The organism is Stackebrandtia soli, assembly GCF_965137155.1.
Classification (GTDB): Bacteria; Actinomycetota; Actinomycetes; order Mycobacteriales; family Micromonosporaceae; genus Stackebrandtia; species Stackebrandtia soli.
Genome location: NZ_CBCRZX010000006.1, coordinates 1 through 57,671, shown reverse-complemented (window position 1 = coordinate 57,671; position 57,671 = coordinate 1). Strand labels below are relative to the sequence as shown.

General features: G+C 67.9%; 51 protein-coding genes and 1 tRNA gene (1 of these 52 running past the window's edge). 12 read left to right on the top strand and 40 right to left on the bottom strand.

The genetic code is table 11. From position 1 onward, the window contains the following. Nucleotides 1-119 carry the 5' portion of a glutamine amidotransferase gene (locus ACM9NP_RS05770; protein ID WP_415645542.1) on the bottom strand. It extends 244 nt beyond the left edge of the window, so only the first 119 of its 363 coding nucleotides appear in the window; its start codon is at nt 117-119; the stop codon falls past the left edge of the window. Nucleotides 120-416: 297 nt separating this feature from the next. Continuing rightward, complete coding sequence (locus ACM9NP_RS05765) at nt 417-1,028, bottom strand: phosphoribosylanthranilate isomerase (protein WP_415645541.1); 612 nt, start codon at nt 1,026-1,028, stop codon at nt 417-419. Nucleotides 1,029-1,195: 167 nt separating this feature from the next. Here ACM9NP_RS05765 and ACM9NP_RS05760 point away from each other — a divergent pair, with 167 nt between their 5' ends. Then, nucleotides 1,196-1,741, top strand: a complete 546-nt coding sequence (locus ACM9NP_RS05760) for a hypothetical protein (protein ID WP_415645540.1) — start codon at nt 1,196-1,198, stop codon at nt 1,739-1,741. Between the two features lie 29 nt (nt 1,742-1,770). Here ACM9NP_RS05760 and ACM9NP_RS05755 read toward each other — a convergent pair whose 3' ends face one another. Continuing rightward, the gene (locus ACM9NP_RS05755; RefSeq protein ID WP_415645539.1) at nt 1,771-2,658 is read right to left on the bottom strand and encodes an RNA polymerase sigma-70 factor; all 888 of its coding nucleotides are present in this window, start codon (nt 2,656-2,658) and stop codon (nt 1,771-1,773) included. 529 nt (nt 2,659-3,187) lie between these two features. On the opposite strand from ACM9NP_RS05755, the gene ACM9NP_RS05750 reads away from it, so the two are divergent. The 3 genes from ACM9NP_RS05750 (at nt 3,188) to ACM9NP_RS05740 (ending at nt 5,885) form a co-directional block, all read left to right on the top strand. Continuing rightward, a complete protein-coding gene (locus ACM9NP_RS05750; RefSeq protein ID WP_415645538.1) occupies nt 3,188-3,640 on the top strand; it encodes a VOC family protein in 453 nt (150 codons plus the stop codon). Between the two features lie 158 nt (nt 3,641-3,798). Continuing rightward, entirely contained in the window at nt 3,799-4,227 is a 429-nt protein-coding gene (locus ACM9NP_RS05745) for an excalibur calcium-binding domain-containing protein (RefSeq protein WP_415645537.1), read from the top strand. A gap of 704 nt (nt 4,228-4,931) precedes the next feature. Continuing rightward, entirely contained in the window at nt 4,932-5,885 is a 954-nt protein-coding gene (locus tag ACM9NP_RS05740; protein WP_415645536.1) for a phosphatase PAP2 family protein, read from the top strand. A gap of 93 nt (nt 5,886-5,978) precedes the next feature. Here ACM9NP_RS05740 and ACM9NP_RS05735 read toward each other — a convergent pair whose 3' ends face one another. Further along, the gene (locus ACM9NP_RS05735; protein ID WP_415645535.1) at nt 5,979-6,161 is read right to left on the bottom strand and encodes a hypothetical protein; all 183 of its coding nucleotides are present in this window, start codon (nt 6,159-6,161) and stop codon (nt 5,979-5,981) included. 80 nt (nt 6,162-6,241) lie between these two features. Here ACM9NP_RS05735 and ACM9NP_RS05730 point away from each other — a divergent pair, with 80 nt between their 5' ends. After that, nucleotides 6,242-6,574: a YnfA family protein gene (locus ACM9NP_RS05730; RefSeq protein ID WP_415645534.1), complete on the top strand. Its 333-nt coding sequence runs from the start codon at nt 6,242-6,244 to the stop codon at nt 6,572-6,574. Between the two features lie 57 nt (nt 6,575-6,631). Here ACM9NP_RS05730 and ACM9NP_RS05725 read toward each other — a convergent pair whose 3' ends face one another. After that, a complete protein-coding gene (locus ACM9NP_RS05725; RefSeq protein WP_415645533.1) occupies nt 6,632-8,320 on the bottom strand; it encodes a proline--tRNA ligase in 1,689 nt (562 codons plus the stop codon). Nucleotides 8,321-8,737: 417 nt separating this feature from the next. Next, nucleotides 8,738-9,667, bottom strand: a complete 930-nt coding sequence (locus ACM9NP_RS05720) for a M20/M25/M40 family metallo-hydrolase (protein WP_415645532.1) — start codon at nt 9,665-9,667, stop codon at nt 8,738-8,740. A 137-nt stretch (nt 9,668-9,804) separates the two neighbouring features. Between ACM9NP_RS05720 and ACM9NP_RS05715 the strand changes: the two genes are divergently transcribed. Continuing rightward, nucleotides 9,805-10,770 carry a pentapeptide repeat-containing protein gene (locus ACM9NP_RS05715; protein ID WP_415645531.1) on the top strand — a complete coding sequence of 322 codons (966 nt, stop codon included), beginning with the start codon at nt 9,805-9,807 and terminating at the stop codon, nt 10,768-10,770. Between the two features lie 165 nt (nt 10,771-10,935). On the opposite strand, the gene ACM9NP_RS05710 is transcribed toward ACM9NP_RS05715, so the two are convergent. Further along, nucleotides 10,936-11,931 (bottom strand): alpha/beta hydrolase, encoded by a 996-nt coding sequence (locus ACM9NP_RS05710; protein ID WP_415645530.1) that lies wholly within the window; start codon nt 11,929-11,931, stop codon nt 10,936-10,938. A gap of 254 nt (nt 11,932-12,185) precedes the next feature. Between ACM9NP_RS05710 and ACM9NP_RS05705 the strand changes: the two genes are divergently transcribed. The 3 genes from ACM9NP_RS05705 to ACM9NP_RS05695 all read left to right on the top strand — a co-directional run bounded on the left by ACM9NP_RS05705 (nt 12,186) and on the right by ACM9NP_RS05695 (nt 15,069). Next, nucleotides 12,186-12,683, top strand: a complete 498-nt coding sequence (locus tag ACM9NP_RS05705; protein WP_415645529.1) for a hypothetical protein — start codon at nt 12,186-12,188, stop codon at nt 12,681-12,683. Nucleotides 12,684-13,199: 516 nt separating this feature from the next. Continuing rightward, nucleotides 13,200-14,072: an NmrA family NAD(P)-binding protein gene (locus ACM9NP_RS05700; protein WP_415645528.1), complete on the top strand. Its 873-nt coding sequence runs from the start codon at nt 13,200-13,202 to the stop codon at nt 14,070-14,072. Between the two features lie 331 nt (nt 14,073-14,403). Then, a complete protein-coding gene (locus ACM9NP_RS05695) occupies nt 14,404-15,069 on the top strand; it encodes a CatB-related O-acetyltransferase (protein ID WP_415645527.1) in 666 nt (221 codons plus the stop codon). A 536-nt stretch (nt 15,070-15,605) separates the two neighbouring features. Here the strand turns inward: ACM9NP_RS05695 and ACM9NP_RS05690 are convergent. From ACM9NP_RS05690 to ACM9NP_RS05670, 5 genes are all read right to left on the bottom strand, one after another. After that, on the bottom strand, nt 15,606-17,042 hold the full coding sequence (locus ACM9NP_RS05690) for a hypothetical protein (protein WP_415645526.1): 1,437 nt from the start codon (nt 17,040-17,042) through the stop codon (nt 15,606-15,608). Beyond that, nucleotides 17,039-17,968 carry a hypothetical protein gene (locus tag ACM9NP_RS05685; RefSeq protein WP_415645525.1) on the bottom strand — a complete coding sequence of 310 codons (930 nt, stop codon included), beginning with the start codon at nt 17,966-17,968 and terminating at the stop codon, nt 17,039-17,041. Before ACM9NP_RS05685 ends, ACM9NP_RS05690 begins: the two co-directional genes overlap by 4 nt. A 640-nt stretch (nt 17,969-18,608) precedes the next feature. Next, a complete protein-coding gene (locus ACM9NP_RS05680; RefSeq protein ID WP_415645639.1) occupies nt 18,609-19,064 on the bottom strand; it encodes an HIT family protein in 456 nt (151 codons plus the stop codon). A 604-nt stretch (nt 19,065-19,668) separates the two neighbouring features. Further along, nucleotides 19,669-19,750, bottom strand: a tRNA-Tyr gene (locus ACM9NP_RS05675). Between the two features lie 69 nt (nt 19,751-19,819). After that, complete coding sequence (locus ACM9NP_RS05670; RefSeq protein ID WP_415645524.1) at nt 19,820-20,986, bottom strand: endonuclease/exonuclease/phosphatase family protein; 1,167 nt, start codon at nt 20,984-20,986, stop codon at nt 19,820-19,822. A gap of 185 nt (nt 20,987-21,171) precedes the next feature. Between ACM9NP_RS05670 and ACM9NP_RS05665 the strand changes: the two genes are divergently transcribed. Both ACM9NP_RS05665 and ACM9NP_RS05660 read left to right on the top strand, forming a co-directional pair. Further along, nucleotides 21,172-21,663 carry a YajQ family cyclic di-GMP-binding protein gene (locus ACM9NP_RS05665; RefSeq protein ID WP_415645523.1) on the top strand — a complete coding sequence of 164 codons (492 nt, stop codon included), beginning with the start codon at nt 21,172-21,174 and terminating at the stop codon, nt 21,661-21,663. 585 nt (nt 21,664-22,248) lie between these two features. After that, nucleotides 22,249-22,989, top strand: a complete 741-nt coding sequence (locus ACM9NP_RS05660; protein ID WP_415645522.1) for a class I SAM-dependent methyltransferase — start codon at nt 22,249-22,251, stop codon at nt 22,987-22,989. Between the two features lie 77 nt (nt 22,990-23,066). Here the strand turns inward: ACM9NP_RS05660 and ACM9NP_RS05655 are convergent, their stop codons facing one another. Together ACM9NP_RS05655 and ACM9NP_RS05650 are read right to left on the bottom strand one after the other, a co-directional pair. Beyond that, a complete protein-coding gene (locus ACM9NP_RS05655; RefSeq protein WP_415645521.1) occupies nt 23,067-23,780 on the bottom strand; it encodes a CE1759 family FMN reductase in 714 nt (237 codons plus the stop codon). A gap of 70 nt (nt 23,781-23,850) precedes the next feature. Then, on the bottom strand, nt 23,851-25,023 hold the full coding sequence (locus tag ACM9NP_RS05650) for an LLM class flavin-dependent oxidoreductase (RefSeq protein WP_415645520.1): 1,173 nt from the start codon (nt 25,021-25,023) through the stop codon (nt 23,851-23,853). 177 nt (nt 25,024-25,200) lie between these two features. On the opposite strand from ACM9NP_RS05650, the gene ACM9NP_RS05645 reads away from it, so the two are divergent. Next, nucleotides 25,201-25,827 (top strand): DUF6518 family protein, encoded by a 627-nt coding sequence (locus tag ACM9NP_RS05645; protein ID WP_415645519.1) that lies wholly within the window; start codon nt 25,201-25,203, stop codon nt 25,825-25,827. A gap of 143 nt (nt 25,828-25,970) precedes the next feature. Here ACM9NP_RS05645 and ACM9NP_RS05640 read toward each other — a convergent pair whose 3' ends face one another. From ACM9NP_RS05640 to mqnC, 26 genes are all read right to left on the bottom strand, one after another. Further along, on the bottom strand, nt 25,971-26,867 hold the full coding sequence (locus ACM9NP_RS05640; RefSeq protein ID WP_415645518.1) for an NAD-dependent epimerase/dehydratase family protein: 897 nt from the start codon (nt 26,865-26,867) through the stop codon (nt 25,971-25,973). A gap of 73 nt (nt 26,868-26,940) precedes the next feature. Beyond that, nucleotides 26,941-27,801, bottom strand: coding sequence for a zinc metalloprotease HtpX (gene htpX / locus ACM9NP_RS05635; RefSeq protein WP_415645517.1), 861 nt, complete (start codon nt 27,799-27,801; stop codon nt 26,941-26,943). A gap of 148 nt (nt 27,802-27,949) precedes the next feature. Beyond that, nucleotides 27,950-29,383: an NADH-quinone oxidoreductase subunit N gene (locus ACM9NP_RS05630; RefSeq protein WP_415645516.1), complete on the bottom strand. Its 1,434-nt coding sequence runs from the start codon at nt 29,381-29,383 to the stop codon at nt 27,950-27,952. Nucleotides 29,384-29,441: 58 nt separating this feature from the next. Then, nucleotides 29,442-30,917, bottom strand: coding sequence for a complex I subunit 4 family protein (locus tag ACM9NP_RS05625; RefSeq protein ID WP_415645515.1), 1,476 nt, complete (start codon nt 30,915-30,917; stop codon nt 29,442-29,444). Then, the gene (locus ACM9NP_RS05620; protein ID WP_415645514.1) at nt 30,914-32,716 is read right to left on the bottom strand and encodes an NADH-quinone oxidoreductase subunit 5 family protein; all 1,803 of its coding nucleotides are present in this window, start codon (nt 32,714-32,716) and stop codon (nt 30,914-30,916) included. Before ACM9NP_RS05620 ends, ACM9NP_RS05625 begins: the two co-directional genes overlap by 4 nt. Beyond that, nucleotides 32,713-33,147 (bottom strand): NADH-quinone oxidoreductase subunit NuoK, encoded by a 435-nt coding sequence (gene nuoK / locus ACM9NP_RS05615; RefSeq protein WP_415645513.1) that lies wholly within the window; start codon nt 33,145-33,147, stop codon nt 32,713-32,715. Before nuoK (ACM9NP_RS05615) ends, ACM9NP_RS05620 begins: the two co-directional genes overlap by 4 nt. Before the next feature lie 200 nt (nt 33,148-33,347). Then, nucleotides 33,348-33,521 (bottom strand): hypothetical protein, encoded by a 174-nt coding sequence (locus ACM9NP_RS05610; protein WP_415645512.1) that lies wholly within the window; start codon nt 33,519-33,521, stop codon nt 33,348-33,350. Between the two features lie 152 nt (nt 33,522-33,673). Then, nucleotides 33,674-35,266 carry an NADH-quinone oxidoreductase subunit NuoN gene (gene nuoN / locus ACM9NP_RS05605; protein ID WP_415645638.1) on the bottom strand — a complete coding sequence of 531 codons (1,593 nt, stop codon included), beginning with the start codon at nt 35,264-35,266 and terminating at the stop codon, nt 33,674-33,676. Between the two features lie 27 nt (nt 35,267-35,293). After that, nucleotides 35,294-36,829 carry an NADH-quinone oxidoreductase subunit M gene (locus ACM9NP_RS05600; protein ID WP_415645511.1) on the bottom strand — a complete coding sequence of 512 codons (1,536 nt, stop codon included), beginning with the start codon at nt 36,827-36,829 and terminating at the stop codon, nt 35,294-35,296. After that, entirely contained in the window at nt 36,826-38,706 is a 1,881-nt protein-coding gene (nuoL, locus tag ACM9NP_RS05595; protein WP_415645637.1) for an NADH-quinone oxidoreductase subunit L, read from the bottom strand. Before nuoL ends, ACM9NP_RS05600 begins: the two co-directional genes overlap by 4 nt. 60 nt (nt 38,707-38,766) lie before the next feature. Then, nucleotides 38,767-39,066, bottom strand: a complete 300-nt coding sequence (gene nuoK / locus ACM9NP_RS05590) for an NADH-quinone oxidoreductase subunit NuoK (RefSeq protein ID WP_415645510.1) — start codon at nt 39,064-39,066, stop codon at nt 38,767-38,769. Further along, complete coding sequence (locus ACM9NP_RS05585; protein WP_415645509.1) at nt 39,063-39,839, bottom strand: NADH-quinone oxidoreductase subunit J; 777 nt, start codon at nt 39,837-39,839, stop codon at nt 39,063-39,065. The genes nuoK (ACM9NP_RS05590) and ACM9NP_RS05585 overlap by 4 nt, the downstream gene beginning before the upstream one ends. After that, nucleotides 39,836-40,495 carry an NADH-quinone oxidoreductase subunit NuoI gene (nuoI, locus tag ACM9NP_RS05580; protein WP_415645508.1) on the bottom strand — a complete coding sequence of 220 codons (660 nt, stop codon included), beginning with the start codon at nt 40,493-40,495 and terminating at the stop codon, nt 39,836-39,838. Before nuoI ends, ACM9NP_RS05585 begins: the two co-directional genes overlap by 4 nt. 2 nt (nt 40,496-40,497) lie before the next feature. After that, on the bottom strand, nt 40,498-41,823 hold the full coding sequence (gene nuoH, locus ACM9NP_RS05575; RefSeq protein ID WP_415645507.1) for an NADH-quinone oxidoreductase subunit NuoH: 1,326 nt from the start codon (nt 41,821-41,823) through the stop codon (nt 40,498-40,500). Then, nucleotides 41,820-44,210 (bottom strand): NADH-quinone oxidoreductase subunit G, encoded by a 2,391-nt coding sequence (locus ACM9NP_RS05570; RefSeq protein WP_415645506.1) that lies wholly within the window; start codon nt 44,208-44,210, stop codon nt 41,820-41,822. The genes nuoH and ACM9NP_RS05570 overlap by 4 nt, the downstream gene beginning before the upstream one ends. Further along, nucleotides 44,210-45,523 carry an NADH-quinone oxidoreductase subunit NuoF gene (gene nuoF, locus ACM9NP_RS05565; RefSeq protein WP_415645505.1) on the bottom strand — a complete coding sequence of 438 codons (1,314 nt, stop codon included), beginning with the start codon at nt 45,521-45,523 and terminating at the stop codon, nt 44,210-44,212. Before nuoF ends, ACM9NP_RS05570 begins: the two co-directional genes overlap by 1 nt. Next, the gene (gene nuoE / locus ACM9NP_RS05560) at nt 45,520-46,212 is read right to left on the bottom strand and encodes an NADH-quinone oxidoreductase subunit NuoE (RefSeq protein ID WP_415645504.1); all 693 of its coding nucleotides are present in this window, start codon (nt 46,210-46,212) and stop codon (nt 45,520-45,522) included. The genes nuoF and nuoE overlap by 4 nt, the downstream gene beginning before the upstream one ends. Further along, complete coding sequence (locus ACM9NP_RS05555; protein WP_415645503.1) at nt 46,212-47,546, bottom strand: NADH-quinone oxidoreductase subunit D; 1,335 nt, start codon at nt 47,544-47,546, stop codon at nt 46,212-46,214. Before ACM9NP_RS05555 ends, nuoE begins: the two co-directional genes overlap by 1 nt. Next, nucleotides 47,543-48,187, bottom strand: coding sequence for an NADH-quinone oxidoreductase subunit C (locus ACM9NP_RS05550; RefSeq protein ID WP_415645502.1), 645 nt, complete (start codon nt 48,185-48,187; stop codon nt 47,543-47,545). Before ACM9NP_RS05550 ends, ACM9NP_RS05555 begins: the two co-directional genes overlap by 4 nt. Before the next feature lie 67 nt (nt 48,188-48,254). Then, complete coding sequence (locus tag ACM9NP_RS05545; RefSeq protein ID WP_415645501.1) at nt 48,255-48,905, bottom strand: NuoB/complex I 20 kDa subunit family protein; 651 nt, start codon at nt 48,903-48,905, stop codon at nt 48,255-48,257. 46 nt (nt 48,906-48,951) lie between these two features. Continuing rightward, complete coding sequence (locus ACM9NP_RS05540; RefSeq protein WP_415645500.1) at nt 48,952-49,311, bottom strand: NADH-quinone oxidoreductase subunit A; 360 nt, start codon at nt 49,309-49,311, stop codon at nt 48,952-48,954. 127 nt (nt 49,312-49,438) lie between these two features. Then, entirely contained in the window at nt 49,439-50,725 is a 1,287-nt protein-coding gene (locus ACM9NP_RS05535) for a geranylgeranyl reductase family protein (protein WP_415645499.1), read from the bottom strand. A gap of 157 nt (nt 50,726-50,882) precedes the next feature. Beyond that, nucleotides 50,883-51,578 carry a demethylmenaquinone methyltransferase gene (locus ACM9NP_RS05530; protein WP_415645498.1) on the bottom strand — a complete coding sequence of 232 codons (696 nt, stop codon included), beginning with the start codon at nt 51,576-51,578 and terminating at the stop codon, nt 50,883-50,885. Between the two features lie 600 nt (nt 51,579-52,178). Then, nucleotides 52,179-53,792 (bottom strand): COG1361 family protein, encoded by a 1,614-nt coding sequence (locus ACM9NP_RS05525; protein WP_415645497.1) that lies wholly within the window; start codon nt 53,790-53,792, stop codon nt 52,179-52,181. Nucleotides 53,793-54,110: 318 nt separating this feature from the next. Then, on the bottom strand, nt 54,111-55,355 hold the full coding sequence (locus ACM9NP_RS05520; RefSeq protein WP_415645496.1) for an amidohydrolase family protein: 1,245 nt from the start codon (nt 55,353-55,355) through the stop codon (nt 54,111-54,113). Nucleotides 55,356-55,503: 148 nt separating this feature from the next. Beyond that, nucleotides 55,504-56,661, bottom strand: coding sequence for a cyclic dehypoxanthinyl futalosine synthase (mqnC, locus tag ACM9NP_RS05515; RefSeq protein WP_415645495.1), 1,158 nt, complete (start codon nt 56,659-56,661; stop codon nt 55,504-55,506). Nucleotides 56,662-57,671: the final 1,010 nt, after the last annotated feature.

Genomic DNA, 57,671 nt, shown 5'->3' with positions numbered 1-57,671 from the left:
TTGGCGCGGTTGAACCCGAGCAGCGCCGGCCAACCGACCCGATCCGCCCGTGACAGCGGGAACGTGTCCCCACCGACATCGCCGATGCCGACGAGGCCGTAGCGTCTGAGCGCGTCCAACCGTGACTTTGAGCGCCGATCAAGGGGACCGTGTTGGGTCGTCGTTCCCTTGTCGGGCCGAGGAACCCGCCGTGCGGAGGCGTGGGGAGCGTCGAGGCGCCGATCGGTGAGGCGGCGAATCACCCCGTGGCGGAACGCCCGGCGGACACGGGCCCGGGGTCTCAACCGGACGGCCACGAGATTCCGCACGAGTCGATCGGCCCCGGTCTCACCGGGAACCGCCCGCCGCAACCGATCGCGTCGATGCTCGGACCGGCACGTTGTCGGGCGTCCGTCTCGACCCGGACACGGCTGGCCCTACTGGTCGGCCGGGGCGGTCGCCTTGGCCTTCTCCACGAAGGCGCGGATCAACGTCGGATCCTTGATCCCGCGACTGCTCTCGACGCCGCTCGACACGTCGACACCCCACGGCGACGCCTTCGCGATCGCGTCGGCCACGTTGTCCACCGTCAGTCCGCCCGCGAGCAGCCAGCGGCCGGACGGCGGGGTCGTCAGACCGGAGAAGTCCCACGTCCGACCGGCACCCGCCTCGGGTGCGTCGACGATCAGCAGGTCCTCGCCGAAGGCACCGGTCGTCAAGTCCGACGCGGTTTCCCCGGAGACCGCGCGAATCAGGTTGAAGCCGTGCCCGGAGAGGTACTCGAAATCGGCCAGGGCGTAGTCGCCGTGCAGCTGGATCGCGTCGACGCCGGTGCTCTGCGCCAGCGGCAGGATCGCGTGCGATGGCAGCCCCGCGAAGACGGCGACCGTCAGCAGCGATCGGGGCACCAGTTCGGCCAGTTCGTAGGCTCGCTCGGGTACGACTTTGCGAGGGCTGTCCGTGAGGACGAACCCGATCGCGTCGGCACCCGCGTCGACGGCGGTGTTCACATGGTCTTCTTCGGTCAACCCGCAGATCTTGACAAACACGGGACAAGCCTACGTCGGCCGACCTCCGCAAACCGCTCCTTCACCCCACGTGATGACACGAACCCCGGGTGAGACGGCGTCGGGGTGGCACCGCCGAGCGACAATGAATCGATGGATTTCACAACATACGGCGCCTGCCCGCGCCCGCAACGATGGGAATGTGACCGATGAGAACGTTCCAGGCAGTGGTCGCGGCATCAATACTGATGTTGGGGCTCAGCGCTTGTGGCTACTTCGGCGAAAGCCCGGCCTACCAGGTCGTCTCGGCCTGCGACGTCGTTGACGTCGCGCCGTATGCCCGCCTGTTGAACACGTCGGCTGACGTCGAACCGGAGGTGCGCGACGACAACGACGACGACCGCAGCGGGTGCTACTACTACATCGACGACGGCACGATGCTCATCGACATCTCCATCGACACGCCCACCGAGCCGGCGGCGGCGGAGATCTTCGAAGAACACCGAGACCAGATCAAAACCGAGTCGGGCTGGCGGTCCGCCGCACTCACCGGTGAACGGTCCTGGACGGACAGCCACGCCGTCACGACCATGACCTCGATCGTGACCACCGTGGACGTCGCGGCGCTCGACAGGAATCTCGCCGTCAACGTCCGCGTCCAGATCGCCTTTCAGGAGATTGAGGACGCCGCCCTGCTGCCGCTCGTGAACGAGACCGTCAACGCCATCGCCGAGGCCGCCGAGATCGTCGCGTAGCCGATCAGCGACCGAGCGCGGCCAACCGGTCAGTGCCCGAGAACGGCATCGGGGCTCAGACCCGCGAGCTTGTCGGGATTGACCTGGAATCGAAGATTCTGGATGCGGCCGTCGACCAGGTCCAGCGCGAGCGCCCCGATCGGTTGTCCGTCCAGCGTGCACAACACGCCCAGCTCGTTGTTGATGATCGCCGGTTCCAGAACGACGCCGGCGGACTGGGGGTTCGTGAGCACCCCGACGATCCAGCGGGACGCGTGGTCCACGCCGTACAGCGGACGACGAGCGGCCCTGACCTTGCCTCCGCCGTCGGACCAGACGGTGACGTCGGGAGCGAGCAGTTCCATCATCGCCACGAGGTCCCCACCGGCGCACGCCTCGATGAATCGCGAGGTCACCGACGCGCGCTGCTTCGGATCGGTGTCGAAACGGGGCCGCCTGGCGTGCACGTGCTCCCGCGCCCGGCGCGCGATCTGTCGAACGGTCGGCTCGGGGCGCTCCACCGCGTCGGCGATCTCGGCGTGGCTGTACCCGAAGACCTCGCGCAGCAGGAACACCGCACGTTCGACGGGGGTGAGGCTTTCCAGCACCACCAGCATCGCGGTGGAGATGGTGTCGGCGAGTTCGGCCTCCTCCGCGATGTCCGGTGAGGTGAGCAGCGGCTCGGGAAGCCACGGCCCCACATAGGATTCGCGCCGCACGCGCGCCGACGTCAGATGGCTCATCGACAGGTTCGTGACCATGCGAACGAGATACGCCTTCGGATACCGCACCGTCTCACGGTCGACCGCCTGCCATTTCAGCCAGGCGTCCTGGAGGATGTCCTCCGCGTCGGAAACGCTGCCCAGCATGCGATACGCGGTCGCGAACAGCAGCCGACGGTGCTCAAGAAACGGATCCGACTCCGATGCCTCACCCATGGGTTCATCCTTCCCGTTCTGCTCGTGGTTCGACGACGCCACCTCCGCGCGCATCGTCCGTCGGCGAATCCCCATCGGCCGGACGGACGCCCCCGGACGTCGGACGCGTTGGACGCCAGCGGGAGTGCCCCGTCGGCACCGGTCGGAGAGACCTCCACGGCGGCGTCGGTGACGTCCATGAGACGGCTCGCACTCCCGAAAAGTGACATCGGTGAGTGTGATGTGAAGCACTCTCACCGCCCTTTGGGGCACGTTGCGGTCCGGATTCACCGGAGGCCGGTGCGACGGCGGCGATCGGCGAGTCTCGCGATCGCGAAGGCCGCCGGTGAGCACGCCGACGGTCGGAAGGCTTGTCGCTCAAGCGAAGCGGCACCGCGGAACCGAACCGACCCCGGATCAGACGCACCGGAGCCCGACTTCGAACGCCACCGACCTCGCGTCCGGCAGCTCCCACGCGGCTCTCCCCGGTCGAGCTCCGATCGGCGACCGCGTGCCTCCCATATCGCAGCCGGGCTCTAACCTCGCCGGCATGACTCACGACGCGAATACCCCGGCCGTACGCCAACTGCGACTCATCGTCGAGACGGAGGACTTCGAGGCCGCCGTCGCGTTCTACCGGGACGCCCTCGGTCTCCCGCAGCAGGCGGCGTTCGAGGGCGAAGGCGACGCGAAGGTCGTCATCCTGAACGCGGGCGCGGCGACGCTCGAACTCGCCAACCCCGCCCAGGTCCGCATGATCGACGACGTCGAGGCCGACGGGCGACCCAGTGCGCGGCTGCGAATCGCGTTCGAGGTGGACGACGCGGAGCAAACCACGCGGACCCTCGTCGACGCGGGCGCCGAACTCATCGCGGAACCGCGCGAGACACCGTGGCGCTCGGTGAACTCCCGGCTGGCGGCCCCCTCCGACCTTCAGGTCACGGTGTTCCAGGAGCTCGAGTCGCCGGAGGAACGCGAGCGACGCCCGGGTTTCACCAGCTGAGGTGGTCCGTCACCGAAACGTTCGGATATCGAGACCGATCCGCCGCCGTTCGGTACCGTCACGGGCGACCCTCGGTGCGGTTCGACCTCCACCCGCCCGGCACCGCTCACGGCCGGGCGCGGACGGTCGGCGACATCATCGAGATATCGGGGGGACCTGTGAACAAGCGAGCGATCACCACGGTGGGAATCGCGATCGTCCTGGCGGCCGGAGCCACCTCATGTGGTGGCGGCGGAGGCTCGCCCTATGACGAGGATCCGGCGACGTCGGAGCCGATGACGGACGAGGAATCGGGGCCGGAGACCGGTTACAGCTCCCTGAGCGAGTCCCCCAGCAGCTCAGCCACAACATCGCCGAGCGGAACACCGAGCATCCCTGGCGGAGATGGAGACCCAGATCCGGACGAGCGACGCCCCCCAAACGAAGAGGAAGAACCAGATGAAGAGTCAACAGAGGGCGAAGACGACACCGCCTACTACCCGAACTGTGCTGCGGCACGTGCAGCTGGCGCCGCGCCGTTGTTCGCGGGAAGTCCGGGTTACCGCCTGGAGCTCGATCGGGACAAGGACGGCGTCGCCTGTGAGTGATCGGGGTAGGCCCCGGTGATTCGTTTCATACCCCCACGAATCGAAATGTGCGATAAGACCGAATTGCGCCGTGCCGCGATGAGTCCTTTCTAGACGATGAATGAGTCTTCAATGGATTGATCGGTAGTCGAGCCGACGACGACCCCGCCGACAATGCGACGAACAATCCCTCCGACGTCCACTGTGTTCGACATCGACTCGGCTAGCCCGCGCCATGACGGTGCATATCCATCGACCGCCGTTGACCCCGATACGAAACGACGCCTCCGCAGGTCATTCAGCGTCCACTGGCCGACGACGAACGCCACCGCGCTCGCGAATCCCGGAGCGAGCACCCCGTCGACCCACCGACGAACCACGTGCGAATGGAGATCCACAATGGGATTACCGACGGCCGCCCCATCGACGAGGCGATGGTTCGAACGCCTCGGCGAACCGAGTCGATTCATCGGTGAGTGTCAAAGTTCTGAAGTGAGGCATTTGCCGGTATCGCCAGCTTGTCGGCCGATACGGGCACTCCACGGGTGGCCCTCATCTGCTTCAATGAATCGGCGAGCCCGAGTCACTCGGCCCCCTATCGGTGACCACGGTCCTACGCGTTGTGGCGACTTGGTGGCGAACGGCGGGGTCCCCCTCGACCGGTTCATGGAACCGCTGACGTGGTCGGCCTCGCTGCACAACCCGTAGCCCCTGAGGAGAAGACCGTGCCACCCCAACTCGACTCGGCCGTCGCGGTCGCGGAGGATTCGGCGACGCCGAACCTCGCCGCGCGCTGGCGGCGGATCGTGGCGCCCGCACCCGCGGTGGCCGCTCCCGCCCCTCGGTGGGAGCCCTACAGTCGGGTGCCGGCGAGCTGGAAGCCGGACGTCCTGATGGCGTTGGGCATCGCGGTGATCACCATCAGCCTGCTATGGGACTCCCCCATCGTCTGGCTCGACGTCGCCGTCCGGGAGTTCTTCCTGGCGCGCCAGATTCCGTGGCTTCACGACATCGCGCTCGCGGTCACCTACCTGGGCTCGGGCCGCCTCATCGCCCCGATCGTCCTGCTCGCGGCACTGTGGTGTTCGTTCCGATACAAGAGCATCCGGCCATTGCTGATGTACATCGTCTGCTACCTGCCACTCGGTGTCATCCTCGGCCTGAAACACCTGTTCGGCCGGACGCTCTCGCACCTCCCGGACGTGCTCACGGTCGTCGCCCCGGAAGGGCCGATCCTGTTCGAGTACGTCGGTACGGCGACCGCCTATCCCTCGGGGCACGCCGCGAACACCATCGTCTGGTACTGCCTGGCGGTACTCCTGGTCGGCGGCATGATGGGCCCCCGGCTGCGCTGGGTCGTCCTGGTCGCTCCCGCCGTGCTCGTCCTCGCGGCGCAGAATTACGTCGGTCAGCACTGGCTGTCCGACGCGCCGACCGGTTTCATGATGGGCGCGCTCATCGTCCGCAGCATCAAGCGCGTGCCATGGGGCCGCATCCCGCTGGGACCGCTCCAGGTCTTCGAACCGGTGTCGACCGCGACCCTCGGCGGCGCGACGCTCATGATCACCGGCCTGCTGCTGGCGGCCGCCCTGCCGGGCTTCTACGGCTTCCTGATGGCCAGCGTCGTCGTCGTCCTCGGTTTGACCTGGCTCGTCGTGCGGCACCGGCGCGGTCAGTAGCGCACGCCGTCCCCGACGCCGCGAGACGGCGGTCGACCCCGCCGCGCCGTCGTGCGGGTCCGCCGTCGCCGCGAACGACGGGACCGGGTCGACTCACCGCACCAGCATCGCCATCCGCCGCGCGGTCGACGCCTCAGCGTCGACGTCCTCCGATTCGTCGAACCATTCGACGGTCCACAGTTCATCCTCGGGCATGCCGCTGACGTCGAAGGTCTCCAGGTCGCACACGACGACGGCCGTGCAACCGCTGGGGAACTCCGCGCGAATCCTCATCATGACTCACCAACGATTCGGCACCCGCGAAGTGACGATCAGTGAGTGGTCGACGCCGTCATGTCGTGTCGTATCGTCCGAGCATGATCGTCACCCGCTCCATCATCCTGTTCGCGATCGCCGCGCTCGCCGAGATCGGCGGGGCCTGGCTCATCTGGCAGGGCGTCCGCGAGCAACGAGGGATACTGTGGGTGATCGGTGGAGTGCTCGCCTTGGGCGCCTATGGCTTCGTCGCGACGTTCCAGTCGGACCCGAACTTCGGCCGCATCCTCGCCGCGTACGGCGGCGTCTTCGTCGCGGGTTCGCTCGCGTGGGGCGTCGCCGTCGACGGGTTCCGGCCCGACCGGTGGGACATCGTCGGCGCGGCGATCTGCCTACTCGGCGTCGCCGTCATCATGTACGCCCCACGCGGATAGGACGAGGCGGGAGGTCGCCTCGCCCTTGCGATCGAAGCGACCTCCCGCGGCGCGCGCTCAGGACTTGGCGGCGAGCAGCACCAGCAGCCGTTCGGGCAGTTCGGGCAGGGTGACGACCACGGTCTCCTTGGTGGCGCGGTCGGTGATCTCCGCCGTCCCGGCCTCGACGCCGCGCTTGCTGATGGTGACCCGCAGCGGGATACCGGTGAGCTCCGCGTCCTTGAACTTCACACCGGGGCGCTCGTTGCGGTCGTCGAGGATGACGTCGACGCCACGGTTGAGCAGGGTGTCGTAGAGGTCTTCCGCGACAGGCGTCGCGTCCGCCCCGATCGGCACGATGTCCACGGCGAACGGGGCGGTGCGCAGCGGCCAGACGATGCCCGAGTCGTCGTGGTGCGTCTCGACGATCGCGGCGATCGCGCGCTCCACACCGATCCCGTAGGAGCCCATGATGGGCGTGACGGTCTTACCATTGGAGTCGAGCACGCTCACCCCGAAGACCTCGGTGTACTTGCGCCCCAGCTTGAAGATGTGGCCGATCTCGATGCACTTGATGACCTCGAGGGAATGTCCACACTCGATGCAGTCTTCGCCGGCGACGACCTCCCGCAGGTCGACCCAACGGCCGACCTCGATGTCACGCTCGACATCCACGTGAAGCAGGTGGACTCCGTCGCGATTCGCGCCGGTGGTCATGCCCCGGCGACCGCGAAGGGCCACGTCGGCGAGGATCGGCAGGCTCGTCACTCCGACGGCGCCGAGGCTCCCGGGCTTGGCGCCGAGCGCGGCGACGATCTCCTCCTCGTGCGCCGGTCGGAGCTCGGTGGCACCCGTCGCGTCGATCAGCTTCTGGTCGACGAGGGAGTGATCGCCGCGTGTCAGGACCAGCGTGACCTCACCGTCGATGACGTACACGAGGGTCTTGACCTGCCGGTCGGCGGCGACGTCGAAACGCGTCGCCAGGTCGTCGATCGTGCGCACGCCCGGAGTGTCGAAGGGCTCGACGGGAAGCGCGTCCGGGTCCTCCACAGAGGCCAGACGGGACGTCGCCTTCTCGACGTTGGCGGCGTATCCGCACGACGGGCAACGGACGACGAAGTCCTCCCCCGCGCTCGACGGGCACATGAACTCGACCGAGGCCGATCCACCCATCGCGCCGCTGGAGGCGGTCACCGCGATCGCGGGAATGCCGAGACGGGCGAAGATCCGCTCGTAGGCGCCCTTCTGGGCGTCGAAGGACTGATCGAGGCCCGATTCGTCCACATCGAACGAGTAGGCGTCCTTCATCGTGAACTCGCGGACGCGCAGCAGCCCGGACTTCGGACGGGCCTCGTCGCGGAACTTCGTCTGGAACTGGTACCAGGTCTGTGGAAGCTGCTTGTAGCTGTGCAGCTCGGTCGCGATCGTCGCGAAGATCTCCTCGTGCGTGAGACCGAGAACGTTGTCGTTGCCCTTGCGGTCCGTCAGACGGAACATGACGTCGACGTCGTAACGTCCGCTGCGTTTCCAGATGTCCGCCGGGTGCATCGCGGGGAGCATGAACTCCTGGCCGCCGATCCGGTTCATCTCGTCGCGGATGACGTCGATGACCCGGGAGCGCACCCGCATCGCCAAGGGCAGCAACGAATAGTGCCCGGCTGAGAGTTGCCGGATGAAGCCCGCCCGGACGAGCAGGCGGTGGCTCACCGCCTCGGCTTCGGCGGGATCGTCACGCAGCGTGGGGACGTAGAGCGCGGACCAGCGCATACGAACAAGCCTCCTGGATACGGGATAGGGCCCACCGATTCTAGAGGCCGCCCCGTCACCGGGCCGATCGGCTGCGGCGGCGCCCGTTCCGAAGCGAGAGCGGGGACCACGGCGATCTCGGGCCTCGGGCACCCCCGCGCGACTGCATTGACGTTCACTGAAGGCCGGGTGCCCACAGACTTTCGGTTTGGTGGGGCGGGCGTACGAGACTGCAAGACGATGCACGGGCAGGTGGGGAGACCCACCAAGCCGGGAGACTCGACCACGGCGTGTCTGAACCTTTTTGGACTGTCCGGAGGTCGCCTTTCGCGGCTAGGTGGGTCTCCGTTGCCGCGACGTGCAGAGCGGTCTTGTCACGTACGCCGCCCCACCAAGCCGAAAGTTTCGGGCCGGGTGGTCAGAGAAGGCCGATCGTACTTAAGTGACGGCCAAGGTCCAGAGCGCGTGCCCGATCGCGTCGGCGGTGTGGTTGATCGCCTCGGCGTTGATGTTGCTCGGGTACGCGTCACAGGCGCGGTGGTAGCAGGGATCGAAGGACTGTCCGGCCGTGCCGCCCCACTTCGCGGCCTGCGTGGTGGTCTTGACGGCCGACGCCCCCGTTGACAGGAACGCCGTCGGCACGCCCGCGTACTCGAACGGCAGGTCGTCGGAGCAGCATTCCGTCATCGGGTCCGGGGCCTTGCCGACCGCCGTCAGGTGCTCGGCGAGAGCCTGGCCGTAGGTTCCGTTGATGTCGGTGACGAAGTATCCGGCGTTCGCGGATCCGATCATGTCGAAGTTGAGGTAGACCTCGAGGTCACTGGTATCCACTGTGTCCACGTAGTAGCTGGAACCGTTGAGGCCCTGTTCTTCGTCGGCCCACCAGGCGAAGCGAACGTGCTTGGCCATGGTCGGCGCCGTCTCGGCCAGGGTCAGGGCGACTTCGAGCAGTGCCGCGGAACCGGAACCGTTGTCGTTGGCGCCGGGACCACCGCGGACGCCGTCCAGGTGCGCTCCGAGCATGATGGTCGAGCTCGTGTCCCCGCCCGGCCAGTCGGCGATGATGTTGTCATCGGGCGAGGTGCAGTCGAGGCAGGTCTGCCGTTCGACGTCGAAGCCGGCCGCGGTCAGCGCGTTGGCGACGTAGTCGGCGGAGGCGTCGTATCCGGCGGTGCCGGCCGCCCTGTTGCCGTGGGTGTCGGCGATGGACTGGAACTCGCCGAGGTGGGAGAGGACGCCGTTGACGTCGATGTCGGGTGCGACGAGGGGCGCGGCCGGTGCCGGGGTGGCCGCGGCGGGTCCCGCCGAGTAGGTGCCGACGGCGAGTGTCGCCGCGACGGCAATGAGGATGGTGCGGATTCTTCGCATGAGTTGACTCCCATCGTGTCCGGTCGGTGACCGGATCAGACGTGGGCAGAATATCGCAGAAGTGGACAAATGTGAATGTCTTGATATATCGCGGAAACCCGGTGACACCACCGAACGACGTCCGGTAGAACCTCCTCATGACGTCCGCGACCACCGGTGAACACACACCCTCGTCGCGTGCGCGTGCGCGTGCGAAGCGGTTCGCGGCGGCCGCCCGGTCGCTCTCCGCCCCGGACCTCGTGGACCGGCTCACCGGGATACACGCGATGGCCGAGCTCGCCGATGACCGGGCCGACGGTCGCCTCGCCTGCGTCGACGCGCTGTGCGCGTTGATCCGAACCGACACCGGTCCGGCCCGCGACACGGCGATCGGCGTCATCGCCGACAGGCTCCGCGCCGATCCCGACGACGGGCGCGGCTGGCACGGTCATCACTTCGACCTTCACGGCTCCACCTTTGACACGGTGGACCTTTCCGGAGCCCGACTGACCGGGACGACCATGGACTTCGGCGGCGCCGTCTTCGGCTCGCACGTGTTCCTCAATCGCGCGACAATCGATGGTGGACATGTCGACTTCGACGGGGCGGTCTTCTCCGGTGGCGACCTCGACGCCGGTCACCTCTCGATTGAGCGCGGCCACCTCGGCTTTCGGAACGCGCTGTTCGCGGGCGGCGACGTCGACTTCATGACCGCGCGAATCGCCGGAGGGGCCGTTCTATTCGAGGGTGCCCGCTTCGCAGGTGGGACGGTCCGCTTCGCCGGGACCCTGCTTCGACGTGGCACGATCGACTTCACCGGTGCCGCGTTCCCGGGCGGCGACGTCGACTTCTCCGGTGCCCGCCTTCGCGGCGGCGCCCTCGTCCTCGACTCGATCCGGCTCTCCGGCGGCGATCTGGGTTTCGTCGGCTGCCGTTTCGACGGGACGATCGTCGACCTCAGCGGAGCGTCCATCATGGGCGACGTCGACGCGATGAACGCCCGCTTCGATCGAACCGTCGACTTTCCGGGCACGGCGCTCGGCGGAATCCTCGACATTCGCGGAGCCCGTCACCACGCCGTCTCGGCACGCCCCGGTCGCGTCACGATCGGTCCGTTCATTTAGGAACGCGCGGGACCCGTCGACGGGATCCGCGTTCCCCTCGTCGGCACTTCCGCTCGCGCCCATGGCCCCGGCGCGCCGAACACGTACGAGGCGGGACGAACGCGCTCTGAACGCCGCGAACCCCCGCACGCCGAGGCGACGGGGGCTCGCGATCGTAGGCGGGCGTCAGCCGGCGCGGCGGAGACGACCGAGCATGCCGTTCAGGTCCTGGACGAACATCTCGTGGCGGAAGAAGTGCCCGCCCGGCAGCTCGTGCCATTCGTGCGGGATGCCCGCGCCACCGAGGGCCGCGCGGAACTCGCGCTGCCCCGCCAGCACCTGCGTCTCGTTGACATAGTCGAACCAGTTGATCGGGTCCGGGGACGTTCCGGCGGCGAGGAAGACCCGCTTGTTGTGGTAGCTGGGCAGACGCTCCATCGGGTTGTCCGCGGTCACCCGCGCCTCATCCCACAGTGGAGCACCGTATACGGTGCCGCCGCCGAGATCGAGAGCGGCCGACGTCGCGTTCGCCCAGTGCACGACGAGCCCGGCGTCGCGCCGCAGGCTCGCCGGGCCGGAGTGGGAACTGACGGAACAGAAGTGGCCGTAGTACTTCGCGGCGTACTTCAGCGCGCCGAAGCCGCCCATGGAGAATCCTGCGACGGCCCGACCGTTGTACTCGGGGAACGTGCGGAAGTTCTGCTCGATCCACGGCAGCAACTGAGCCATGTGGAACGTCTCCCAGTTGCGCGGACCCGAGTTCGTGCTCACCGGGTTCGAGTACCAGCCGGTCGACGCGTCCGGCATCACCACGATCAGTTCCCGACCCGCGGTCAGGTTGATGATGTTGTCGTGCATATGGAAGGAGCGGAAGTCGCTGTTTCCGCCGTGCAGCAGGTACAACACCGGGTAGCGCTTGCCGCTGGTGTGGTAGCCGTCGGGCAGCAGGACGTTGACGGCCGGGTCCCACTCGATCGCGTCCGTGGCGAACCGGAAGTACTGCAACCGGCCGCCGTTCTCGTTGCGGTCGACGATGCGCAGGCCATGCCCGTCACCGGCCGCGTGGGCGGCCGAGCTCCCGGCGAGACCACCGGCCAGGGTTCCCACGGCGGCGGCACCGGCGATACCGGTCAGCAGCCGACGGCGACTGAACGTAGGGCCGGTGTTGGGGGGGTTGTCCATGAACTCTCCTGGTGTCGAGGCCGCCTCGTCCCGGTCAGGTGTGGCGGCGTGTAACAGCGCCGAGACTATCGGAATACCCTCGCCGACAACAGGTCTCGCGCCACAACTGGACAACAACGGTCGATGTCGAGGTCAGCGCCGAGGAGTGGGCCTTCATCACGCGGCCGACCGGCGCGCCCAATCCCTCCAGGCGGAACCATTGCCACGCAAAGCAAGTAACGATATCCTGACTTCATGTGACTACGGAGGTCGAAATGTACGATCCACACAGCAAGGAAGCCATCGAGCGCGTCAACAGACTCTTCGAAAACACGAACGTATCCCTCATGGTGCAGATACTGCGTGATCTGTATGTCAAAGGTGGAGCGACCGATGACACCATGGCGGCGATCGACCAACTAGGACTCACAACGTTCCACTATGCCCACAACGCGTTCTTCCTCAACGTCGCCGAACGCGTCTTCACCGGGCACGAGAGTCCGCAGAAGGTCGCCACCCACATCACCAAACTGAAACGCCACCACGACGAACTCGCCGACGTCGACCCCGACGTCGCCGCCCAGCTCGTCCTCGCCGGCATCGGGAGCCTCGTCCCGAGCCCGGACTTCCCGCGCATTCACATGACACCCATGAAAGCGGCCTTGGCCACCGCCTTCATCGCCAGCACGACACTCGGCGGCGCCTTGCTCGACAGCTGTATCCACGGCGCCACTGCGCGAGCGATCCAGCTCATGGTGGCCGACGGATACTAGGGTCCATCTCATCGGCCGCGTCGCAGTGTTCATCGTCGAACCGCTGACGTGGTTCGCCGGCCATCGACCGCGTTGCCGAAGCCCCCGCCATGCTCCAGCACACCGGAAGGCATGGCCGACACCGGTAGCGGGAACTACCCCGCCTCAGCGAGCGCCGCCCCGCCACTCGCCTCACACGACCCGAGACAACGAGACAACGAGACAACCCCCAGTCCACTCTCTGCTATGGACAGTCTCAACCGTCCGCCTCCGCAGATGACGGAGCGCGGCGGCACACCCGACTCCCGGCACCCGGCCGCGTCACCGAGCCGAACCACGGCCTCGAGGCGCGGCCGTTCCGACGGAACACACCGGACACGCCACGTGATCGAGTCCACCGGTCTTTTCGGAGACGTCCACTATCCTCGCGCGGGTGCGGGGACACGGAAAGCCCACGGGATCGCGGCATCGACGCGCGGTCGTGCTCGTCCAATCGCGCGCTATCGCGGCCGCCAATCCGACGAAACGAGGTAAACCGTGAAGATCCTGGTGACGACCCCGACGGGACGGGTCGGATCGCGCGTGACGCGCCTGCTCGTGCAGGCCGGTGTCCGGCCCGTCGTTCTCGTCCGCGACGCGAAACGCTTGGCCGCCGACCTGCGCGAACAGTGCGAGGTCGTCGAAGCCGACCAGACCGACGGCGACGCCGTGGTCGCCGCGACCGTCGGAGTCGACGCCCTCTACTGGGTCAACCCACCACCCGCGGGAGACGACCCGATCGCCGGTCACGCCCGATTCGGCGCCGTCGCGGCGCGCGCCGTCATGGAGAACGGGATCAGCCGGGTCGTGTTCCAGAGCAGTGGAGGGGCCGAGGCCCGTGAAGGCTTCGGGGAGATCGACGGCCTCGCCACCACCGAGGTGTTCCTCGACGGCACCGACGCGCACGTCACCCACCTGCGCTGCGGCTACTTCTTCACGAATCTCCTCCTCGACGTCGACTCGGTCGCCTCGGGAACGATCACGACGACCCTGCCGCTGGATCACCGGATGCCGTGGGTCGACCCGCGCGACATCGGTGACGTCGCGGCCGCGCGGCTCCTCGCGACCGACTGGCACGGTCGTCACACGCTCGGCGTGCACGGCCCGGCCGACCTGTCGTTCACCGAGGTCGCCGAGATTCTCACCGCCGCGCTCGGTCGCACCGTCACCGCGGAGCGGCTTCCCGAGGAGACCGTCGCGCGATTCTTGCGCCAGAACGGTTTCACCGAGGCGCAGACCGAGGCGATGATCGGAATGACCCGCGGGCTGCCCGAGTTCAAGCCCGAGAACCCGCGCACCATCGCCACCACCACGCCCACCACCCTGGAGGGGTGGGCGTTCGCGACCCTTCGGCCGGCCCTGGAACGCTGACACCGCGTCAACGCCCATGATGGATTGTCGTGGGCGCCTGTCGGGTCGCTTCGACCGAGAATCGCGAGGCCTCGAATTCGATCGGGAGCTGTCGCCAATCCCCCTCTCGGAACGGTCCGGAGGGGTCCCGACGGTGGTCGGCGCAAATGGCCCCATCAGCAACGGATACCGAAAGGCGCCCTCGACACGGGACGCATCGACGATCGGTGGACGCCGCTCGGCCGCGAGCGGAACCCTTCCCGACGGTGTCGTCTTAAGCGGTGGCGCCATGCCGAGTCGACGGTTAGGGTCCGGCGGGTCGAATTGTCACGGTTCCAAGGAGTCTCACACCATGCCGTTCACCTTCCCGGACCCGACCGCGCTGCACCCGCTGCCGGAGCATCCCCGCGTGGTTCTGTTGAAGCCCTTGCTGACCGACCCGAGAATCCAGGTCGGGGACTACAGCTACTACGACGACCCCGAGCACGCGACCGAGTTCGCCGAACGCAACGTCCTCTACGGCTATGGCACGGAGCGTCTCGTGATCGGCAAGTACTGCGCGATCGCGACCGACACCCGCTTCATCATGGCCGGGGCGAACCACCCCAACATCGGAGTGTCGACGTTCCCGTTCACGATCTTCGGCGGCGAGTGGGCCGAGCGCACCATGGACATCATGCGGGACATAGCGACTCGCGGTGACACGGTCGTCGGCAACGACGTGTGGTTCGGCTATCGGACGCTCATCATGCCGGGAGTGACCATTGGGGATGGTTCGATCATCGCGACCGGCGCCGTCGTCACCTCCGACGTCGCGCCCTACACCGTCGTCGGCGGCAACCCCGCCAAGCCGGTGAAGCGTCGGTTCGACGACGAGGACGTCGACCGCATGCTGCGCGCCGCCTGGTGGGACTGGCCGATGGAACTCGTCACCGAACACGTGCGCACCATCATGACCGGGACCCCGACCCAAATCGAGGCGATCGCCGTCGAGCACGGGCTGATCGCATCCAGCTAGAGGCGACCCGATCACCTCGGGTCACACGAGGTGAGATCCGGCCGTGACTCGGCAAGGCGGGGAATCGGCCGCGTACCGCGGTGGTCCTGCCCGTCGGCGCGGCTGGAGCGCGACGCAGGCGGTTCGACGACGCCGCGACGGTTCTGTGGGTACGCGGAGCAGCCTCCAGGGCCGGTGGCGGGGTCCGCTCCCGTCTCTCGGTGGGACACGGGAATCCCTCACGATGCCCGGTGCACGTCCCGGTATCCACAGTGTCTCCTGACGCCCTGATCCATTGGAGGGCGATCCCCGATGTCGGTCGACCACGTGCCGGCCGCCGATCGATCGCCCCGGCAGCGTCGACGACCGAGGCGATGGCGCTGTTCGTGTCGGCCCGGTCGGCATCCAAGGGCGCGGCTCTGGATGCCGACCGGATCGACTCCCCTTACGGTCCTTGCTCGTCGCCACCTCGTTCGGTGTGAGCCAGGCGAACGCGCCATCACGCCATTGTGGTGCGTTGCCGTTGGCTATGGACTGCGGGCCCGTGGCATGCTCCATCAACCTCCTCGGCGGCGCGAACGGTGGCAATGGGACAGCTGATGGAGGGCCGCGTCTCGGGCGGTGATGTCCGCGTCCGAGACGGTGCGGTACTCCGCGTGCAGGCGGCCCACGAGAGGGCGGCACGGCCAATCGTCGCGACACTCCCGGCACTTCTTCGCCCACCAATACGGGCGGCTCGAAAGGCGCGGCCCGCACAGCCACAACAGGAAGCGGCGTAGCGCGTTCCAACGCGGCAGGTGCGCCCGACCGACCGAATCATCGTCCACATTCGACCGAGAATGGATCGGATCGAACCCGTCCGCCGTCTGATCCGTCGACGGCTCCGAGCTTCCGACCGACCCGGCACCATCGGCAAAGCCCACGCCGCCAACAGGTTCCCGCATCAGCTCTCCAAGTGCCGACTCGCGTTCGGTCGCACCGACGACCGGCTCCCCCGAACAAGGCACGTCCTGGCCGAACCCGGTCGACCGCGCCACAAGCGCGATCGGCTCGGTATCGGATGACACCGCCCGGCCCCGATCGACCGGGCCGCTTCCTCCCTCACTCCAGTCGATCGGCGCCCGAGCGCGGCAGGTTCGCATGATCGGGCGGATGTCGACCGCCACCGAGCCCGACGTATCACCACGCGCCGGCGCGCACCCCGCGTAGGGCCGCCCCCAGCGCGGGGATTGCCCCGGTTTCCAGCCGGGTGGCATCACCGGATATCGACCGACCGCCCGAAGCGCCCGCGGGCGGCGATGCGCGAACGGACTCTCGACCACGGGCGTACGGAGACCATTGTGGTAGGACGTGACCCAGCGACCGTCCACACCGCCGACGACGGTCTGCCCGGTATCGGGAACCGTGTCGACGAACTGGACGATCGGCGACCCGTCGGCGCGGCGCCGAAACCAGCCGACCCCCGGATCGATTCGGCCGCCCATCGAGCCATACGACGCGCGACGCGACGCCTCGGCTTGGTCGACGATGCGTTTGGCGACGGCCCGCCAATGCTCGTGGTTTCGTTGCTCTACAGGGGAACGCCGTGGATTGGGCGCCGGGCGGGCGAGCCGTGGAACGAACGACCGCTCGCCCGTGCCCACGTCGTCGTCCAGCGGCGCGGTGCTCGAAGACGCGCACGGGCCCGGGGCGCGCTTCGGCTCGTGGTCACCGGGTGTCGCCGGTGGTGTCGGCCGCCCGTCGGTGAAGGACGCCGAGAACCGTGCGGAACCGACGTTCGCGGCGTGGAGCGCGCCCGCGTCATACCGGCCCATGACGGGTTCGGACAGGTCGGGCCGCTCGGCCGTCCATCGCTCGCGCGGTCGACGACGCCTCCTACCGCGCTCGCGGGGCGCGGTGGCCGACACGTGCTCGGCATCGCGGTGCGGCTCCGGTGTCGCCTCGCCCCAATCGTTCTCCGTGATCCCGGGGGCCGGAAGGTGCAGTGTCGTCACGGGGCGGCCCCCTCTTCCACGACCTCACCGGCGGAGTGCCCTGCGACTCCGTCATGGATCGGTTCGGGCTCGCCGTAGGCGAGCGAGCGCCGGTGAGGTGCGCCGAGGTACCAGTCTCGATAGTCCGCACGCGCGGTGTCGGGACCGCACAGCTCCGCGACCAGGGGCAGCGGATCCGGTTCACCGTGGTCGTCGCGCCGGGAACCCCTGTCGTGGACGAGGATCGCCTCGCTGGTCTCGGCGATCGGGGGCCGGGTGGAGCGAAACCGTTCGCTCGCCGACCGCGCCAGGTACCAGGCCACGACGGGTTCCTGCGCCCACGGTTGGGCGGCGTCGAGGTACAGCAGGGGCGCCGAGGTGTCGGCGCGGATGACGGCGCCGAGCGCGCGGGTGACCACGCCTCCGTCGTCGAGGAGGTCGAGCCGGGCGCGGTCGGGCCCCACCGCCGTCACGACGACGACGCGCCCGGCCGCCGAGAAGACGCCGAGCGGCCCGAGTTCCGGCCAGCGCTTCCACAGTGTCGGGTCGAGCGGCGGCAGGTTCGGGTCGTCGATCGGGTCGGGCTGGCTCGCTTGGTATCGGTCTACGGTGCCGTGGGTGAGTTGGGTGGCGATCTCCGGCTTCCACGCCCAGACGCCGGCGGTGATGTCGGGGAACAGCAATGGTTCGGTCGTGTCGACCCCCGTCACGACGCCGAGCGGGCGCGTGATGCCGCCGCCGTCGTCGAGGAAGTCGAGCCGGGCCTCACCCCGGCCGATGGAGGTGACGATGACGGCTTGACTCTCGATGACGAGGACGCCGAGCCCGCGTACGGGAGCGACGTCGTCGCAGGGTTTCGCGAGCCCGTCGTCATCGGAAGCGGGGCCGCGCGGATCGGTCGGATGTCGTGGGTCGTGGTGATCGCGGGCAGGGTCGTGGACGGACATGGGGTACCCCCAAGGAAGACTCAGTGCGCGGGCATGCGCCGCCCCGGCACATACCCACTACAGTGGATATCGGGTTGTGGAGCCCGCTGGCTCGTACTGGGGATACTTCGAATCGTTGGGGCCGTGGTCGGCACGGCTCGGTGGAGATCCGAGCATGTCGGTCGCACGGCGACGGTTAGCTCCACAAAGGCCACAACCAGAAGGCGGCACGGAACGCGGAACGCGCGGCACCGCCAACTGATCGCGTATGCGCAGTTGACGTCGTACAGAGTGACGGCGAGACCGACTATTGCCAGGTGCTCAAGCCCTTCACGAACGACCCAAAGGGGGTCGCCAGGCTCGGCCCTACCCGACGCGGTTGAGATTCGAGGCCGACCCGGGCCATCCCAGGCTGGGACGGCTTCGACGGCCTCCCCGCACACGAGGTGCGGAACGCTTCGACGTGGATCGCCTCACCTAGCGTCCACGCTGGGAATACTACCGGCTGTCAGGCCGCAACGGAATACCCCGAGTCCACATTTGATACATCCATATACGGCTTCATGCGCCCACACTCATCCACTATCGACGCACCGACGCCACTTGCTCTGGCGCACAACATGAGCACGACCCGTGAACGCCGAGCCGATCGAGACCATGGCTATGTCAAGGCACAACGAACCACCGACATCTCTTGATATCCGACCGAAAGGGACGATTCAGCCGCGCCGTTCGCGGCGGGCCGATACGACCTGATGGGAACCGAGCCTGCTGGAGTTCGACAACGACGAGGATCCGATGGCGCGGCAGCGGATTCGTCGCCTCGACGCCCCGATTCAACCCGACCCGGTAATCGCGGGACGATCGATCCCTGATCGCGATCTGTTGTTCCGGTGGCGAAGTATGCGCGGAGCCGGTCCGTGTACACCCGGCGTTCCTCCGCCGTCGGGACGTACTGCCGGGGATTGGACCGGTACAGCCCATCGCCGGGGTACCGAGGGATGACGTGCACGTGGAGGTGCCACACGTCCTGGTTCCCGGCGGGTTCGTTGTTCTGCCGGGTGGTCACCCCCTCGCATCCGTACAGGCGCCGGATGGCGACGGCCATCTCCCGCACGAGATCGTGCACCGCGTCCAGCGGAGGAGCCTTCCGTGGAGCCGGTGGCCCGGCCTCCCGGCTTGGTGGGTCTCGACGACCGTCACCGCAGAAAGCGCACGCCCGTACATCGCCCCACCAAGCCGAAGGAGAGGTCGAGCCAGGTGAGTGGCCACCTCAACTTCGACGAGCGCCCTCCGGGCACGCCTTCCGCTGCCCACCAACGACGACGCGTTGAGGTCGGGCAGGCGGAGCCTTTCGACGCATGCCAGGTGACCCCAGAGTTACGGCTTGGTGGGGCGGGCGTATGTGACTACTGCTTTCTGCGGTAACGGCAACGGAGACCCACCAAGCCGAAAGTCCGTGGCCACCCGGTTGAGGTGAGGACGACAGAGCCCGAAGGGCACCTTCACCCCGTTCGGCTCGGCGGAACGGTTCTCGTCGGAGTCGAGCGTCGACGTGAAGCCGGGTGGATCGGCGAGTAGTGCCCGCGGCAGGGGCTCGAGGTGGAACTCACCGGCGACGAACGGGTAAGGGCTCCACTGTGCCCCATTGACTGCCGCCGCCACACGCGAGAACGGCCCCCGCGCCAGGTCTCCCTGGTCGGGGGCCGTTCTCACTGCTGTGGCACGTGTTGGATTCGAACCAACGTAGGCTGAGCCGACGGATTTACAGTCCGTTCCCTTTGGCCGCTCGGGCAACGTGCCTCTCGTGCTTACCCGCAGGGGTACGCGCGGACAATCATAACCGGTGAGCCGGGGGTGCCCGCAACGGGGTTATCGAGCGTCGGCCGGTAGCCGGATCGTGCTGATCACGGCCGAGTGGTCGCTGCCGTCGACGGTCTCCACATCGAAGGACGTCACCGCGATCCGCTCGTCGACGAAGACGTGGTCGAGCGCGACGGGCGGCACGAACCACTCCGGCGCCCAGGTGCCGATCAGCCCGGCGCCGACCTCCGACGCGGCGTCGCGGTACCCGCGATCGAGGACGGCGCGCAGGGCCGCGTGATCCAGCGTCGCGTTGAAGTCCCCCGCGAGGATCCACGGCGCGTCCGAGGTCGAGGACGGCAGCGCCCGCGTCTCGAACGTCCACGGCTCGAACTGGCTCGGGCGATGCGGCGACGCCGTGTGAATCGCCGCGAAGGCGACGGGCGAGGCGCCGTCGATCATGACGGTCGCCGCCGGGATCGCGAAGTTGCCCGGCAGCTGGTCGAGATCGGTGAGCGGGAACGTCGAGTAGATGCCGCCGCCGGCCGCGTTGTCGGGGACGGTGATCGTGTGCCGATGGGTCAACCGGTCGAGCTCGGGCGTCGCTTCGAGCGCTTCGGCGGCCTCCGGGGTCAACTCCTGAACCGACAGGATGTCGACGTCGTACCGCTCGACGAGCGCCGCGACCATGCCGACGTCGCCATTGCCGACTCCGAGGTTGGCACTCATGACGGTGACCTCCGGCCCGTCGGCGGTGACCGTACCGGTGGGGATGGCGCGCGGGACGATGAGCACGGCCGCCGCCACGAGAAAGGCGGCACTCGCCACGACGGCGAGTCGGTGCCGGGCCGCCATGGCGATCGCGAGGACAAGGAGGCCGCAGGCCGCGAAGTACGGCGTGTACGCCAGGACGACGATGAACGGCCACGCGAGCTCGGTGCCGAGTCCACGCCAGACCACGGACAGTCCGAATAGAACTGTCAAGGTGGCGGCCAATATCCGTACGAGGCGTCGGGGCCGGACTGTTTCACGTTCCGTCTCCGTGTCGTGGGAAGCGTTGACGCCGTGCTGATCCGACGTCGCGGTCATCGAGGTGGCCAGGCTCGGATCCCCGGGTTCGGCGGTGTCGCTCACCGTTTTCGTGTCGACGGACGGGGTGTCGCCGGTTCCGGTGGGGCGTTCCGCCGGGGCGGGATCGTCGTCAAGACGCGGGGTGGTGGTGTCGTCGATCGGCATCGGTCGATTATCCCCACGGGCGCCAGGCGCGGGGACTCGCCGACGCGTGCGGCGGGCGGGCAGGACGGCATGCCGTAATCTCGCTTTCTGACTGGAAACCATCCGCTTGAGCCGCCCGTCAGGTGTGCGGGCCGCTTCTCGGCCACCGAGGCCGACACAAAGCATGTGAACAAACTGGAGGCACCGTGGCGAACCCATCGTTCGACATCGTGAGCGAAATCGATTCCGCCGAACTCGACAATGCGATCAACCAGACCTCCAAGGAGCTGTCGAACCGGTTCGACTTCCGTGGCACGGGCGCGCAGATCGATAGGTCCGGCGATGAGGGCGTGACGCTGACGGCGGAGACGGAGGACCGCGTCAAGGCCGCTCTCGAGGTCTTCAAGGACAAGCTCGTCAAGCGCAACATCTCGCTGAAGAGCCTCGACGCGGGTGACCCGCGCGCGTCGGGAAAGACGTACAAGATCGACTGCACGATGAAGCAGGGCATCGCGACGGACGTCGCGAAGAAGATCAACAAGCTGATCCGCGACGAGGGGCCGAAGGGCGTGCAGTCCCAGATCCAGGGCGAGCAGCTGCGCGTCTCGGGCAAGAAGCGCGACGACCTTCAGGCCGTCATCTCCCTCCTCAAGGGAGCCGACCTGGACGTTGCTTTGCAGTTCACGAACTACCGTTAGCGACGAAGGAGCCGGCGGTAGTTCGTGAACCAAAAACAGAGCACTAACTACCGCTAGCGACGAGAGAGCCGGCGGTAGTCAGTGAACCAAAAACAGAGCACGAACTACCGCTAGCGACGAGAGAGCCGGCGGTAGTCAGTGAACCAAAAACAGAGCACGAACTACCGCTAGCGACGAAGGAGCCGGCGGTAGTCAGTGAACCAAAAACAGAGCACGAACTACCGCTAGCGACGAGAGAGCCGGCGGTAGTCAGTGAACCAAGAACAGAGCACCAACTACCGGTAGCTCAAGCGAACCGCGAACCGTCATCACGAACGACCGGCGGCCCGGCGACCCGCGAACGCGCCAGGTCCGACCCTCGGTCCGATGGTTCGCCTCCGAACGAGCGCGAACTACGCTCGGAAAGACGCACGATGACCGGCAGCCCCAACGGCTGCCGGTCTCTGCGTACCGGGGCGCTCGCGGGATGGCCACGAAACCTGGGTGCGACGCCGCCCCACGGCCGAACCGAAGCGTCGGTTCACGGAAGTCCCGTGCAGCGCAATCGTTGCGGCCTGCGAAGAGGGGAGCGACTAGGCTCGTCCGATGACTTCTTCGTGGTCTAACGCGGCTGCCATCGATCAGTGGAATGCGACCGCGACACGGGAGGCCTTGGAGGCGACCGCCGACGGCGGGGACTTCGGGAAGCGGCACCTGGTCAACCCGACCGTCGTCCGGATGGTGGGCGATGTCCGGGGCCGCCGGATCCTCGACGCCGGTTGCGGGAACGGCTATCTGAGCCGTCTGCTCGCGGAGCGCGGCGCGGAGGTCGTCGGGGTGGAGCCGACCGACCGGATGGTCGCCTTCGCCAGGGAGCTCGAGGCCGAACGGCGGCAGGGGATCCGGTACGTCCAGGCCGATTTGACGCGGCTGCCCGATCTCGCCGGGCCGTTCGACGTCGTCGTGTGCAGCATGGTGTTGATGGCGATTCCGGACTGGAGGCCCGCGCTGCGCGCCTGTGTCGACGCGCTGCGTCCCGGTGGGCTGCTGGTGATCGGGCTCGTCCATCCTGCCTTCGAGCAGTTGCGGTCGACGTGGCGTGAGCACGGCGCCTATCGGGTGGATCGTTATCTGGAGGAGTACGAGATCCCGGGGCCGTCGGCGTCGGACTTCCATCGTCCGGTCTCCGCGTACCTCAACGAGCTGGCCGCGCTCGGTTGCCGTCTGCGCGAGTTCGCCGAGCCGGGACTCGACTCGGATGTCGCCGCCGCCTCGGACGTTCCGGGTATCGAGGCGTACGTCCGGCTGCCGAACTTCCTCGTCATCGCGGCCGAAGCACCCGCCTGAGCCACCGACGGTCGCACCCGCTCCAACGCGGGTCGCTCTGTGGGGCGCGATGAAAGGCGCGAGCCGACGGTCGGTGGTCAGGATTCGCGGGGTCGGGCCGATCCGCCCGTGGCGAGCCGCATGAGGTCGGATTCGAGGTCGACGTCGAGCTCCGTTCCGCCCGCGCTGCCGAACTCGTGTTGATAGCTCTTCCACGATTCGTCCCTGACCTTCTCGGCGAAGCCGCTCTCCATCAACAGGAGCAGTTCGAAGGCGGCGCGGTCGACGCGTTGGCCGAGCGCGGAGACGTTCCAGTCCTCGCTCGCGGCGAACAGCGACGTCGGCGCGACGAGGGTTCGCAGGTACGCGAAGAGGGAGCGCATCTGGCCGTCGACGACGAGCGCGTGTCGTGCCGTGCCCGCCGTGGCCGCGAGTACGACGGGTTTGGCGATGAGCAGGTCGTTGTCGAGGACGTGGAAGAACGACGAGAACAGGCCGCTCGGTTCGGCTTTGTAGACGGGGGCGCTGGCGATGATGCCGTCGGCGTCGCCGAGCAGTTCGACGGCGTGCTCGAGTCGTGGCCCGAGCAGCCGTGACACGAGCGCGGTGGTGATCTCGGTGGCTAGTTCGCGCAGGTCGATGGTGGAGACGGTGACCTGCCGACCGCGTCGTTTCGCGAGGGCGCCGACGCGGTCGGCGGCCCGGTCCGCGAGCATCCGCGTCGTCGACGGGTCGCCTGTTCCTCCGCTGACGATGACGACCCGGTACGGTCGCTCGTCGGTCATCGGTGACGTCTCGTCTCGTTGTTCCATCTCTCACCTTCGTCGGTGTCGAACTCGCGGATGTGCCGATCGTGGCGTCGCCTGTGGACGACGGGACGGGTCAGGACGCCTTCGTCGTCTCGCTGTCCTGGTACGGGGACGCCCCCGTCACGTTGTCGCCCCGGTTGGCGTTGGGGCGGGGCTGCCGGGTCGGACCGTCGCCGTACTTGGCCCGCACGAGGCTCTCGTGGGTGGGCGCGGTCGCCGATTCCGGGTCGCGTCGGGCGGCCAGTTCCTTGCGCAGCACCGGGACGATCTCCTCCCCGAGCAGGTCCAGTTGCTTGAGGACGGTGTCGACCGGCAGGCCGGCGTGGTCCATGAGGAACAGCTGACGCTGGTAGTCGCCGAAGGCGTCGTGGAAGGTCAGCGTCTTGTCGATGACCTCCTGCGGACTGCCGACCGATAGCGGCGTCATCTGGCTGAAGTCCTCGAGGGTCGGGCCGTGGCCGTACACGGGCGCCTCGTCGAAGTACGGGCGGAACTCCTTGTACGCGTCCTGGGAGCGCTTGGCGATGTACGCCTGTCCGCCGAGGCCGACGATCGCCTGTTTCCGTGTCCCGTGGCCGTAGTGCTCGAAACGGTCGCGGTAGAAGTCGATGAGTCGACGCGAGTGCTCGGTCGGCCAGAAGATGTGGTTGGCGAAGAAGCCGTTGCCGTAGAAGGCGGCCTGTTCGGCGATCTCGGGTGTGCGGATCGAGCCGTGCCACACGAAGGGCGGCACGTCGTCGAGTGGTCGCGGGGTCGAGGTGAAGCCGTGCAGCGCGGACCGGAACTGGCCCTCCCAGTTCACCACGTCCTCCCGCCACAGACGGTGCAGGAGGTTGTAGTTCTCCAAGGCCAGCGGCAGACCCTGACGGATGTCCTGCCCGAACCAGGGGTACACGGGCGCGGTGTTGCCGCGACCGAGCATGAGGTCCATGCGGCCCTTCGACAGGTGCTGCAGCATCGCGTACTCCTCGGCGATGCGGACCGGGTCGTTGGTGGTGATCAGGGTGGTGCCGGTGCTGACGATGAGGCGGGTCGTCAACGCGGCGATGTGGGACAGCAGCGTCGTCGGTGAGGACGAGAAGAACGGCGGGTTGTGGTGTTCGCCGATGGCGAAGACGTCCATCCCCACCTCTTCGGTCTTCGCCGCGATACGCACGATCGCGTCGATCCGCTCCGCCTCGCTCGGCGTCTCACCCGAGACCGGGTCGCGTGTGATGTCGCTGACCGACAGGATCCCGAACTGCATGTGTGCCCCCTCTGGTGTGCGCTGCCGTCTCGTTCCAACACGCCCGAGCCGGATGTGATTCCGGCGCGGGATCGGACGCTCGTCACGCCGCGCGTTCGGGCCGAACGAACGTCCGATCATCACTGTGGACTGTTCCCGCCGTGACGTCGCTATACACCCGATGGATAAGGTGACCGCGTGAATGGTGTGGTGGGTGAACTGGATGCCCCGCGCGCGTGGGGTGGGGTGGCGAGCAGTCTCGGGTTCGGGCTTCTGATCGGAGTCGCGACCTATGTGCTGCATGGGTTCTCGCTGTTCGAGCGGGCGACGAACTCGGTCACGGGCTGGATACTGTGGACGAGTGTCGCCGGGGCGGCCGTCACTCATCTGCTTCCCGCGATGACGGCGGGCGCGGCGATGATGGTCGGCGCCTGCCTCGGGTACTACGCGGTGACCGCCGCCGCCGACCTGTTCGGGGTGGGCGCGCTCCCGACGGCGATAGTCTGGCTCGGCGTCGGCATCGTGACCGGCCCGGCGATGGCGTGGGCGGGGTGGCAGACGCGACGCTCCCCCGGCTGGCGGCGACACGTCGGTGTCGCGATGATCGGCGGGGTCGTGCTCGCCGAGGCGGGCTGGATGGGTTTCATCCTCGGCTATTGGGGTGAGGCCGTCGGGTTCGCCGTCCTCGGGGTCGCGCTGACGGTCGCGTTGTGCCGGTACCGATCCCGCGACGTCCGCCGATGGTGGCTCCCGTTCGCGATCATCCTGCCGATCACGGGCGCGATGCTCGCGGGCGAGGTCCTCGTCCTCGGAACTCTCCTATGAGGATGATGACTCCGGCTCGGTCGATTCCGACGCCTCCGCCGCGCGACGGCGCCATTCGTCCCGATACGGACAATCGGACGGGTGGCGGCACATGGCGGTCGGGCAGCCCTTCGGCTCCGGTCCGCAGGGCGGAATGTCGCCCGTCACGATGACGCGGGCGCGTTCGCGGTGACGTCGGCGATGTAGGCGTCGAGGGAGTGGCGCGGTTCCCAACCGAGGGCGCGCACCTTCGCGTTATCGGCCTCGCCACGGGTGCGCTCGCCGCGCTTCGCGGGGATCATCTCGATCGGGCCGCCGAACATGCGCGCGACGTCGATGATGGGCCACTCGTGCCCGGCACCGATGAGGTAACCGTCGCCCTTGCCGTGCTCCGCGCACCGCAGCAGCCCGTCGATGGTGTCGTCGATGTGCGTGAAGTCGCGCGTCTGCGTTCCCGGTTCGACGACCGTCAACGGCTCGCCGTCGCGGTGCTGACGTTCGAAGATCCCGATCGCCGTCGCGTAGCGCCCCTCCTCGATCTGGCCGGGGCCGTACACGTTGTAGAAGTAGGTGATGACGTAGTCGAGGCCGAACCAGTTGCCGTAGTTGCGGATCAGCTCGCCGTTCTTGGCCTTCGTCCACGCGTACGGGTTGAGGTGCTCGTCCTGTCCGTCGTTGCCGAACTTCGACGACGAACCCGCGTAGACGAGCTTCGCGCCCTGTTCGAGGCAGAACGCGACGACCTCCTTCGTGCCCCAGGCGTTGTACTCCCACACGCGGTCCGGCTCGTCGAAGGACTGCGGGATGCGCGAATACTCGCCCAGGTGGAAGACGAGATCCGGCGAACCGAAATGCGAGTCCGCCCAGATCTTTCGGATCGCGACCGTGCTCGCGTCGACGTAGTGCACCCGAGGATTGTCCACATGAGCGTCACGACGGCCGGTGAAGTAGTTGTCGATCGACACGATCGTCGCCTGCGGGTACCGCTCGGTGAGTGTCGCGATCAAGTGGGCGCCAACGAAACCAGCGCCACCAGTCACCACGATCGTCCGGTCGCTCACGAAACGCCCCTCACCTTCGAGTCCCTACCTGCCGTCCGGCTTCGCCAAGACCACCTAGATGGTACTGACGGCGCTACCGGACCGCGCGAGCCATGTCCTCCAGGCGGCGGACCCGCTCGTCCATCGGCGGGTGCGTCGAGAACAACTTCGACAGGCCACCGCCGCGGAACGGGTTCGCGATCATCAGGTGCGCCTCGTTCGTGATCGGTCCTTCCGGGCGCATCGGAAGCTGATCGACACCCGCCGAGATCTTGCGGAGCGCGCTCGCGAGACCGAGCGGGTCGCCCGTCAACTCGGCTCCGGAGGCGTCCGCCTGGAACTCGCGGTTGCGGCTGATCGCCATCTGGATGACGCCCGCCGCGAGCGGACCGAGAAGCATCGTCAACAGCAGGACGAGCGGGTTCGGGCCGCCACGATCGTTCCCGCCCATCGGAATGAACCAGGCGATGTTCGCGAAGACGGTGATGATGCCCGCCAGCGCCCCTGCGACCGAGGAGATCAGGATGTCCCTGTTGTACACATGGGATAGTTCGTGGCCGATGACGGCGCGCAGCTCCCGTTCGTTGAGGATGCGCAGGATGCCCTCGGTCACGGCGACGGCCGCGTTCTGCGGGTTTCGGCCCGTCGCGAAGGCGTTGGGCTGCGGTGTCGGACTCACGTACAGGCGGGGCATCGGCTGCCCGGCCTTCTGCGCGAGTTCCCTGACCATGGCGTACAGCGCGGGCGCCTGCGCCTGGCTGACCGGTTGCGCCCGCATGGACCGCAACGCCAGCTTGTCCGAGTTGAAGTAGGTGTAGGCGTTCATGCCGATGGCGATCACCCCGGCGATGACGAGCCCCGTCGTCCCCCCGATCAGGTAACCGATGCCGATGATCAGCGCCGTCATGACGCCAAGCAGCAGCGCCGTCTTCAGTCCATTGCGATGTGAATGCATCTACCGCTCCCCGTTCGAACAACCGACCGGTGCGAGCCGCACCGGTCGTCCGCTGTTCCATCATCGTCACGCGACGCTGAGACCGGGCTGAGTCGGTGGAAGCTGAACCGGACAAACCATCCGCATCGTGCCGTTCGGGCGGTGAACGTCACACCAGGTTGAGGACGAACTGGGGAGCGAAGCCGATGATGACGACGGCGGCCGTGGAGGCGGCGACGGTGAAGGCGACGGGCCACGGTTGCGGAACGTTCGGGAACGGGGCGCGAGCCAGGAGGACGCGCGCGAACCGCAGGTAGTAGGTCAGTGCGATGACGGCGTTCACTCCGACGACGATCGCGACGACCGGCGCGGGCACCGCGAGCGCCGACACGACGGTGACCTTCGCGAACAGCCCCGCGAAGCCGGGTGGGAGCCCGGCGAGACCGATGAGCGCGAGGATCAGCGCTCCCCCGGTGAGGGGGTGTCGCCGGGCCGCGCCGGCGTAGTCGCTGAGGGAGCCTCCGTCGTCCCGTGTGCCGCGCAGGGCGGTGACGGCGGCGAAGGCGGTCGCTTCGAGGAGGACGTAGAACACGGCGTATCCGAGGACCGCGATCGCGACGACGGCCGTGTCGTCCGGTTCGGCGGCGAGGATCGCGAACGGCGCGAGCAGGTACCCGGCCTGCGCGATGGACGACCAGGCGAGCAGTCGGACGGCGCGGGTCTGGCGGAGCGCGGCCAGGTTGCCGACGGTCATCGTCGCGATCGAGATGATCGCGATGATCAGGCCGCCCGTCGCGGCGAGCGGTCCGAGGCCGCGCGTGACGATCCACAGCAGAGCGACGACGCCGCCGAGTTTCGACACCGTGGACAGATGGGCGGCGATCGGGAGTGGGGCGCCGTCGTACGCGCCGGGTGCCCAGCCGTGGAGGGGGACGGCCGCGACCTTGAACGCCAGTCCGCCGATGACCATGGCGATGGCGACGACGTGCAGAGCGCCGACGTCGCCCTCCAGCGCGACCGCGAGCGCGTCGAGGTGCATGGTGGACGTCGCCGCGTACAGGAGGGCCGCGCCGAACAGGGTGACGGCCCCGGCCGCGACGGAGACGACGAGGATGTTGACGGCGGCCTCGGCGGCGGCGAGTCGTCGACGGCGCGCGGCGACGAGGACGTACAGCGGCAGCGTGAGCGTCTCGACGGCGACGATGACGGTGATGAGGTCGCCGGCGTAGGCGAGGACGATCGCGCCGGTCAGGGAGCACAACAGCAGGAACACGTACTCGCCGTGGGCGACGTCTTCGGCGGCGAGCGTCGCGGCGGACATGCCGAGGACGGCCAGGCCCAGGGCGCACAACACGATGACGATTCCGCTGCCAGGGCCGGTCGTGACGTAGGAGCAGCCGTCCTCGGCGCACAACGTGGAGCGGTCGCCGAGACCGACGAGGCGGGCCGCGGCGATCGACACGGCGGCGAGACCGGCGGCGGCGACGCCGAGCACGAGCGCCGATCGTCCACTGAAGAGGTCGACGACGAGGACCGCGAGTGCCGTCAGCGCGGCGAGGTAGGCGGGCAGGAGGGCGATGTGGTCGATGGCCTGGGCGTTCATGGTCCGACCATCCGTTCCGTCATGGGTGACCGCGTGGACGTCCACCGCCGTGTCGTGTTCATGCCCCGGTCACCCAACCGGTGACGGTCGCGGCGAAGCCGTCGAGGAGCAGCCACGGGGCGACTCCGAACAGGAGGATCAGGGCGACGATCGGCGCCCATACGGCGAGATCGGTGCGGCGCAGGGCGAGGGCGGTTCCCGCGTCCGAGACGAGTTGGGCCGTCGGGCCGTGTGTGACGAGCCGCAACAGGCGCAGGAGGTACGCGGCGGCGAGGGCGGCGCCCAGTGCGGCGACCACCGCCAGCACAGTCCATAGTGTTCCTTCGCGGGAGAGGGTCGCGTAGACGGCGAACGCCTCACCCCAGAAGCCGGCGAGCCCGGGTAGACCGAGCGACGCGAGCGCGGCGAAACCGAGCACACCGGACAGTCCCGGGGCGGTGTTGCGCAGCCCGCCGAGGCGGGCCAGCTCCCCGGTTCCCACGCGGTCCTTGATCGTGCCCGCGAGGAAGAACAGCAGCCCGGTGATGAGGCCGTGCGCGATGTTGCCGTACAGGGCCGCGTTGACTCCCGCCGCCGTCATCGTCGCTATGCCGAGCAGGACGAAGCCCATGTGCCCGACGGAGGAGTACGCGATGAGGCGCTTCAGATCGGTCTGGGCGAGGCAGACGAGCCCACCCATGATGATCGCGGCCGTCGCCAGCACGGCGAGCGTCGCCGACGCCTGTTCGGCGCCCAGCGGCGTCACGCCGAGACCGACCCGGATCAGGCCGTAGGTGCCCATCTTCAGGAGCACGCCCGCGAGGATCACGGAGCCCACGGTCGGTGCCTGCGTGTGCGCGTCCGGCAGCCACGAGTGCAGCGGCCACAGTGGGCTCTTGATGGCGAAACCGACGGCGAGCAGGACGAACGCGAGCAGTTGCGTCTGCTCGGACAGGCCTCCCCCGCGCTCGGCGGTGAGCGCGACGATGTCGCCGGTTCCGGTGCCGCCGACCACGATCAGCACGCCGATGAGCAACATCAACGACCCGAGGAGCGTGTACAGCGCGAACTTGGTGGCGGCGCGGCGCCGTTCCTGGCCGCCGTAGCGGCGGATGATCGCGTACATCGGCAGCAGCACGATCTCGAAGAACACGAAGAACGCGACGAGGTTGAACGCGGTGAAAACGCCGAGAATGCCGAGCTCGACGGCCAGCAGAAGCGCGACGAGCGTCGCCGTGTCACCGCGCTCGGGCGGATGGAACACGGTGTACAGACAGCACAGCGTCGTCAGCAGCGCCGTCAGGACGACGAGCGGATACGACACTCCGTCGACGCCGATGTCGAAGCGGAGACCGAGGGTCGCCGCCCACGGCAGGTCGAGTCGGTGCCACACGGGTGATCCAGCGCCGATCGGCAGGGCGAGCGCGGCGACGAGACCCGCGCCGGCGGCGACGGTCCCGACCCACGCGGCTCGGCGGGCGTTCCCCCGAACGAACCACAATGGAATAAGACCGAGCGGCGGCAGCGCGAGGACCGCGACGAGGACGAGCGTCACGGGGACCCCCCGGTGAGGACGACGGCGAGCGCGGCGACGAGGAGGACGCCGCCGAGCCCGGCGAGCAGGTGTGCGGGCAGACCGAAACGGTGCGCTGACGCGGCGCGGCGAGCGACGGACATGGTGGCCGTGCCGGTGCCTTCCACCGCGCCGTCGATGAACGCGACGTCGAGGCCGCGCGCCACGTGGGCGGCCCCCAGCACGGGCCGGACGACGAGCGCGTCCTGAATCCGGTCGATGCCGCAGCCGCCCGCGAGGAACGCCTTGGCGCGACCGAGACGGCGGGCCGGGTCGGCGCCCGGATCGCGCCGCCACAGCAGGTAGACGCCACCGGCCCCGACCACGGTGACCGCGACGACGAGAAGCAGGATCGGCCAGTGCGCCAACGGGTTCCGTTGGGAGAACCAGAGGAACCAGACCGTCAGTCCGAGGCTGCCCACGAGGGTCGCTCCCGCGAGAACGAACAGTGGAATGCGTTGTGGCAGTGGTGGATCGGCCGCGTGAACGGCGCCGCGCGGCTCCCCCGCGAACACCCGGAGCCAGGCACGCGCGGCGTAGGCGGCGGTCAGCCCGGCGGTGATCACGCCGGCGACGAGGACGATCGTCCCGCCCGCGTCGACGGCCGCGCCGAGGACGGCCTCCTTCGCCCAGAAACCGGGCAGGAACGGGACCCCGGCGAGCGCGGCGAACCCGATCGTCATCGTCCACATCGTCACCGGGGCGCCGTGGCGGAGGCCGCCCATGGCGGCCATCGCGTTCGTACCGACCATGTGGATGACCACCCCGGCGCCGAGGAACAGCAGCGCCTTGAACGCGGCGTGCGCGAGCAGGTAGACCACGGATTCGGTGGTGCCTTCGGCGGCGACGGCGGCGAACATGTACGCGACCTGGCTGACGGTCGACCACGCGAGAACCCGCTTCAGGTCGTCGGCGGCGAGCGCCGCGCACGCGCCGAGCAGCATCGTGACGGCGGCGATCACGGCGATCACCGTCAACACCGCGGGCGAGGCCGCGTACAGGGGGAACAGCCGGACGAGGACGTACGCGCCCGCCGCGACCATCGTCGCGGCGTGGATCAGCGCCGAAACGGGAGTGGGGCCCGCCATCGCGTCGGGAAGCCAGGTGTGCAGCGGGAACTGGGCGCTCTTGCCGACAGCCCCGGCGAGGATCAGCAGGCACGCGGCGGCGAGAACGCCCGCGCTCAGCTCCCGTGGTGCCGTCGCGACGATCTCCGAGACCCGGAACGTTCCGGTGTGGACGGCGAGCAGGACCAGACCCAGTAGGAAGCCGACGTCGCCGACCCGCGTGACGAGGAAGGCCTTCACAGCGGCACGGGGAGCTTCGGGGAGACGCCGATCGTGCCCGATCAGAAGGTAGGAGCAGGCGCCCATGACTTCCCAGCCGATGAGCAGCAGCACCAGGTCGTCGGCGACGACGACGAGCAGCATCGCGGCCGCGAACAGCCCGATCTGGGCCGCGTAAGGGGCATAGCGCTCATCATCATCCAGATAGGACATCGAGTACAGCTGGACGAGGAACGTCACAGCCGTGACGGCGACCGCGACCGGAGCGGCGGGGCCCGAGACGTCGATCGCGGCGGACACGGCGACGTCGCCGAAGTCGGCGAGCACGACCGACCCGGACACGTCCGTCCACAACAGAACGATCGACGCGAGGACGGCGACGCCCGACGCGGCGAGCGCGAGAACGGCGGCGGCTCGGCGCGCCGTCAACGGCAGCAGCAGGCCCACCCCGGCCGCCACGGCGGGAACGAGGACGAGCGCGACGGCGGCGATCACGTGCCACTCCCCCGCGTGATGGCTGGTTCCGCCATGGCCGCGGAGCCAACGGTTTCTACCCGCGACGAGCCCTCATCGCCCACTGGCTCGCGAGCCTCCGGATCGACCGCGTCGGGCCCGGTCGGGGCCTCGACGTCGATGCCGTCGGTGTCGATCGAGCCGCGAAGGCGATACAGGTGCAGGACGAGGGCGAGCCCGACGCCGATCTCGGCCGCCGCGACGACGATGACGAACAGCGCGAACGACTGTCCCGTATGGCTAGGGTCGCCGACGAGCGGGGCGACGTCGGCGGTGACGAGCAGCAGGTTGACCGCGCCGAGCATCAACTCGACGGACGCCAGAACCAGCACGGCGTTCCGGCGCACGAGTACGCCGTAGACACCGATCCCGAACAGGCTGGCGGCGATCACATACGGGATGACGGGATGCACCGGCCATCACCCGTCACACACGTCACAGGACATGCCCCTATCTTGCCCTATTTCGCCGACGCCTCGGGTAGCCGCGCGACGGCGCATCGGTCGGGGCGGCCAAGGGGCTCACGCGCGAGGCGACGGGCGCGACAGCCACCGCCCGAGTCGGCGGTCTCCGCAGGCCGACAGAGCGGACGATCACGGCTCCTCCCCGCCGATCAGTCGAACGGGTCGAGCGTCGCCCAGCCCTCCGCCTCGTCCATTGCCTCGGACTCCTCGAAGTCGTCCATGAGCTTGACGATCATGGCCTGCCGATCGCAGCCCTCGTCCTTGGCCAGCTTGTCGAGTCGGGAGCACACGCCCGGGTCCAGCATGATCATCTCGTTCGTCATGGCGGCCAGTATCGTCCGCCGGGACGCCGATTCCCCGGCGCGACACCGGCGAGCCCTATACGAACGACGGCCCCCGGTGGCGAACCACCGGGGGCCGGACGAGAACGGTCGAACAGGCGATCACCGGATCACCGGATCACCGAATCACCAGATCACTTCGCGAGGAACATCCCCGCGCCTTCGACCATGTTGAGCATGAACTGCGGCGCGAGACCGAGGATGATCGTCGCGGCGACACCGGCGGCCACGGCCGTGCCGGTGAAGAAGCTCGGCAGCGACACCGATGGGGCGTCCTCCACCGGCTCCGACAGCCACAGCAGGACGACGACCTTCAGGTAAGGGAAGGCCAGCACCACACTGGACAGAACGCCGACGATGACCAGGCCGACCTGCCCGGCGTCCAAGGCGGACGAGAACACGGCGAACTTCGCGGAGAAGCCCGACGTCAACGGGATACCCGCGAACGCCAGCATCAGCAGCGTGAAGAACACCGCGAACCGGGGCGACCGACGGGCCAGGCCCGCCCACCGCGACAGGTGCGTCGCCTCGCCGTTCGAGTCGCGCACCAGCGTCACGATCGCGAACGCCGCCAGCACCGTGAATCCATACGCCACCAGGTAGAACAGCGTCGCGCCGACGGCCTCGCCGAGGGCGATCACGCCCACGAGCAGGTAACCGGCGTTGGCGATCGACGAGTACGCGAGCAGCCGCTTGATGTCCGTCTGCGTCACGGCCATGACTGCGCCGATCACCATCGTCGCGATCGCGATCGCCGTGAACAGCGGACGCCACTCCCACACCAGCGACGCCGCGGACGGGTCACCGCTGTTGGCGAAGGCGACGTTGAAGACGCGCAGCAGACCACCGATCGCGGCGACCTTCGTGCACGCCGCCATCAGAGCCGTGATCGGCGTCGGCGCTCCCGTGTAGACGTCGGGCGTCCACACGTGGAACGGGACGGCGGCGGCCTTGAAGAGCAGACCGACGGACAGCATCGCCAGACCCGCGAGCAGCAGGACCTGCGAGTTGCCGGAATCCCGGACGGCGGTGTTGATGTCGACCAACTGCACCGAGTTCGCGAAGCCGTACAGCAGCGCGACGCCGTAAACGAAGAACGCCGAGGCGAACGCGCCCAACAGGAAGTACTTCATCGCCGCTTCCTGCGACAGCAGACGCCGGCGACGCGCCAGACCGCACAGCAGGTACAGCGGCAGCGAGAACACCTCGAGCGCGACGAACATCGTCAGCAGGTCACCGGAGACGCAGAACAGCATCATGCCGCCGAGCGAGAACAGCGTCAGAGGGAAGACCTCCGTCGCACCGGGGAGCTTCGACTGGTCGGCGTCGGCCTGGCTGTCGGCGGCGACCGCGGCGTGGGCGACGAACGAGCCGCCCGCCGCGACGCGGCGTTCCGCGATGAGCAGGACCGCGATGATGCCGAGGACACCGATCACGGCCATGAGGAACATGCCCGGGCCGTCCATGACGACCGCGTCGACGCGGACCGGCTCACCGGTGGGACCCGTCATCGAGAACACGGGGTTGTTGGTGCCGTCGACGATGTTGACGATCGTCAGGACGACCGCCGCCACGAGGGCGGCGATCGTCAGCACCAGCTGTGCCAGGTAGCGGCGACCACGTGGGAGTACCGCTTCCAACAGGATTCCCACGCAGGCCGCGCCGATGACGATCAGCAGCGGCGACAACGCGAGATAGTCGATGCCGGGAAACTCGATCGTCGGCATGTCAGCGGATAGCAGCAGCGTGTTCACTTAGTTGTCTCCCGTTGCGACCTGGTCGGTGGTGGGCGCGGGGTCGGTGACACCAACGGTGGTCATCGTGTGTTCCACCGCCGGGTTGATGATGTCCAGCACCGGTTGCGGGTAGACGCCGAGGATGAGGATGCCCGCGATCAACGGGGCGACCACGATCTTCTCGCGGACCGTGAGGTCCTTGCGCATGGCGGCTACGTCTTTCAGTTGCGGGTTCAAGGTGCCCTGCATCGTCCGCTGGTACATCCACAGGACGTACGCGGCGGCGAGGATGATGCCCAGAACCGAGATCACCGCGACGGTCTTGTTGACGCTGAACGCGCCGAGCATGACCAGGAACTCCGACACGAACGGAGCGGTCCCCGGCAGTGCCAGCGACGCCAGACCCGCGATGAAGAAGGCGCCCGCCAGGAGCGGCAAGGCCTTGCCCGCGCCGCCGAAGTCGGCGATCTCGCTGGAGCCGCGCCGCGCCGCGAGCATGCCCACGACGATGAACAACAGCCCGGTCGCGAGCCCGTGGTTCACCATGTACAGCACCGCTCCGGTGCCGGACTGGGTGGTGAAGGCGAAGATGCCGACCCCGATGAATCCGAAGTGGGCGATCGAGGTGTAGGCGACGAGGCGACGGAGGTCCGTCTGTCCGATGGCGACGAGCGCGCCGTAGATGACGCCGATCAGGGCCAGTGTCATTGCCAACGGCGCGAACGCCTGCGCGGCGTCGGGGAACAGCGGCAGGCAGTACCGCAGGATCGCGAAGGTACCGATCTTGTCCATGACACCGACGAGCAGCGCGGCGATGCCGGCTGGGGCGGCCCCACCGGCGTCGGGGAGCCAGGTGTGGAACGGGAAGAACGGCGCCTTGATCGCGAACGCGGCGAAGAAGCCCAGGAACAGCCAGTACTGCAGGTCGCCTTGGACGGGGCCGTCCGCGACGAGCTGCTGCCAGTCGAGGTTGTGGCCGCTGGCGACCCACAGCCCGATGATCGCGGCAAGGAGGACCATGCCGCCCAGCAGCGAGTACAGGAAGAACTTGACCGCCGCGTACTGACGCCGCTTGCCGCCGTAGGAGCCGATGAGGAAGTACATCGGAACCAGCATGACTTCGAAGAACACGTAGAACAGCAGGACGTTCGACGCGACGAAGGTGCCCGTCATCGTGGCCTGCAGCGTCAGGATCAACGCGAAGAACACGGGGACGTTGCGGCCCTCGACGTCGGCGTCGTTCCACGACGCCAGGATCACGATCGGGGTGAGCAGCGCGGTCAGGGCGACCATGACGAGGGCGATGCCGTCGACGCCGAAGCTGAACGCCAAGCCCCAGTCCGGGACCCACGGGTAGTGCTCCGTGAACTGGAGGTCCGTCTCAGCGGCCACATACTGAACACAAAGGATGGCCGTCAGTACGAGAACCAGCAGCGACGATCCGAGGGCGATCGCCTTCGCCTGCCCCGGTTTCGTCCGGGGCACGCAAGCGGTGATCACGGCCCCGATCAGGGGCACCACGATCAGCGCCGAAAGGAAGGGAAACGAGCTCACCCGAACGTCACCACCAACAAAGCCGCCACAACGACAACGGCACCAGACAGAATGGACAATGCGTAGCTACGGACGAAACCGGTCTGAGTGCGGCGCAGCCGCGACGACGCGCCACCGACGGCGGCGGCCAGACCGTTGACGACTCCGTCGACGCCCCGGTTGTCGACCCACACGAGCGCACGGGTCAGGAGACGGCCGGGAAGTTCGAAGACCAGTTCGTTGAACCGGTCGGCGTACAGGTTCTCGCGGGCGGCACGCACGATCGGCGTCCGCGCCGGTTGCTCCACCTCGGCCGTTCCACGACGGAACAGCAGGACCGCGAGCCCGGCACCGAGCACGGTGACGGCGATCGTCAAGGCGGTGACGGTGCCGTGCGACAGATGCGCGTGCGGCTCCTCGTGTTCGCCGAAGACGGGGGTGAGCCACTCGACCACGGAAGTCGACATGAGCCAACCGGCCGCGACCGAACCGACCGCGAGCAGCACCAGCGGCACCACCATGATCGGCGGCGACTCGTGCGGGTGCTTGACGTCCTCCGTCCACCGCTTCGGGCCGTGGAACGTCAGGACGAACAGGCGGGTCATGTAGAACGCCGTCAGCGCGGCGCCCAGCAGGGCGACGGAGCCGAAGAGCCAGCCCTGCCAGCCTTCCCGGTTGAACGCCGACAGGATGATCGGGTCCTTCGTGAAGAAGCCGGACAGCGGCGGAATGCCGATGATGGCCAGGTATCCGAGACCGAAGGTCGCCCACGTCCACGGCATGTACCGCCACAGGCCGCCGAACCGTCGGATGTCGACCCGGTCGTTCATGCCGTGCATGACCGACCCGGCCCCGAGGAACAGCCCGGCCTTGAAGAAACCGTGCGCCAGGAGGTGGATGATGCCGAGCGCGTAGGCCGCGCCGCCGAGACCCACCGCGAGGAACATGTAGCCGATCTGCGAGACCGTCGAGTACGCGAGGACCCGCTTGATGTCGTCCTTCGCGCAACCGATGACCGCTCCGATGAGGAGTGTCACGGCGCCGATGCAGACGACGACGAGTTGGGCCGTCTCGCTCAGGTTGAAGATCGGGTTCGAGCGGGCGATCATGTAGACGCCCGCCGTGACCATGGTCGCCGCGTGGATGAGCGCCGACACCGGGGTCGGGCCCTCCATCGCGTCGGGAAGCCAGGTCTGGAGCGGGAACTGGCCCGACTTGCCGCAGGCGCCCAGTAGGAGCAGCAGCCCGATCGCGAGGATGGTGCCGCCGGCGATCGTCCCGGCGTCGACGCCTTCGATGAAGCCGTTGAAGACCGCGTCGAACTCGGTCGAACCGACCGTGGCGAACATCAGGAAGATCGCGAGCAGGAAACCGGCGTCACCGACGCGGTTGGCGAGGAACGCCTTCTTTCCGGCGGTCGCGGCGGCGGGCTTCGTAAACCAGAACGAGATCAGCAGGTACGACGCCAGACCGACGCCCTCCCAGCCGATGAACATCATCAGGTAGTTGTCGCCGAGGACCAGCAGCAGCATCGCCGCGACGAACAGGTTGAAGAACGCGAAGAACCGGCGACGGCCCTCGTCGTGCTTCATGTAGCCGACCGCGTAGATGTGGATCAGGAGACCCACACCCGTGATCAGCAGGACGAAGACCGCGCTCAGCGGGTCGAACAGCAGACCCGCCCCGATATCGAGGCCACCCACCTGGACGAACGTGAAGAGGTCGACGAAGGTCGACTTGTTCTCCAGGCCCGACAACTGGATGAAGTAGGTCAGGCCGAGCACGAACGCGAGGCCGACGGTCGCGCAGCCGAGCCAATGGCCCCACTTGTCGGCGCGCTTGCCGAGCAGGAACAGCACGGCGGCGCCCACCAAAGGCAGCGCGATCAGTAGCCACATCGACGACAGCGCGCCGGTGGCCGGTACGTAGTTGATCGAATCCACGACGATTGAGCCCTCTTAGTACTTCAGCAGGTTGGCGTCGTCGACCGAGGCCGACCGGCGGGACCGGAAGATGGACATGATGATCGCCAAGCCGATGACGACCTCGGCGGCGGCGACGACCATGACGAAGAACGTCATGATCTGTCCGTCGATCGTGCCGTTGATCCGGGAGAAGGTCACCAGCGTCAGGTTCGCGGCGTTGAGCATCAGCTCGACGCACATGAACACGACGATCGCGTTGCGGCGGACCAGAACCCCGACCGCGCCGATGGTGAACAGCGCCGCGGCCAGCACCAGGTAGTAGGTGGGAGTCACTTGCGACGTCCTCCGTTCGTGCCCTTCGGAGCCGCCTCGAACGGTTCCAGTTCCCGCGTCGGGATGACGGGCGAGATGCTGCGTTCCGATTGGGTGCCGTCAGGCAGGAGCGCCGGTGTCGCGACCGAGTCGGACGTGGCGAACACGCCGGGGCCGGGTTTGGGACCGGGGTAGCTGCCCTTGGCGAACCGCTGCCGGGACAGGTCCTTCTGACCGGGGTTGTCCTTCTTGCTGCGTTCGACGTGAGCGAGCACCATCGCGCCGACGGCGGCGGTGATGAGCAGCGCCGACGTCACCTCGAACGCGAACACGTACTTGGTGAACAGGTCCGCGGCGATGCCCTGGACGTTGCCGTACTGGTTGGCGTCGTCCAGGCCCACTGCGGTCACCGAGCCGACGCCGCGCGCCAGCCCCGTGCACAGCAGCAGGGCCATGCCGATGCCCAGCAGGAACGCCGCGAAGCGTTGCCCGCGTAGCGTTTCGAGGAGTGAGTCCTTCGAGTCACGGCCGACCAGCATGATGACGAAGAGGAACAACATCATGATGGCGCCGGTGTACACGATGATCTGGACGAAGCCGATGAACGGCCCCGACTGGAGCATGTAGAGCACACCGAGCGACAGCATCGTGCACGCCAGCAACAGTGCCGAGTGCACGGCGCTGCGAGCCAGCACCATGCCGATGGCGCCACCGAGGGCGATCGGCGCGAGGATCCAGAACGTCACCGCCTCGCCGGTGGTGACGGTGCTGGCCGCCTCCAACAGGGTGTTCATTTCTCCTCCTGCTTGCGCCCGCGCTTGGGGCGGCGCTTGGCGTCCTCGCGGACGGCCGCGTCGTCACGCAGACGCTGCTCGAACTCGGTCTCGGTGCCCGCGGCAGCGGCGGCCCGACGCTCCTCGTTCGGCGACATCTCGCCACCCGCCGACAGGCCGGGGTTGTCGAGCGCCTTGACGTAGTAGTCCTTCTCGGAGTCTCCGAGCCGCATCGGGTGCGGCGGCTGCTCCATGCCGGACAGCAGCGGCATGAGCAGCTGCTCCTTGGTGAAGATCAGGTCCCGGCGGTCTTCCGCGGCGAGCTCGTACTCGTTGCTCATCGTCAGCGACCGCGTCGGGCACGCCTCAATGCACAGTCCACAGAAGATGCACCGGGCGTAGTTGATCTGGTAGTCGGCGGCGTAACGCTCACCGGGCGAGAATCGCGCCTGTTCAGTGTTGTCGGCGCCTTCGACGAAGATCGCGTCGGCCGGACAGGCCCAGGCGCACAGCTCACAACCGACGCACTTCTCCAGGCCGTCGGGGTGACGGTTGAGAATGTGCCGACCGTGATAGCGGGGCGCGGTGGGCTTGCGGACCTCGGGATACTTCTCGGTCACCTGCTTCTTGAACATGTGGGCGAAGGTGACGCCGAAGCTCCTGGCGGTTCCGAACATGGCTAATCCTCCTTTCCCGTGACGGTGCCGGTCGCGGCGGCGGGCTCACGCTCGGCTTCGATCTGCTTGGTACGCGACGACGGCGGGATCTTGAGGTCCATCGGGGGGACCGGGAACCCTCCGAGCCCGGTGTCGGGCTCGAGCGGCGCCTCGTAAGGCTCGCGGGTGGGCCAGAAGAAGATCGCGATCAGGACGAGCAGGAACGACCCGCCGATCAGACCGATCCACGACGCCGAGAACGCGGGCTCGTTGGAGCCGACCCGAATACCCGCGAGGACGACGATCCACAGCAGGTTGACCGGGACGAGGACCTTCCAGCCGAGCCGCATGAACTGGTCGTACCGGAACCGGGGCAGCGTTCCACGCAGCCACACGAAACCGAACATCAGCACGACGATCTTGAGGAAGAACCACAGGACCGGCCACCAACCCTCGTTCGCGCCCGGCCACCACGACCCGGGGAAGGGGGCCTGCCAGCCACCAAGGAACAGGGTCGTCGCCATCGCGGAGACGGTCACCATGTTGATGTACTCGGCGAGGAAGAACAGCGCGAACTTCAGCGAGGAGTACTCGGTGTGGAAACCACCGACGAGCTCCGACTCGGCCTCGGGAAGGTCGAACGGCGCGCGGTTGGTCTCACCGACGACGGAGATCGCGAAGACGATGAAGCTCGGCAGCAGCAGAAGCGCGTACCAGCCCGGGATCGTGAACGACCCGAGCGTGCCGAGGTTGATCTCCTGACCGGCCTGCTGGGCGGCGACGATCTGGCTGGTCGACAGGGTTCCCGCCGTCAGCAGGACCGCCACGATCGACAGACCCATCGCGATCTCGTACGAGATCACCTGGGCCGCGGCGCGCAACGAACCGAGCAGCGAGTACGTCGAACCCGAGGACCATCCGCCGAGGACGATCCCATAAACGCCGAGGGCCGAGGTCGCGAGAACCAGCAGCACCGCCACCGGCAGGTCGGTGACCTGCAGCGGTGTCTCGTGGCCGAAGACGCTGACGACCGGGCCGAACGGGATGACCGAGAACGCCGTGATCGCGCACGCCGTCGAGATCACGGGCGCCAGGATGAACACGATCCGGTCGGCGCCCTTCGGCACCAGGTCCTCTTTGAAGGCCAACTTCAGACCGTCGGCGAGGCTCTGCAACAGACCGAAGGGTCCGTGCCGGTTCGGGCCGGGCCGCACCTGCATCCAGGCGACGGCCTTGCGCTCGAACCAGATGGCCAGCAGCGTCAACACCACCAGCAGGATGAAGACGACCACGCCCTTGGCGAGAATCAACCACCACGGGTCTTGGCCGAACGCGGACAACTCGTTCACTGGGTGCCTCCGTTGTAGGCGGCGATGGATACGACGTCACCCGCGGAGACACCGAGAACCCGGTGCACCCCGGAACCGGGTGAATTGGTCGGCAACCACACGACGCCATCGGACATGTCGGTGATCGCCAGCGGCAAGGTGATGCCGCCGAGCGCGCTTCCGACGGTGACGGCGGCGCCGTCGACGACGCCGAGCCCGGCAGCCGTCGAGGCCGACAAGCGGACGACCGGCGTGCGCGCGGTGCCCGCCAAGTGCGGGTTGTTGTCCTGCAACGTCCCCGAGTCGAGGAGGTGGCGCCAGGTCGCGAGCAGCGCCTCACCGGCGGCGGGCGTCGGCGGGGTGGACGCGGACTCCAGCGGCGGCCGAGGCCGGTCCGCGGGCGTCGGCACCCCGGCGAGCTCACCGCGGATGGCGCGCAGCTCGGCGAAACCGAGCTCGACGCCCATCGTGGTGGCCAGCGCGTCGACGACGGCGTGGTCGGACAGCAGGGACGAGTCGAGGGTCGCGTCGAAGGTCCGCAGGCGGCCCTCCCAGTTCAGGTACGAACCGCCCTTCTCGGACACGGTCGCGACCGGGAAGACGACGTTCGCGCGACGTGTGACCGCCGTGTGCCGCTGCTCCAGGGAGACGATGAAGCCCGCCTGGTACAGGGCGGCCTCGGCTCCGGCCGGGTCCGCGAGGTCGGCCGGGTCGACACCCGCGACGACGAGTCCGGACAGTTCGCCGGACGCGGCGGCCGCGAGGATCGACGCGGTGTCCCGGCCCGGCGTCGCCGGAAGCGAGTCCACACCCCAGTACCGGGCCAGCGCGGCACGGTCCTGGTCGGACGCGACGTCGCCGCCACCGGGCAGCGTCAGCGGGAGAGCCCCGACATCGACGGCGCCACGGTCACCGGCACGGCGCGGAACCCACGCGAGTTTCGCGCCGGTCGCGGTCGCGAGGCGGGCCGCGGCGGTCAACGCCCCGGGGACCGTCGCGAGACGCTCGCCGATGAGGATGACGCTGCCGGGTGCGCGAAGGAGCTCCGCCATGTCGCCGCCGTCGGCGTAACCCGAGAGCACCTCGGCTTCTCCGCCGGGCACCGTCGGGACGAGCTGGGCGCCGATCTTGCGGGATCCGTCCGTCGCGAACGGAGCGACCACGAACGGGCTCAAACCGTTGTCCCGGTTGGCCTTACGCAGTCTCAGGAAGAGGATGGGGCATTCTTCCTCGACTTCGAGGCCCGCGATGAGGACGGCCGGCGCGGTCGAGACGTGCTCGTAGGTCGTCGCGCCACCCGCCGGGTGCACACCGGCGACGGCGTGCGCCAGGAACTCGGCCTCCTCGTGCGAGTGCGGACGCGCGCGGAAGTCGATGTCGTTGCTGTCGAGGACGATCCGCGAGAACTTCGCGTACGCGTAGGCGTCCTCGATGGTGAGGCGACCGCCGGTGAGGACACCGACGCCGCCGCCCTGCTTGGCGTTGGCGAGGCCCTCGGCCGCGGCGCGCAGGGCGTCCGGCCAGCTCGCCTCGTGCAGTTCGCCGTCGGCGCCGCGCACGAGCGGCCGCAGGATGCGGTTGTCGGTGTTGACGTAATCGAACGCCCACCGGCCCTTGTCGCAGTTCCACTCCTGGTTGACCTCAGCGTCGTCCCCGGCGAGGCGACGCAGGACGCGGTTGCGCCGGTGGTCGGTGCGCTGGGAGCACCCGGCCGAACAGTGCTCGCACATGCTCGGACTCGACACGAGGTCGAACGGCCGCGCCTGGAAGCGGTACTGGGTACCGGTGAGCGCGCCGACGGGGCAGATCTGGATGGTGTTGCCGGAGAAGTACGACTCGAAGGGCTCGTCCTCGTAGATCCCCACCTGCTCCAGGGAGGAGCGTTCCATCAGTTCGATGAACGGGTCACCGGCGACCTGGTCCGAGAACCTGGTGCAGCGGGCGCAGAGGACGCAGCGTTCGCGGTCGAGGAGCACCTGCGACGAGATCGGCAGGGACTTGCGGTAGGTCCGCTTCTCCTCGATGAACCGGGACTCGGCCCGGCCCGTCGTCATCGCCTGGTTCTGCAACGGGCATTCGCCGCCCTTGTCGCACATCGGGCAGTCGAGAGGGTGGTTCAGGAGCAGGAACTCCATGATGCCCTCTTGGGCCTTCTTCGCCACCGGGGACGTCAGCTGGGTCTTGACGACCATGCCGTCGGTGCACTGCGCGGTGCAGGACGCCAGCGGCTTGCGCTGCCCCTCGACGTCGACGAGGCACTGACGGCAGGCGCCGACGGGCTCGAGCAGCGGGTGGTCGCAGAAGCGGGGAATCTCGATGCCGAGTTTCTCCGCCGCCCGGATGACCAGTGTTCCCTTGGGGACGGTCACCTCGACACCATCGATGGTGAGCGTGACAGTGTCACTCATCAGTGCGCACCTACTAGATCAGAAGCTTTCAACAACGGTTGGCGACGACCCTCGATGTAGTCCAGGTAGTCCTGCTTGAAGAGCTTCAGCGAGGAGGTCACGCAGGAGGTCGCGCCGTCACCGAGCCCGCAGAACGACCTGCCGAGCAGGTTGTCGCAGGCGTCGAGCAGCGTGTCGAGGTCGTCGTGCGTGCCTTGGCCCGAGAGGATGCGCCGGTAGACCCGGGTCATCCAGTAGTTGCCTTCACGGCAGGGCGTGCACTTGCCGCACGACTCGTGCGCGTAGAACCGAATCCAACGGTACGACGCGTAGACCGGGCAGTCCTGATCCGAGAAGATCATCATCGCGGTCGTGCCGAGGATCGAACCGGCCTTCGCGACCGAGTCGAAGTCCAGAGGGACGTCGGCGTGCTCGGCGGCCAGCATCGGCGTTGACGAGCCACCCGGCGTCCAGAACTTCAGGTTGTGGCCGTCGGCCATACCGCCCGCGAGGTCCAGCAGCTCGTTGAGGGTGGTGCCCATGCCGCACTCGTACTGGCCCGGGTTCTTCACCCGGCCCGAGAGCGAGTAGATCATCGTGCCGGCGGAGTTCTCGCTGCCGAGCGACTTCCACCAGTCCGCTCCACCGAGGACGATGTGCGGGACCGAGGCGATCGAACCGACGTTGTTGATGACCGTCGGCGACGCGTACAGACCGTGCGTCGCGGGGAACGGCGGCCGCAACCGGGGCTGACCCCGGAAACCCTCGAGGGAGTCGAGCAGAGCCGTCTCCTCGCCGCAGATGTAGGCCCCGGCGCCGGAGTGGACGACGATGTCCAGGTCGAAGCCGGTGCCGAGGATGTTCTCCCCGACGTAGCCCTTCGCCCTGGCCTCCTCGACGGCGTTGCGCAACCGCCGCGCCGCGTGCACCGCTTCGCCACGGATGTAGACGAAGGCGCGCGCCGCCCGGACCGCGTAGGACGCGATGACGATGCCCTCGATGAGCGAGTGCGGGTCGTTCGTCATGAGAGGGAGGTCTTTGCAGGTGCCCGGCTCGCCCTCGTCGGCGTTGACGACGAGGTAGTGCGGCTTGCCGTCGTTCTGCGGGATGAACGCCCACTTCATGCCGACCGGGAACCCGGCGCCACCGCGTCCGCGGTGACCGGATTCCTTCATGAACGCGATCAACTCGTCCGGGTGGTGCCGCATCGCCTTGCGCAGCGCGGCGTAACCGTCGAGACGCTCGTAGACGTCGATCTTCCACGCGTCGGGTGACAGCCAACGCTTGGTCAGCACGGGCGTCAGCTTCGCCAGAGCTTCTGGAGAGGGACTCATGCCTGCTCCTCCTTCTTCACCAGCGGCGTGTCGGGGTCGATGACGGGCGCGGTGACCCCGTTGTCGGCCGCCAGCCGGGCACCGGCCAGAGTGGCGGTTCCGATACCGGTGTCGGCGAGAGCCTCGATCCGGTCCTCGCCCCAGCCGGCCAACTGCCGGGACATCTCCTTCAACGTGCACAGCCTGGCACCGCGAGACGGAGCCGGGCGCTCGCCGTTCTGCAGCGCCTTCGCGACACCGACGGCCTGGTCGCCGTCGACGCGGTCGTAGAACTCGTAGTTGACGGTCATGACCGGCGCGTAGTCGCACGCGGCGAGGCACTCGGCGTGCTCCAGCGTGATCTTGCCGTCGGCGGTCGTCTCGTCGTGGCCGACACCGAGGTACTCGGACAGCTCGTCGTAGACCTTCTGACCGCCCATGACGTCGCACAGGGTGTTGGTGCACACGCTGACGAGGAAGTCACCCGTGGGTTCCCGCTTGTACATCGTGTAGAAAGTGGACACCGCGGCGACTTGAGCCTTCGTGATGCCGATCATCTCGGAACAGAACGCGATGCCCTCGGGCGTGACGTAGCCGTCCTCGCTCTGCACCAGGTGCAGCATCGGCAGCAGACCGGACCGCTGCTTCCCTTCCGGGTAGCGGTCCATGATCTCTCGCGCCTTCTCGCGCAATTCTTCGGAGTAGGCCATTACCGGTCACAACCTCCCATAACCGGGTCGAGCGAGGCGCCACCGACGATGACGTCCGCCAGCAGGCCGCCCTCGGCCACGGCCGGGACCGCCTGCAAGTTGATGAAACTGGGTTCCCGCATGTGCATCCGGTACGGGCGGGTTCCGCCGTCGGACACCAGGTGCACGCCGAGTTCGCCACGGGGGGCTTCGATCGGGACGTACACCTGACCGGCCGGGACCCGGAAGCCCTCGGTCACGAGCTTGAAGTGGTGGATCAGGGACTCCATCGACTCACCCATGATCTTCTTGACATGGTTGAGCGAGTTGCCCAGACCGTCACCGCCGAGGGACAGCTGCGCCGGCCACGCGATCTTCTTGTCCTCCACCATGATCGGGCCGACCTTGAGGCGGTCCATGGCCTGCTCGACGATCCGCAGCGACTGCCGCATCTCCTCGATGCGGCACAGGTACCGGCCCCACGCGTCGGCGCCGTTGTGGGTCGGCACGTCGAAGTCGTAGGTCTCGTAACCGCAGTACGGCATGGTCTTGCGCAGGTCCCACGGCAGACCGGCGGCGCGCAGGACGGGACCGGTGACGCCGAGCGCCAGGCACCCCGACACGTCGAGGTAGGCCACGCCCTGGGTGCGTTCCTGCCAGATGCTGTTGCCGGAGAGCAGGTTCTCGTAGTCCTTGAGCGCCTTCGGCATGTACTCGATGAAGTCGCGGATCTTGGAGATCGCGTCGTCGGGCAGGTCTTGGGCGATGCCGCCCGGACGGACGTACGCCATGTTCATGCGCAGACCGCTGGCCAGCTCGAAGATGTCCAAGATGTACTCACGGTCGCGGAAACCGTAGATCATCATCGACAGCGCCCCGAGCTCCATACCGGTCGTCGCGAGGCCGACCAGGTGGGACGCGATCCGGTTGAGCTCCATCATGAGAACGCGGATCGTCGTCGCGCGCTCGGGAACCTCGATGCCGAGCAGCTTCTCGACGGCGAGACAGTACGCGGTCTCGTTGAAGATCGGCGCGAGGTAGTCGGCGCGGGTCACGAAGGTCGTGCCCTGCGTCCACGTGCGGAACTCGGTGTTCTTCTCGATTCCGGTGTGGAGGTATCCGACGACGGGGCGCAGCTCGCGCACCGTCTCACCCTCGAGTTCGATGACGAGCCGGAGCACGCCGTGCGTCGACGGGTGCTGCGGACCCATGTTGACGACGAGACGCTCGTCCTCGATCGGGTCGTGCCCGCCGATGACCGTGTCCCAGTCGCCGCCGGTGACGGTGAAGACCTTGCCCTCGGTGGTGTCGCGAGACTCCGCGTAGGCGTCGGTCGTGGTGTCTTCGGTGCTCACTTGTAGGCCCTCCGCTCGTCGGGTGGCGCGATCTCGGCGTCGTTCTTGTACTCGACGGGGATGCCGCCGAGGGGGTAGTCCTTGCGCTGGGGGAAGCCCTCCCAGTCGTCCGGCATCAGGATCCGCGTCAGGTTCGGGTGGCCGTCGAAGACGACGCCGAACATGTCGTAGGTCTCGCGCTCCTGCCAGTCGGCGGTCGGGTAGACCTCGGTCACGCTGTCCACGTGCGGGTCCTCGACGCTGACGGCGGTCTCGATGCGCACGCGGCGGCGGAACGTCATCGACGTCAGGTGGTAGACGACGTGGAGTCGCTTCTCCTGAGACGGGTAGTCCACTCCGGAGACGCTGCTGCACAGCTCGAAGCGCAGGTCCGGGTCGTCGCGCAGGGCCCGGCAGACGTTCAGGACGTTGTCCGGGTCGACGTGCAACGTCAGTTCGCCGCGGTCGACGACGACCGCGCGGACCGCTTCGCCGCCGACGGCCTCACCGAGGACCTCGACGAGTTCGTCGAAGTAGCCGCCGTACGGTGCCGGGCTCGGCACCACGCCGGCGGTCGGTTCGGGCCGCACGAGTCCGCCGAAACCGGAGGTGTCGCCGGTGCCGGAGACACCGAACAGTCCCTTGTCATTGTCGGTACTCATGCCTGGACTCCCTTCACGGCCGAACGGTGCTGCGCCGAAAGGACGCGATGGCTGGTGATGGCGTTCATTAGTCGACCTTCACCCCGCGCTCGATCATCCAGTTCTTTATGCGGAGCTGCTCGGTGGTGCCGGTCTCCGCGGCTTCGCGCCACTGGGCGGCCTTCTGCTTGTTGAACTTGTAGCTGGACGGCATCGACCCCGGCGGGACGAGCTGCGGGCCGAGCTCCTCCAGCTGTTCGCGGCGCTTGTCACCGAGCGGCTCGTGCATGATCTTGTCGTGCAGCTTGAGGATCGCGTCGAGCAGCATCTCCGGCCGCGGGGGGCAACCCGGGAGGTAGATGTCGACGGGGACGACGTGGTCGACGCCCTGCACGATCGCGTAGTTGTTGAACATGCCGCCGGACGACGCGCAGACGCCCATCGACAGGACCCACTTGGGATCCGCCATCTGGTCGTAGATCTGACGCAGCACCGGGGCCATCTTCTGGCTGACACGACCGGCGACGATCATGAGGTCCGCCTGACGCGGGGACGCGCGGAAGACCTCCATGCCGAACCGGGCCGTGTCATAGCGGGCGGCGCCCGTGGCCATCATCTCGATGGCGCAGCAGGCCAGGCCGAAGGTGGCGGGCCAGAACGACGCCTTGCGCGTCCAGTTGACAAGCTTCTCCACCGACGTCAGGAGAATGCCGTTGGGAAGCTTCTCTTCGATACCCATGACTAACCCTGTCCAATCCACAGTTGACGGTTCGAACGCCCCATGACTAATCCCAATCCAGCCCGCCACGGCGCCACACGTAGGTGTAGGCGACGAAGACGGTCACGATGAACAGGACCATTTCGACAAACCCGAACAGCCCCAACGAATCGAAGGCGACGGCCCACGGGTAGAGGAAGATGATCTCGATGTCGAAGATGATGAACAGCATCGCGGTCAAGTAGAACTTGATCGGGAAACGGCTCCCCCCGGCCGAGGTCGGGGTCGGTTCGATACCGCACTCGTAGGCTTCGGCCTTCGCCCGGTTGTACCGGCGGGGCCCCACCAGTGGCGCGGCCACCACCGAGAACACGGCGAACGCCGTCGCAATCGCGAACAACACGACAATCGGCGCGTACAGTTCCATCGCTATCGCCTACCTACTGTGCACATATCGGTTTCCTGAGAGAACGCATCGGGGGCGCCGGGCACCACGCCGATGACGCGGACGCCTGTCACGGAGGCAACCGCGCGGCACTGCGGTCGAATCAGTGTCATGCCGACGGAGCCACCTTCGAGAGTCCGTTGATGATCTTGTCCATGGCGTCGCCGCCGCGCGGGTCGGTCAGGTTCGCCAAGAGCTTGAGTACGAAACGCATCAGCGTCGGGTGTTGCAGGCCGTGATCGGTGCACAGCCGCATCACCGTCGGGTTGCCGATGAGCTTGACGAAGACGCCACCGAGCCGGTAGTACCCACCGAACCGCGACTGCAGCTCCTTGGGGTAGCCGCGCAGCACCGCTTCGCGACGGGGCCCGGCGGGCTTGGCCAGCGCTGCCGCGCAGAACTCTGCGGCGACCTCGCCGGACTCCATCGCGTAGGCGATCCCTTCGCCGTTGAAGGGGTTCACCATGCCGCCGGAATCACCGACGAGCAACAGCCCGCGAGTGTAGTGCGGTACCCGGTTGAACCCCATCGGCAGCCCCGCCCCGCGGATCGGGCCGTCGGCGGTGGACTCGTCACGCATCCCCCACTCCTCGGGCGTACCCGACAACCAGTCCAAAAGCAACTGTCGGTAGTTCGTCTTGCCGAAGGCGCTCGAGGAGTTCAGGACTCCGAGACCGACGTTGACCCGACCGTCACCGAGACCGAAGATCCACCCGTAGCCGGGCAGCAGCTTATTCGGGTTCTCCGCGCTGCGCAGCTGAAGCCACGACTCGAGGTAGTCGTCGTCGTGCTTCTCGGCGCAGTAGTAGTAGCGCCGGACGGCCACACCGAGCGGGCGATCGTCCCGCTTGGCGATGCCGAGCGCGAGCGCCATGCGGGCGGAGACTCCGTCGGCGGAGACCACCAGCGGCGCGCGGAAGGTGACCGGCTCCTTGTCGGGACCGATCTGCGCCTCGACGCCGCACACGCGCTGCGCCTTGTCCAGCAGCGGACCGGTGACGTTGACACCGGTCATCAGGCGGGCGCCCGCCTTGACGGCGTTGTTGGCCAGGAGGTCGTCGAAGTCGAGCCGGGTACGGGTGAGCCCGTAAGCCGGGTACGAGTCGAGGGTCGGCCAGTCCAAAGTGAGCTTGGTGTCGCCTGCGACGACTCTCAAACCCTTGTTGCGCATCCAGCCCGCCTCGGGGCTGGTGTCGATTCCCATCCGAAGCAGTTGCCGGACCGCCTTCGGGGTCAGGCCGTCGCCGCAGACCTTCTCGCGCGGGAACTCGGTCTTTTCCAACAAGAGGACGTCGAGACCGTGGCTGGCCAGGTGATAGGCCGCTGCGGAGCCGCCCGGTCCGGCACCGACGACGATGACGTCGGCGTCGGGGGACGACTGGAGACTGCTGGGCACGTCGATCCTTGCGTTTCTGATTGGATGGATGGGTGTGCTGGCGACTACGAACGGGCTGGTAGTCGGCTCTGTATGTTTGTGAACGCATTCACAAGGGTTGTTGGCATGCAGTCTAGGCCGACCAAGATCAGCCCACTGGAATTAGGGCAACCTAAGTTCACGCTGTGGACGCCTTGGTGGCTCGATGTAGCGCAACGGCTCCACCCGCGTAGTTTCGCCACCCGACCTTGCCGAAGCCACTGGCCCCGATCCGGGCCGCGAACTCCGCCTGATCCGGCCACGCGCGCACCGATTCGGCCAGGTAGACATAGGCGTCCGGATTGGACGACAGTGCCCGCGCCATGATCGGGAACCCCCGCATCACGTATTCCATATAGACGGTCCTAAAGGGCTCCCAGGTGGGAGTCGAGAACTCGCAGACGACGAGACGACCGCCCGGTTTGAGCACTCGCGCCATCTCCCGGAGGCCCGCCTCGACGTCGTGAAGGTTGCGAATGGCGAACGAGATCGTCACCGCGTCAAAGGATTCGTCCGCGAACGGAAGCGCCAGCGCGTCGGCGGCCAACAGCGGAACACCCCTGCCTCGACCCACCTTGAGCATGCCGAGCGAGATGTCCGCTCCGATGACCGACGCGCCCGAGCGAGCCAGCTCCGCAGTGGAGACCCCGGAACCCGCGCCCAAGTCGAGGCAGCGCTGCCCGGGACCGAGCTTCAAGGCCTTGCGTGTCTCGGATCGCCAATGGCGGTCCATCCCGAGGGACATGACCGTGTTCATCGCGTCGTAGCGCTTGGCCACTCCGTCGAACATCGCGGCGACCTCGGCGGGCTTTTTGTCCAATGAGGCCCGAGTCATGACGGGACCTCCCGTCGCGCACCCGACCGTCGGCGCGGCAGCGCCCCGTAACGAAGCTCTCGTTCCTTCACGCCCTCAGCGTGGCACAGTCACGCAGATCACGCGTCGCCTACCCAAGACTCATCGAGCCTCCGAGGACGAGTGGGCCGCGCACCTGCGAAGGCTCGACGATACATCCACTAAGGACATCGATCGCAGAGCGCGGTGCGTCTTCGACCCGAGCGGATTCCCGGCGCCCGCGGCACATCCGCGATCGAGGCATCGGCCCGCGAACGGAACGGATCGTCGAACGTCAAAGTCATCGTCGCCCCTGTCTCTCGGTCTGACGAACCGCTCGTCATGTGATGTTCAACGAGGTCAGCGACATGGGGGCACGGCCGACTCTCGAACATTTGTGTCATGAATCGGACAGGCTCGCGTCTCACACGCTGAATCCCGTTCGCGTTCGACGAATGCGGTGCGGCGATGACGCGCGCCCGAACACGCGAAAACCCGGACGGGGCGACCGGGACCTGCCCCGTCCGGGAGACGGCGGGCGCACGAGGCACCCAAGAGTTTCCGGGCCCGCCGCGGGTGGGGGCGGGCCCGAATGAAACCGAACTAGCCAGCGCGACGCCTGCGGCTCGCGATCAGCAGCGCGACACCGACGACGACGAGCAGGAGCGCTCCACCGATCAGCATCGTCAGGCTGGTACCGGTGATCGGCAGGCCACCGGGGCCGTCATCGGACGGCGAGGTGCTCGGGCCGGTCGGCTCTCCGCTGGTGGGCTCGCCGGTGGTCGGCTCCTCCGTCGGCGGATCGGTCGGCTTGGTCTCCTCGGTCACCGTGATGGCGAACTCGACCGAGTTGTTCGACTTGTCCGGGTCCGGCGCGCCGAGGGCGGAGATGCCCGCGATGGCGGGTTCCTGGAACTCGTGGGCCTCGGCCAGTTCGACGTTGAACGTGAAGTCGGTCTCGGCGCCGACGGCCAGGTCGGCCGTGTCCACACAGGTGAAGAGCTTGTTGTGCTCGTCTCCGGAAATGCACGAGTCGGGCGCTTCGATGATGGTCACGTGCTCCGGGAACGCGATGATCAGCGCGTAACCGCCGGCGGCCGCGGCCGGTCCGGCGTTGCCCGCCGTCACGGTCACGGGAATCCGGTCGGCGATCCAACCACCCACGTCGACGGACGTGACGAACAGGTCGGCGCGGTCCTCGACGGTGAACACGTTGATCTCGGCGAGGTTGTCCTGCGCGACGGGCCCGGGCTCGAGGACCCGGTCGTCGGCCTTGACGGCCTCGGTGCGCGACGAGTCGATCGTGAGCGTGTCGGCCTCTTCCTCGACCGGGGTGTACTCCCAGGCGAAGACGGCGGCGTTCTGCAGTTTCACGCCGGCCGGGGCCGACGCGGACATCTCGAACGGCAGGGCGCGATCGCCGGACGGGGACCACTCCTCGCCCGCCCCGATCGTCACGTCCGGCCAGAAGCAACGGATCTGGAACGAGGGGTTCGAGTCGGGGTTCTGCAGCGAACCGTTGGTGCTGCATCCCTCCGGCGCGAAGGTGAACTGGGCCTCCGTGGGCAGGACGACCATGAACTCGACGCCGTTGAGCGGCACATTGGACTCGTTCGACACGGTGAAGATGCCGCCGTCGACGACGCCGGTGCCTCCCGGTCGTGCCGCGATGTCGGCCTTCGGCCACACCACGAGGTCGACGCTCGGCTTCTTGCCGACGCGGGCGACGACGGTCGCCTCGTTGTCCGCGGGGTCGAGATCAGCCTGAGTGGACGACACGACGAGCTTGACGCGTCCGATCCGGCGCTCCGCGTCGTCGCCCAGCTCGGCCGGGTGCACGGTCAGGGCTCGGAGACTGGCGATCCCGCTCGCCGGGACGTCGGGAACGGCACACGTGGCCTTTCGGCCGTTGGCGCTGAGTTCGCAGTCGCCCGCGAAGTCGTCGTTGAGGGTGACGGTGCCCGCGTCCGACGCCTTGGGCAGGGTCACGGTGATGGTGACACCGGTCGCCGCGGCGTTGCCGTTGTTGACGACCTCGACGCGAAGGTCTTTGGAGGCGGTGTCCGCACTGGTCACCGCGCTGGGCACCGCGACGGACAGGTCGACGAAGGGTTCATCGGCGTAGGCGTTGACCGCGACGACGCTCAGAGTGGCCGCGACGACGGCCGCGCTACCGACGGCGGCCAGAATGCCGCGCCGGCGACGAGATGGACGCATGATGTTGTGACTTTCGTAGCGGGGGAAAGCTGAGAGGGGAGGGCGACGGTGAGACCGGGTCCACCGTGCGGTTAAGAATGCCCCCACCGCAGATCCCCCACAAGCATCGATGCGAGACCGTTATGACGGTTCAGCTGAAGGGCTGAATCGCCGATATTCAACCGACCGTCGGCCCAGGGCTCATGTGGGAACTCGGTGTCCCACCCCGCGGGCGTCAGGCGACGCCTCGCCACGTTGTCCTGGAAGAGAATCCGCCGCACCCGTGTCGACGGTGCACACGCGACGGTGAGCCGCCCCGTGGAGCGGCTCACCGCACGATCACTTGTGGGCGTTCTCGCGCTCGACCTCGTGCCCGGCGCGGATCGTCGTGACGCACGTCCCGGCCGCACCGGTGGTCAGCGCCGTGTACGGGTGACGACCGGCGTCGACGGCGAAGACCGCGAGGTCGGCGCGGGCGCCGGGGGTGAGGACCCCGAAGTCGTTGCGGCCCATGGCGAGCGCGCCGCCACGGGTCGCGGCGTGGAAGAGCCACGCGTCGAGGCCGTCGCCGTTGTCGCCCTGTCGTCGGGCGATGTCGCGCAGGACGGGCAGCTCCGCGGCCACGTCGAGGTCGGGCGCGGAGGCGAGCGAATCGGTGCCGACGGCGACCGGGTTGCGTTCGGAACGGTGCGCCGCGACGGGCGGTTCACCCGCTTCGAGGCGGGCGTTCGATCGGGCGCACAGGGCCACATGCGTGCCGTGCGCGCGCAGTGTCGCGCGGTCGCGTTCGTCGAGGTGGACGCCGTGCGCGACGTGCGAGTCCGCGCCGAGGAGCCCCCACGCGTCCATCTCGGCGGCCGGGGAGCAGCCGTTGGCGTCGTCGAGCAACTCGAAGCAGGCGTCGAGGGAACGGCTGAGGTCGGCGAACGGGCCGCTGCCGGTGCGCACGTAACTGTCCTCGTGCAGGGTCTCGGCGAGGTGCGGGTGCAGCCGAAGTCCGCGTTCGCGAGCCATCGCCGCGAGGTCCTTGCCGACGGCGCGGCCCAGCGTGTACAGGGTGTGCGGGCTGACGCCGAGTGCCGGATCGGCGCCGGGCTCGGCGCGGTCGAGCAGGTCACGGAATGCGTCCCGCTGTTCAGTCCATCGGACGTCGTCGATGAAGCAGGCTTCAAAGTAGAGGGTTCCCGCCATGCCCGACGCGAGCAGCGCGGGAAGCGCGTCCGGCGGCGTCACGACGTCGGCGATGCCGGTGACGCCGTGCCGCAGGGACTGATCGACGCCGAGCCGCGCGGAGGCATGCCAGTCCTCCGCGCTCATGGACGGGTTTCGACGGGCGAAGTCCTGAATCCAGTCGAAAAAGGACTTTCCATTGTGGTAATGGTCGGCGTAGGCCGAATAGCACAGGTGAGTGTGCGCGTTGACGAGTCCGGGCGTCAGTACGCCGTCGTGCTCGCGGACGGGGGCATCCGGCATGTCCCCGATCGGCCCGACGGCGACGATCCTGCCGTCTTCCACGGCGACCGCGCCGTCTCGGATCGGCGGGGCGGACACGGGCACGACGACGGGCGCACGATGAATCAGCATCCACCGATCGTGGCCCGCCCGTTCATACGTCGCGCCACCGGGTACGTCGTCAGCGACGACCGACACCCGACCCCGACGACGGGACCATCCGCCGCTCCGATGTCTCAGGAACGAAGCAGCGCAGACGATTCCGAGGCAGGAGCCGCCGTCAGTTGGAGTCGAGCAGCGGCAACGCGATCGAGGACACGTGCGAGCGCACCCGGTCGTCCGTCGGGTCGTCCTCGGGCGTCCAGTGCACCGCGAGGTGCTCGTACAGCGTGTTGCGCTGAGCCGGGGTACGACCGGCCGTGCGAATCAGGTCGATCAGGTCGTGCAGGTTCGACCGGTGCCGGGCGCCCGCCGAGGAGATGACGTTCTCCTCCAACATGATCGAACCGAGGTCGTCGACCCCCATGTGCAGCGACAGTTGGCCGGCCGCCTTCCCCGTCGTCAACCACGACGACTGGAGGTGCGCGATCTCGTTGAAGTACAGGCGCGCGACGGCGAGCAGACGCAGGTACTCCATGACGGTCGCCTGCGTACGACCCTTCAGGTGGTTGTTCTCCGGTTGATACGTCCACGGGATGAACGCGCGGAAGCCGCCGGTGCGGTCGTGCACATCGCGGATCATGCGCAGATGCTCGATGCGCTCCGCGTTGGTCTCGCCCGTGCCCATCATCATCGTCGCCGTCGATTCGAGGCCCAGATTGTGCGCGACCTCCATGATCTCGCACCAGCGTTCGCCGGACTCCTTCAACGGGGCGAGCGCCTTACGGGGCCGCTCGGGCAGCATCTCCGCGCCGGCACCGGCGATCGAGTCGAGCCCGGCGGCCTTGATCCGGGTGATGGCGTCTTCGATGCTGACGCCCGACACCTTCGCCATGTGGCCGATCTCGGACGGCCCGATCGAGTGGATCGCCAGCTGGGGAAAGTCTCGCTTGACGGTCCCGAACAGCTCCTCGTAGTACTCGACCCCGAAGTCCGGGTGATGTCCACCTTGGAGCATGACCTGGGTGGCACCGAGATCGACCGCCTCGGCGCACCGACGCAGGATCTCGTCCATGTCATGGCTCCAGCCCTCGCCGTGCTTCGGCGCGCGGTAGAAGGCGCAGAAGCGGCAGGCCGTGACGCAGACGTTGGTGTAGTTGATGTTCCGGTCGATGAGATAGGTGACGATGCCGTCGGGGTACCGCCGTCGGCGCACCGCGTCGGCGGCTTCACCGAGTTCGTGGAACGGCGCCTCGGTGTACAGCAGCAACGCCTCTTCGGTCGTGATGCGGCCGCCATCGGCGCCTCGGGCGAGGATCTCAGCTATCTCAGTCGACACGCCTTCGAGAGTACGACCCTGACCGGGAACGAGTCGACCGGCCGCGCGTTTCGTCGCATGCCTTACACGCGCCGCCGAGGCGGCGAGTCGCGCCGGGCCCTTACGATGAGCCGGTGACCGGCCCCACTGACGATCAGCCGCCCCCCGCGTCGAATCCCCCTCCGGAGGACTCGGCGAACGAGCCGGAACCTCAGCCTCACAACGAATCCGAGGCGGATACCGAGGCGAGCGGCGACGACGACACCGGCGAGTCGATCCCCGTGGGGGTCGGCGAGGAGGTCGGCCCGTCGGGCATTCTCGCGATCGCCGCCGCGTCCCGCAAACCCGGTGTGTTCATCGCGCTGACCTGCGGCCTTGCCGTCATGATGTGCTGCGCGTGCAGCACCTTCGGCCTCGGCACGTGGGCGGCGCTGCGGATGGCCGACCTGACCGAGATCCGTGACGACATCGGCGCACCGGGCGGCTGGGAGGCGCTCGACGACGCCGCGCTGCCGTGGGCGGCGTCGGCGNNCCACGCCGGTCCCGCCGACGCGCAGACGGTCTCCGATTGGCTCGCGGACGCCGGGATCGACGTCGACACGGGCGCGGTCGCGAACTGCCTGACCGCGAAGACCCCATGCGAGAGGGCCACCGAGGTCGACGGATACGACGTCACGATCACCTACGGCGCCACCACGACCAACGACACCACCGAACCCGCCACGGTCATCGTCACCGTCCGCTGATCCACTGTCCAACTGGACCACTGTCCAGCTGGACCACCGGCCCGTTGGCCACCCGGTCCACCCGGTCCACCCGGTCCACCGGTCCACCCGGTCCACCCGGTCCACCGACTCACCACCTCACCATCCCGCGGCCCGCGGCCCGCGGCCCGCCATGCCTGACCCCCGAATGGTGCTGAACCCCTGTTCCGCTTGGTTGGGCAAAAGTTCCGCTTGGTTGGGCAAATTGCGAAAACACGCCTGTTTCGAACATTTGCCCAACCAAGCGAGACGTTTAACCAACCAAGC

Coding starts and splice junctions, on each gene's coding strand:
- ACM9NP_RS05760 (WP_415645540.1), top strand. CDS start 1,196: ATGAGAACGTTCCAGGCAGTGGTCGCGGCATCAATACTGATGTTGGGG.
- ACM9NP_RS05755 (WP_415645539.1), bottom strand. CDS start 2,658: ATGGGTGAGGCATCGGAGTCGGATCCGTTTCTTGAGCACCGTCGGCTG.
- ACM9NP_RS05750 (WP_415645538.1), top strand. CDS start 3,188: ATGACTCACGACGCGAATACCCCGGCCGTACGCCAACTGCGACTCATC.
- ACM9NP_RS05735 (WP_415645535.1), bottom strand. CDS start 6,161: ATGATGAGGATTCGCGCGGAGTTCCCCAGCGGTTGCACGGCCGTCGTC.
- ACM9NP_RS05730 (WP_415645534.1), top strand. CDS start 6,242: ATGATCGTCACCCGCTCCATCATCCTGTTCGCGATCGCCGCGCTCGCC.
- ACM9NP_RS05725 (WP_415645533.1), bottom strand. CDS start 8,320: ATGCGCTGGTCCGCGCTCTACGTCCCCACGCTGCGTGACGATCCCGCC.
- ACM9NP_RS05720 (WP_415645532.1), bottom strand. CDS start 9,667: ATGCGAAGAATCCGCACCATCCTCATTGCCGTCGCGGCGACACTCGCC.
- ACM9NP_RS05715 (WP_415645531.1), top strand. CDS start 9,805: ATGACGTCCGCGACCACCGGTGAACACACACCCTCGTCGCGTGCGCGT.
- ACM9NP_RS05710 (WP_415645530.1), bottom strand. CDS start 11,931: ATGGACAACCCCCCCAACACCGGCCCTACGTTCAGTCGCCGTCGGCTG.
- ACM9NP_RS05705 (WP_415645529.1), top strand. CDS start 12,186: ATGTACGATCCACACAGCAAGGAAGCCATCGAGCGCGTCAACAGACTC.
- ACM9NP_RS05695 (WP_415645527.1), top strand. CDS start 14,404: ATGCCGTTCACCTTCCCGGACCCGACCGCGCTGCACCCGCTGCCGGAG.
- ACM9NP_RS05685 (WP_415645525.1), bottom strand. CDS start 17,968: ATGTCCGTCCACGACCCTGCCCGCGATCACCACGACCCACGACATCCG.
- ACM9NP_RS05670 (WP_415645524.1), bottom strand. CDS start 20,986: ATGCCGATCGACGACACCACCACCCCGCGTCTTGACGACGATCCCGCC.
- ACM9NP_RS05660 (WP_415645522.1), top strand. CDS start 22,249: ATGACTTCTTCGTGGTCTAACGCGGCTGCCATCGATCAGTGGAATGCG.
- ACM9NP_RS05655 (WP_415645521.1), bottom strand. CDS start 23,780: ATGGAACAACGAGACGAGACGTCACCGATGACCGACGAGCGACCGTAC.
- ACM9NP_RS05650 (WP_415645520.1), bottom strand. CDS start 25,023: ATGCAGTTCGGGATCCTGTCGGTCAGCGACATCACACGCGACCCGGTC.
- htpX (WP_415645517.1), bottom strand. CDS start 27,801: ATGCATTCACATCGCAATGGACTGAAGACGGCGCTGCTGCTTGGCGTC.
- ACM9NP_RS05630 (WP_415645516.1), bottom strand. CDS start 29,383: ATGAACGCCCAGGCCATCGACCACATCGCCCTCCTGCCCGCCTACCTC.
- ACM9NP_RS05610 (WP_415645512.1), bottom strand. CDS start 33,521: ATGACGAACGAGATGATCATGCTGGACCCGGGCGTGTGCTCCCGACTC.
- nuoN (WP_415645638.1), bottom strand. CDS start 35,266: ATGCCGACGATCGAGTTTCCCGGCATCGACTATCTCGCGTTGTCGCCG.
- nuoL (WP_415645637.1), bottom strand. CDS start 38,706: ATGTGGCTACTGATCGCGCTGCCTTTGGTGGGCGCCGCCGTGCTGTTC.
- ACM9NP_RS05585 (WP_415645509.1), bottom strand. CDS start 39,839: ATGAACACCCTGTTGGAGGCGGCCAGCACCGTCACCACCGGCGAGGCG.
- nuoI (WP_415645508.1), bottom strand. CDS start 40,495: ATGTTCGGAACCGCCAGGAGCTTCGGCGTCACCTTCGCCCACATGTTC.
- ACM9NP_RS05570 (WP_415645506.1), bottom strand. CDS start 44,210: ATGAGTGACACTGTCACGCTCACCATCGATGGTGTCGAGGTGACCGTC.
- nuoF (WP_415645505.1), bottom strand. CDS start 45,523: ATGAGTCCCTCTCCAGAAGCTCTGGCGAAGCTGACGCCCGTGCTGACC.
- nuoE (WP_415645504.1), bottom strand. CDS start 46,212: ATGGCCTACTCCGAAGAATTGCGCGAGAAGGCGCGAGAGATCATGGAC.
- ACM9NP_RS05550 (WP_415645502.1), bottom strand. CDS start 48,187: ATGAGTACCGACAATGACAAGGGACTGTTCGGTGTCTCCGGCACCGGC.
- ACM9NP_RS05545 (WP_415645501.1), bottom strand. CDS start 48,905: ATGGGTATCGAAGAGAAGCTTCCCAACGGCATTCTCCTGACGTCGGTG.
- ACM9NP_RS05540 (WP_415645500.1), bottom strand. CDS start 49,311: ATGGAACTGTACGCGCCGATTGTCGTGTTGTTCGCGATTGCGACGGCG.
- ACM9NP_RS05530 (WP_415645498.1), bottom strand. CDS start 51,578: ATGACTCGGGCCTCATTGGACAAAAAGCCCGCCGAGGTCGCCGCGATG.
- ACM9NP_RS05525 (WP_415645497.1), bottom strand. CDS start 53,792: ATGCGTCCATCTCGTCGCCGGCGCGGCATTCTGGCCGCCGTCGGTAGC.
- ACM9NP_RS05520 (WP_415645496.1), bottom strand. CDS start 55,355: ATGCTGATTCATCGTGCGCCCGTCGTCGTGCCCGTGTCCGCCCCGCCG.